57 protein-coding genes, 1 tRNA gene, 1 other RNA gene and 1 pseudogene (1 of these 60 running past the window's edge) are annotated in these 57671 nt (G+C 36.5%); 48 read left to right on the forward strand and 12 right to left on the reverse strand.

Annotated elements, in window-relative coordinates:
• The 13 genes and pseudogenes from KQI49_RS15535 to KQI49_RS15595 form a co-directional block, all read left to right on the forward strand.
• Positions 1–298 (forward strand): annotated as a pseudogene (locus tag KQI49_RS15535) (HPr(Ser) kinase/phosphatase); the annotation flags it as partial.
• 11 nt (positions 299–309) lie between these two features.
• A complete protein-coding gene (lgt, locus tag KQI49_RS15540; protein WP_216490423.1) occupies positions 310–1149 on the forward strand; it encodes a prolipoprotein diacylglyceryl transferase in 840 nt (279 codons plus the stop codon).
• Positions 1150–1180: 31 nt separating this feature from the next.
• On the forward strand, positions 1181–2146 hold the full coding sequence (locus KQI49_RS15545; protein WP_216490424.1) for a nucleoside recognition domain-containing protein: 966 nt from the start codon (positions 1181–1183) through the stop codon (positions 2144–2146).
• Positions 2115–2762: a pyrophosphatase PpaX gene (gene ppaX, locus KQI49_RS15550; protein ID WP_216490425.1), complete on the forward strand. Its 648-nt coding sequence runs from the start codon at positions 2115–2117 to the stop codon at positions 2760–2762. Before KQI49_RS15545 ends, ppaX begins: the two co-directional genes overlap by 32 nt.
• Positions 2763–2787: 25 nt before the next feature.
• On the forward strand, positions 2788–3312 hold the full coding sequence (locus tag KQI49_RS15555; RefSeq protein WP_216490426.1) for an acyltransferase: 525 nt from the start codon (positions 2788–2790) through the stop codon (positions 3310–3312).
• 202 nt (positions 3313–3514) lie between these two features.
• On the forward strand, positions 3515–5182 hold the full coding sequence (locus KQI49_RS15560) for a glycerol-3-phosphate dehydrogenase/oxidase (protein WP_216490427.1): 1668 nt from the start codon (positions 3515–3517) through the stop codon (positions 5180–5182).
• Between the two features lie 83 nt (positions 5183–5265).
• Positions 5266–6255, forward strand: a complete 990-nt coding sequence (locus tag KQI49_RS15565; protein WP_216490428.1) for a tetratricopeptide repeat protein — start codon at positions 5266–5268, stop codon at positions 6253–6255.
• Positions 6256–6355: 100 nt separating this feature from the next.
• Complete coding sequence (trxB, locus tag KQI49_RS15570; RefSeq protein ID WP_216490429.1) at positions 6356–7306, forward strand: thioredoxin-disulfide reductase; 951 nt, start codon at positions 6356–6358, stop codon at positions 7304–7306.
• A gap of 482 nt (positions 7307–7788) precedes the next feature.
• Entirely contained in the window at positions 7789–8256 is a 468-nt protein-coding gene (locus KQI49_RS15575) for an NUDIX hydrolase (RefSeq protein WP_216490431.1), read from the forward strand.
• Between the two features lie 47 nt (positions 8257–8303).
• Positions 8304–9194 (forward strand): RNase adapter RapZ, encoded by an 891-nt coding sequence (gene rapZ, locus KQI49_RS15580; protein WP_216490433.1) that lies wholly within the window; start codon positions 8304–8306, stop codon positions 9192–9194.
• Between the two features lies 1 nt (position 9195).
• Positions 9196–10164, forward strand: a complete 969-nt coding sequence (locus tag KQI49_RS15585) for a gluconeogenesis factor YvcK family protein (RefSeq protein WP_253286871.1) — start codon at positions 9196–9198, stop codon at positions 10162–10164.
• Between the two features lie 32 nt (positions 10165–10196).
• Complete coding sequence (whiA, locus tag KQI49_RS15590; protein WP_216490441.1) at positions 10197–11153, forward strand: DNA-binding protein WhiA; 957 nt, start codon at positions 10197–10199, stop codon at positions 11151–11153.
• An 88-nt stretch (positions 11154–11241) separates the two neighbouring features.
• Positions 11242–11502, forward strand: coding sequence for an HPr family phosphocarrier protein (locus KQI49_RS15595; RefSeq protein WP_216490443.1), 261 nt, complete (start codon positions 11242–11244; stop codon positions 11500–11502).
• A gap of 88 nt (positions 11503–11590) precedes the next feature.
• Here KQI49_RS15595 and clpP read toward each other — a convergent pair whose 3' ends face one another.
• The gene (gene clpP / locus KQI49_RS15600; RefSeq protein ID WP_216490445.1) at positions 11591–12190 is read right to left on the reverse strand and encodes an ATP-dependent Clp endopeptidase proteolytic subunit ClpP; all 600 of its coding nucleotides are present in this window, start codon (positions 12188–12190) and stop codon (positions 11591–11593) included.
• Positions 12191–12463: 273 nt separating this feature from the next.
• Between clpP and KQI49_RS15605 the strand changes: the two genes are divergently transcribed.
• A tRNA-Arg gene (locus tag KQI49_RS15605) sits at positions 12464–12537 on the forward strand.
• A gap of 130 nt (positions 12538–12667) precedes the next feature.
• On the opposite strand, the gene dpsA is transcribed toward KQI49_RS15605, so the two are convergent.
• Entirely contained in the window at positions 12668–13540 is an 873-nt protein-coding gene (gene dpsA / locus KQI49_RS15610; RefSeq protein ID WP_216490447.1) for a dipicolinate synthase subunit DpsA, read from the reverse strand.
• 205 nt (positions 13541–13745) lie between these two features.
• Here dpsA and KQI49_RS15615 point away from each other — a divergent pair, with 205 nt between their 5' ends.
• Positions 13746–14726, forward strand: a complete 981-nt coding sequence (locus KQI49_RS15615) for a diaminopimelate dehydrogenase (protein WP_216490517.1) — start codon at positions 13746–13748, stop codon at positions 14724–14726.
• 29 nt (positions 14727–14755) lie between these two features.
• On the opposite strand, the gene KQI49_RS15620 is transcribed toward KQI49_RS15615, so the two are convergent.
• Positions 14756–15283: a shikimate kinase gene (locus KQI49_RS15620; protein WP_216490449.1), complete on the reverse strand. Its 528-nt coding sequence runs from the start codon at positions 15281–15283 to the stop codon at positions 14756–14758.
• A gap of 176 nt (positions 15284–15459) precedes the next feature.
• Here KQI49_RS15620 and rpoN point away from each other — a divergent pair, with 176 nt between their 5' ends.
• The 10 genes from rpoN to KQI49_RS15670 all read left to right on the forward strand — a co-directional run bounded on the left by rpoN (position 15460) and on the right by KQI49_RS15670 (position 26362).
• Positions 15460–16746, forward strand: coding sequence for an RNA polymerase factor sigma-54 (gene rpoN, locus KQI49_RS15625; protein WP_371817583.1), 1287 nt, complete (start codon positions 15460–15462; stop codon positions 16744–16746).
• A 15-nt stretch (positions 16747–16761) separates the two neighbouring features.
• Complete coding sequence (locus KQI49_RS15630; RefSeq protein ID WP_216490453.1) at positions 16762–17016, forward strand: glutaredoxin family protein; 255 nt, start codon at positions 16762–16764, stop codon at positions 17014–17016.
• Between the two features lie 180 nt (positions 17017–17196).
• Positions 17197–18225, forward strand: a complete 1029-nt coding sequence (locus KQI49_RS15635) for a sugar-binding transcriptional regulator (protein WP_216490454.1) — start codon at positions 17197–17199, stop codon at positions 18223–18225.
• Between the two features lie 37 nt (positions 18226–18262).
• Entirely contained in the window at positions 18263–19261 is a 999-nt protein-coding gene (gene gap / locus KQI49_RS15640) for a type I glyceraldehyde-3-phosphate dehydrogenase (RefSeq protein ID WP_216490456.1), read from the forward strand.
• A gap of 142 nt (positions 19262–19403) precedes the next feature.
• A complete protein-coding gene (locus KQI49_RS15645) occupies positions 19404–20585 on the forward strand; it encodes a phosphoglycerate kinase (RefSeq protein WP_216490458.1) in 1182 nt (393 codons plus the stop codon).
• 63 nt (positions 20586–20648) lie between these two features.
• Positions 20649–21407, forward strand: a complete 759-nt coding sequence (tpiA, locus tag KQI49_RS15650; RefSeq protein WP_216490519.1) for a triose-phosphate isomerase — start codon at positions 20649–20651, stop codon at positions 21405–21407.
• Positions 21404–22942 carry a 2,3-bisphosphoglycerate-independent phosphoglycerate mutase gene (gene gpmI, locus KQI49_RS15655; protein WP_216490460.1) on the forward strand — a complete coding sequence of 513 codons (1539 nt, stop codon included), beginning with the start codon at positions 21404–21406 and terminating at the stop codon, positions 22940–22942. Before tpiA ends, gpmI begins: the two co-directional genes overlap by 4 nt.
• A gap of 20 nt (positions 22943–22962) precedes the next feature.
• A complete protein-coding gene (gene eno, locus KQI49_RS15660; RefSeq protein ID WP_216490462.1) occupies positions 22963–24249 on the forward strand; it encodes a phosphopyruvate hydratase in 1287 nt (428 codons plus the stop codon).
• A 506-nt stretch (positions 24250–24755) separates the two neighbouring features.
• On the forward strand, positions 24756–25727 hold the full coding sequence (locus KQI49_RS15665; protein ID WP_216490463.1) for a nucleoside hydrolase: 972 nt from the start codon (positions 24756–24758) through the stop codon (positions 25725–25727).
• 56 nt (positions 25728–25783) lie between these two features.
• A complete protein-coding gene (locus KQI49_RS15670; protein WP_216490464.1) occupies positions 25784–26362 on the forward strand; it encodes a nitroreductase family protein in 579 nt (192 codons plus the stop codon).
• A 658-nt stretch (positions 26363–27020) separates the two neighbouring features.
• Here the strand turns inward: KQI49_RS15670 and ptsP are convergent.
• Complete coding sequence (ptsP, locus tag KQI49_RS15675; RefSeq protein ID WP_216490465.1) at positions 27021–28733, reverse strand: phosphoenolpyruvate--protein phosphotransferase; 1713 nt, start codon at positions 28731–28733, stop codon at positions 27021–27023.
• A 132-nt stretch (positions 28734–28865) separates the two neighbouring features.
• A complete protein-coding gene (locus tag KQI49_RS15680; protein ID WP_216490466.1) occupies positions 28866–29780 on the reverse strand; it encodes an alpha/beta fold hydrolase in 915 nt (304 codons plus the stop codon).
• Positions 29781–29933: 153 nt separating this feature from the next.
• Here KQI49_RS15680 and secG point away from each other — a divergent pair, with 153 nt between their 5' ends.
• The 16 genes from secG (at position 29934) to ltaE (ending at position 44363) form a co-directional block, all read left to right on the forward strand.
• Entirely contained in the window at positions 29934–30167 is a 234-nt protein-coding gene (gene secG, locus KQI49_RS15685; RefSeq protein WP_216490468.1) for a preprotein translocase subunit SecG, read from the forward strand.
• Positions 30168–30276: 109 nt separating this feature from the next.
• The gene (locus KQI49_RS15690; protein ID WP_216490469.1) at positions 30277–31023 is read left to right on the forward strand and encodes an alpha/beta hydrolase; all 747 of its coding nucleotides are present in this window, start codon (positions 30277–30279) and stop codon (positions 31021–31023) included.
• Positions 31024–31068: 45 nt separating this feature from the next.
• Positions 31069–33261: a ribonuclease R gene (rnr, locus tag KQI49_RS15695; protein ID WP_216490471.1), complete on the forward strand. Its 2193-nt coding sequence runs from the start codon at positions 31069–31071 to the stop codon at positions 33259–33261.
• 312 nt (positions 33262–33573) lie between these two features.
• Positions 33574–34317 (forward strand): metal ABC transporter ATP-binding protein, encoded by a 744-nt coding sequence (locus KQI49_RS15700; RefSeq protein WP_216490473.1) that lies wholly within the window; start codon positions 33574–33576, stop codon positions 34315–34317.
• Entirely contained in the window at positions 34318–35169 is an 852-nt protein-coding gene (locus KQI49_RS15705; protein ID WP_216490475.1) for a metal ABC transporter permease, read from the forward strand.
• A 92-nt stretch (positions 35170–35261) separates the two neighbouring features.
• Positions 35262–36230 carry a metal ABC transporter solute-binding protein, Zn/Mn family gene (locus KQI49_RS15710; protein WP_253286873.1) on the forward strand — a complete coding sequence of 323 codons (969 nt, stop codon included), beginning with the start codon at positions 35262–35264 and terminating at the stop codon, positions 36228–36230.
• A 136-nt stretch (positions 36231–36366) separates the two neighbouring features.
• The gene (gene smpB / locus KQI49_RS15715) at positions 36367–36831 is read left to right on the forward strand and encodes an SsrA-binding protein SmpB (RefSeq protein ID WP_216490476.1); all 465 of its coding nucleotides are present in this window, start codon (positions 36367–36369) and stop codon (positions 36829–36831) included.
• Between the two features lie 133 nt (positions 36832–36964).
• Positions 36965–37329: a transfer-messenger RNA gene (gene ssrA / locus KQI49_RS15720) on the forward strand.
• Positions 37330–37532: 203 nt separating this feature from the next.
• Positions 37533–38585 (forward strand): M42 family metallopeptidase, encoded by a 1053-nt coding sequence (locus KQI49_RS15725; RefSeq protein WP_216490478.1) that lies wholly within the window; start codon positions 37533–37535, stop codon positions 38583–38585.
• Between the two features lie 191 nt (positions 38586–38776).
• On the forward strand, positions 38777–39130 hold the full coding sequence (locus tag KQI49_RS15730; protein ID WP_216490480.1) for a lmo0954 family membrane protein: 354 nt from the start codon (positions 38777–38779) through the stop codon (positions 39128–39130).
• A gap of 19 nt (positions 39131–39149) precedes the next feature.
• Positions 39150–39785 carry a PspA/IM30 family protein gene (locus KQI49_RS15735; RefSeq protein ID WP_216490482.1) on the forward strand — a complete coding sequence of 212 codons (636 nt, stop codon included), beginning with the start codon at positions 39150–39152 and terminating at the stop codon, positions 39783–39785.
• A 101-nt stretch (positions 39786–39886) separates the two neighbouring features.
• Complete coding sequence (liaF, locus tag KQI49_RS15740; protein ID WP_216490484.1) at positions 39887–40618, forward strand: cell wall-active antibiotics response protein LiaF; 732 nt, start codon at positions 39887–39889, stop codon at positions 40616–40618.
• Positions 40615–41661 carry a sensor histidine kinase gene (locus tag KQI49_RS15745; RefSeq protein WP_216490485.1) on the forward strand — a complete coding sequence of 349 codons (1047 nt, stop codon included), beginning with the start codon at positions 40615–40617 and terminating at the stop codon, positions 41659–41661. The genes liaF and KQI49_RS15745 overlap by 4 nt, the downstream gene beginning before the upstream one ends.
• Positions 41654–42286, forward strand: a complete 633-nt coding sequence (locus KQI49_RS15750; RefSeq protein WP_216490487.1) for a response regulator transcription factor — start codon at positions 41654–41656, stop codon at positions 42284–42286. Before KQI49_RS15745 ends, KQI49_RS15750 begins: the two co-directional genes overlap by 8 nt.
• A gap of 30 nt (positions 42287–42316) precedes the next feature.
• Positions 42317–43306, forward strand: coding sequence for an LLM class flavin-dependent oxidoreductase (locus KQI49_RS15755; protein WP_216490489.1), 990 nt, complete (start codon positions 42317–42319; stop codon positions 43304–43306).
• Positions 43307–43340: 34 nt separating this feature from the next.
• Positions 43341–44363, forward strand: a complete 1023-nt coding sequence (ltaE, locus tag KQI49_RS15760) for a low-specificity L-threonine aldolase (protein WP_216490490.1) — start codon at positions 43341–43343, stop codon at positions 44361–44363.
• A 291-nt stretch (positions 44364–44654) separates the two neighbouring features.
• On the opposite strand, the gene KQI49_RS15765 is transcribed toward ltaE, so the two are convergent.
• Positions 44655–45695: an aromatic acid exporter family protein gene (locus tag KQI49_RS15765; RefSeq protein ID WP_216490491.1), complete on the reverse strand. Its 1041-nt coding sequence runs from the start codon at positions 45693–45695 to the stop codon at positions 44655–44657.
• A 454-nt stretch (positions 45696–46149) separates the two neighbouring features.
• Between KQI49_RS15765 and KQI49_RS15770 the strand changes: the two genes are divergently transcribed.
• From KQI49_RS15770 to KQI49_RS15800, 7 genes are all read left to right on the forward strand, one after another.
• Entirely contained in the window at positions 46150–47415 is a 1266-nt protein-coding gene (locus tag KQI49_RS15770) for a C40 family peptidase (protein ID WP_253286874.1), read from the forward strand.
• Between the two features lie 152 nt (positions 47416–47567).
• Entirely contained in the window at positions 47568–48164 is a 597-nt protein-coding gene (locus KQI49_RS15775) for a nitroreductase family protein (protein ID WP_216490492.1), read from the forward strand.
• A gap of 152 nt (positions 48165–48316) precedes the next feature.
• A complete protein-coding gene (locus KQI49_RS15780) occupies positions 48317–49810 on the forward strand; it encodes a BCCT family transporter (RefSeq protein ID WP_216490494.1) in 1494 nt (497 codons plus the stop codon).
• 129 nt (positions 49811–49939) lie between these two features.
• A complete protein-coding gene (locus KQI49_RS15785) occupies positions 49940–50881 on the forward strand; it encodes an AAA family ATPase (RefSeq protein ID WP_216490496.1) in 942 nt (313 codons plus the stop codon).
• Entirely contained in the window at positions 50881–52107 is a 1227-nt protein-coding gene (locus KQI49_RS15790; protein ID WP_216490498.1) for a DUF58 domain-containing protein, read from the forward strand. Before KQI49_RS15785 ends, KQI49_RS15790 begins: the two co-directional genes overlap by 1 nt.
• Positions 52088–53284, forward strand: coding sequence for a hypothetical protein (locus KQI49_RS15795; protein ID WP_216490500.1), 1197 nt, complete (start codon positions 52088–52090; stop codon positions 53282–53284). Before KQI49_RS15790 ends, KQI49_RS15795 begins: the two co-directional genes overlap by 20 nt.
• 117 nt (positions 53285–53401) lie before the next feature.
• Entirely contained in the window at positions 53402–54211 is an 810-nt protein-coding gene (locus tag KQI49_RS15800; RefSeq protein WP_216490502.1) for a VLRF1 family aeRF1-type release factor, read from the forward strand.
• A 394-nt stretch (positions 54212–54605) separates the two neighbouring features.
• On the opposite strand, the gene KQI49_RS15805 is transcribed toward KQI49_RS15800, so the two are convergent.
• The 6 genes in view from KQI49_RS15805 to KQI49_RS15830 are tightly spaced (at most 30 nt apart) and all read right to left on the reverse strand, a layout consistent with a single transcriptional unit that may run on beyond the window.
• A complete protein-coding gene (locus KQI49_RS15805; protein WP_216490524.1) occupies positions 54606–54947 on the reverse strand; it encodes a fluoride efflux transporter FluC in 342 nt (113 codons plus the stop codon).
• Positions 54947–55330: a fluoride efflux transporter CrcB gene (crcB, locus tag KQI49_RS15810; protein WP_216490503.1), complete on the reverse strand. Its 384-nt coding sequence runs from the start codon at positions 55328–55330 to the stop codon at positions 54947–54949. Before crcB ends, KQI49_RS15805 begins: the two co-directional genes overlap by 1 nt.
• Positions 55327–55740, reverse strand: a complete 414-nt coding sequence (locus tag KQI49_RS15815) for a Fur family transcriptional regulator (protein WP_216490505.1) — start codon at positions 55738–55740, stop codon at positions 55327–55329. The genes crcB and KQI49_RS15815 overlap by 4 nt, the downstream gene beginning before the upstream one ends.
• Positions 55733–56590, reverse strand: a complete 858-nt coding sequence (locus KQI49_RS15820; protein WP_216490507.1) for a metal ABC transporter permease — start codon at positions 56588–56590, stop codon at positions 55733–55735. The genes KQI49_RS15815 and KQI49_RS15820 overlap by 8 nt, the downstream gene beginning before the upstream one ends.
• A 30-nt stretch (positions 56591–56620) precedes the next feature.
• Positions 56621–57376, reverse strand: coding sequence for a metal ABC transporter ATP-binding protein (locus KQI49_RS15825; RefSeq protein WP_216490509.1), 756 nt, complete (start codon positions 57374–57376; stop codon positions 56621–56623).
• A 17-nt stretch (positions 57377–57393) separates the two neighbouring features.
• Positions 57394–57671, reverse strand: partial view of a metal ABC transporter solute-binding protein, Zn/Mn family gene (locus tag KQI49_RS15830; RefSeq protein WP_253286875.1) — the 3' portion only. It continues 643 nt past the right edge of the window; the window shows 278 of its 921 coding nt (coding positions 644–921); its start codon lies off the right edge, out of view; the stop codon is at positions 57394–57396.

Raw genomic sequence — 57671 nt, forward strand, 5'->3', positions numbered from 1 at the left:
GTTATTTGGTGCTGGAGCGGTCCGAAACTTTAAGAAAATATCAATGATCATTAACTTGGAATTATGGGATCAGAAAAAACAGTATGATCGACTAGGTTTAGAAGATGAAACATTAAAAATTATGGACGTAGATATACCAAAGGCTACAATTCCTGTGCGACCAGGACGAAATTTAGCAGTTATTATAGAAGTAGCTGCGATGAACTTTAGATTAAAGCGCATGGGTGTGAATACTGCCGAAGAATTTTCAGAACGATTAACAAGCATGATTGAACATGGAACAGACGGAATAGGATAGGAGTGTTTTGAATGAGTTGTAGTGCACCTTCATTAAATCGCGTATTTTTTGAGATTGGTCCTTTGTCTATCTATTGGTATGGTGTGATTATTGCTACTGGGGCTTTTCTAGGGCTTTATTTAGTGACAAGAGAATCTGATCGACTTGGACTAAAAAAAGATATCATGATTGATTTAGTTGTTTTTGCCATTCCAATATCGATTCTTTTTGCTCGAATATATTATGTCATATTTGAATGGGAACAATATGCAGGAGGTCCATGGTGGAAGGTTTTTGCAATCTGGGAAGGCGGTATCGCAATCCACGGTGCCTTAATCGGAGCCGTTTTGACAGCGATTGTTTTTGCCAAGGTTCGAAAAATTCCTTTCTGGCAGTTGGCTGATATTGCTGCTCCAGGCTTAATATTAGGACAGGCTATCGGTAGATGGGGGAACTTCATGAACCAGGAAGCCCATGGTGGAGCAATGTCCCAAGCGGCTTATGAAAATTTTCATCAATACTTACCAGATTTTATCATGAATCAAATGTGTATCGACGGAACGCTTTATTACCCAACCTTCCTTTATGAATCGGTATGGAATATCATTGTGCTTATTTTACTTCTATTATTAAGAAGAAAGAATCCATTACGTGGAGTTGTTTTCTTAACATATGTGATAAGTTATTCTGTTGGTCGATTTTTCATTGAAGGAATGCGGACAGACAGTCTTTACATTGTTGGACAAATACGTACGGCTCAGATGATATCTATTTTGTTGGTCATAGGAGCAGTAATCCTTATGATTTATCGTCGTAAAGTGGTCAATGTCCATTATGATGGTTCAAAAGTAAAAGGTAAAAAGAAGAAATAAAGTTTTGTAATGTAATAGGGAGGAAGAGAGAGTGTCAGCAATTCTTTATCGCGGTTGGCAACAAGGTCTTAAAACTGTTTGGACCTTAGGGAAAGTTATCTTTCCAATCACATTAATTGTAACATTTTTACAGTATACACCTGTTTTGCCATGGGTTATAGACAAAATCAGCCCATTTATGAAATTGATTGGCCTATCGGGGGAAACAGCTATTCCTTTAGTATTAGGAAATGCGTTGAATTTATATGCTGGAATTGCCGCGATAATTTCATTTGACTTTACTGTAAAAGAAGTCTTTATAATGGCGGTGATGCTGTCATTCTCACATAACTTATTTATTGAATCTGCGGTAGCATCGAGAGTGGGTGTTAGTTGGTGGATTATTTCAGGGATTCGAATCGGCCTAGCATTAATAGCTGCTGTGCTTATCAATGTCTTTTGGTCAGGCGGTTCTGAAGCAGCTCAATATGGTTTGATTTCTTCTAGTGAAGTTGTTTTAAATGGGTGGGGAGAGATTGGTATACACGCTCTGCAAACAGCATTGATTGGTATCATACAACTAGCCTTGATTGTTATCCCATTAATGATTGTCGTACAGTTCTTAAGAGAACTCGGTTGGTTGACTAAACTATCAAATGGCTTCGCACCTTTAACGAGAATGCTAGGGATGGATAAAAATGCCTCAATGACTCTTGTCGCTGGTTTAACAATTGGTCTTGCTTATGGAGCAGGCTTGATGATTCAAGCGGTTAAAGAAGATGGTGTATCAAAACGAGATATGACCTTAGCATTGATTTTCTTAGTATCCTGCCATGCTGTGGTAGAAGATACGGTCATCTTCATACCTTTAGGGATTCCTGTCTGGCCATTACTATTGATTCGCTTTGTTACAGCGGTGATATTGACGATAGCTGTTGCGTTTTTCTGGAAACAACCTACTGATAATAGAAGAAAGGAATTGAACCATGAACCAAAACATACGTACAATACTCTTTGATTTGGATGGAACGTTAATTAATACGAATGACTTAATTATTGAGTCGTTTAAGCATACATTTGATTATTATGGGTTAAATTTTACACACGAGGAAATCATTACTTTTAATGGACCTCCCCTTAGAGAAACTTTTAAGATGATTGATCAAGTACGTGCGGAGGAAATGATAGCTACTTATCGAGAACATAATCTACTCAATCATGATAACTATGTAACACCTTTCCCGCATGTAGTCGAAACCGTCCAGGAATTAGAAAAGCATGGATTTAATTTAGGCATCGTCACAACAAAGATGGAAAAATCTGTTGATAAGGGACTTGCGATTACTGGATTAAGACCATATTTTCAAACAATCATTACTCTTGATGATGTGAATAATGCCAAACCACATCCAGAACCGGTTATCAAAGCAATGAAAGAATTGCAGGGTGAACCTGAATCAACTCTTATGATAGGTGACAACTCACATGATATTGAGGCAGGGCACAACGCGGGTGTTCTAACTGCAGGTGTGTCTTGGGCTCAGCGTGGCGAAACTTTTTTACAACAGTTTAAGCCTAACTATATGTTAAAAGATATGAGAGAATTACTTGATTTAGTTTTAGAAAAAAGTTAAAGTTTGTCGGCAAGAGGTGTATTAATTGAGGAAAACGAAACGCTATCAAGTGAATCAAACGAATTCACTATGGCAAATATATAATACTGTCTCATTTTGGAAAGTCGCAAAAAACTTTATTGTCATCCAGCTGGGAAGATACACACCCTTTTTAGGCATGAAAAATTGGTTGTACCGCACATTTCTTGACATGAAAGTTGGCCAGTATACTGCTTTCGCTTTGATGGTGATGCCGGATATTATGTTTCCTGAGAAGATAATTATAGGACATAATAGTGTCATTGGTTATAACACGACCATTTTAGCCCATGAATATTTAATTAAAGAATATCGGATTGGTGAAGTGATTATTGGTGATGATGTGTTGATTGGAGCAAATACAACAATTTTACCTGGAGTAACAATAGGGGACGGTGCTATCGTATCAGCAGGAACCTTAGTTAATAAAGACGTCCCATCAGGTGCATTTGTAGGTGGAAATCCTATGAAACTTATATACACAGAAGAGGAAATGGCTGAGAGAGACGAAAGGGACACCGACATTAACTAAATAACCTGATTTTTGTACGGAAAACGAAATGTATGATGCAAAATAAAACTATAAATAAAGATGAGAAAACCGCCAATACTTGTCGTAAGATGGTAAACCTATTGCGGTTTTTTCTTTTTAAATCCATTTTAACCTCTTATATTTGAAACTTAATAAAAAGGGTACTATATATATTAAGTATTTTTATAAAGAGGTGTATATCATGACTTATTTTTCGAGTTTTAAACGACAAGATATTGTCCAATCCATGCAAGAAGAAAAACTTGATGTCTTAGTGATCGGAGGAGGCATTACGGGATCAGGCATATCTTTAGATGCCGTAACAAGAGGCTTAAAAGTAGGACTTATAGAGATGCAGGATTTCGCAGCGGGAACGTCGAGTCGCTCCACAAAGCTTGTGCATGGAGGTCTTCGGTATTTACAACAATTTGAAGTGAAATTAGTAGCTGAAGTAGGTAAAGAAAGGGCGATTGTTTATGAAAATGGTCCTCATGTCACGACGCCAGAATGGATGATGCTTCCTTTTCATAAAGGGGGTACATTTGGTCCATTAACGACTAATATAGGTTTGCGTGTGTATGATTTTCTTGCAGGGGTTAAAAAAAGCGAAAGACGTAAAATGTTAAGCGCTGACGAAGCATTGGAAAAGGAACCTTTAGTTAAAAGTGAAGAATTAAAAGGGGCAGGCTATTATGTTGAATATAAAACAGATGATGCTCGTTTAACCATAGAAGTATTGAAAAAAGCAGTGGAACATGGAGTGGACGCTATAAATTATACGAAAGCCATAGACTTTATTTATAATGAACATGGTGAGATTAGCGGAGTAAAAGTAAAAGATTTGGTAAGCGAACAAACCTACAGTTTATACGCAAAAAAAATCATTAATGCAGGTGGACCATGGGTTGATGATTTACGTACCATCGATCATTCCAAATTAGGAAAAACATTACATTTAACGAAAGGAGTTCATTTAGTGTTCTCCAAAGAAAAGTTCCCTTTGAAACAGGCGATTTATTTTGACTCTCCCGATAGTCGCATGATTTTTGCCATCCCTCGCGGTAATAAAACCTACGTAGGAACGACAGACACCGATTATAAAGGTGATATTTCTAATCCAACGATGACAGAGGAAGACCGCGATTATTTAATACATGCTATTAATTATATGTTTCCAGATGTGCATCTAGAGGTCGGCGATATGGAATCAAGCTGGGCTGGATTGAGACCTTTGATTGCAGAGAAAGAAGGCGCAACACCAGATGAAATTTCTAGAAAAGATGAGATTTTTATTTCTGATTCCGGACTTATCTCCATGGCTGGTGGAAAGTTAACAGGTTATCGAAAAATGGCTGAAACTGCCGTTAATACAATTGTTGAACAGTTAAAGAAAGAAGAGGGTGTTTTATACTCTTCATCAGAAACAAAGCATTTGCCTATAGCTGGTGGAGAGGTTGGTGGTTCAAAAGGATTTTTATCTTTTAAAAAACAAGCAATAAAGCAGGGGGAATCTTTAGGAATTCCACAAGAAACTGTACGAAAATTTATTGATACGTATGGTGCCAATGCCAAAATTCTTTTTGAAATATATCAAGCTCGCCAAGGTGAAGCTGAGCATGAAAATATAGATGCGCTCGTTTTTGCAGAACTCATATATGGAATGGAATATGAATCTGTTTATAAACCAGTTGATTTCTTTATTCGCCGAACCGGCGCCTTGTTTTTTAATATTGCATGGGTGAAACGACATAAAGCGAACGTTATTGAATATATGGGCAAGGTTTTAAATTGGAACGTTGAACAGAAAAATAAATATGTATCTGAACTGGATAAAGCCCTAGCAGAAGCAATAATTCCTACTGATACATAGCCTACTGGGATATAAGGGAGGTATATAAATACAGATGGATATATGGTATACTTTAAAAACAAAATGAATCTTTGGGGGAAATTATGCAACAATATAAAAAGAACAGAACAGATCAAGTTACAGCCAAGATAATCCCTTATATTCCTAATGGTGATTTTTGCTTTGTCAGAGGTGTCAAAGCATTTACAAATAGAAAATTTGAGCTGGCTTTGAAATGGATGAAAAAAGCTGTTGATTTAGATCCTAACCAACCATTATATCAATGCCAGCTTTCTGTTATATATACGGAAATAGGTCTTTACAATGAAGCAAATAAGTTATTGTCAACTGTACTGCAAACTTCAGATGATGAATATGTCGATTGTTATTACCTAATGGCAAATAATTATGCTCATCTCGGTCTTATGAATGAAGCTAAAAAGCATGCCCATCTGTATTTGGAGAAAGATTCCGATGGAGATTTTAAAGAAGATGCTTTTGACTTATTGGAATTACTTGAAATGAATGATGAAGATTTCATTGAGGATGACCTTCTCATTTATCAAGAAACAGTATTTCATCATATGGAAGATTTACAATGGGAACAAGCGCTGACTTTATTAGAAGAAATGTTGACCCTATTTCCGGATCATCATGCGACAAAGCACGATATTGCTCAGTGCTTATTTTATTTGGGTAGACAAGAAAAAGCTATCAATATGGAACAAGATCTTTTAATGGAAGAACCAAATGATTTATATAGCTATCTTAACTTGGCAAATTTCTATATAGAAAAACAAAATAAGCAAGCATACGATTATTACGTCAGCGTATTGCTTAATATACATCCCATACATGATCATCAAAAGTTAAGATTGGCCATAACCCTGGCTAAGGCGAATTATTATGAAGAAGCGTACCGTCGCTTCACGGTACTCACCAAAGAAATGGTCACAACGCATACTTCTTATTATCGCTGGTACAGTGTTGCTGCATATTATGTAGGTAAAACACAAAAATCAAGATGGTTATGGGAAGAGGGGTGTAAAATACATCCTAAATTGAAAGCCGAAACAGCGCCTTGGCAATCTTGAGCAGATTATTAGACTGTACTACGTTAATTTTATACCCTTAATATGGTTAGCAAAATGAGTAGATTTATTAAAATACACAATAGAAAAAGGGGCGAGTCTTATGTCCGAAGAGAGATTATATGATGTTATTATTGCTGGTGCGGGTCCAGCCGGAATGACAGCAGCTGTTTATGCATCTCGTGCGAATTTAGACACACTTATGATTGAGCGAGGTGTACCTGGTGGTCAGGTTGCCAACACAGAAGATGTTGAGAACTACCCGGGATTTGACCACATTTTAGGACCTGAGCTATCTAATAAAATGTTTGAACATGCGAAAAAGTTCGGTGCCGAATATGCTTATGGTGATATTAAAGATGTTGTTGACCATGGCGACTATAAAACAGTCGTAGCGGGTGACAAGGAATATAACACAAAAGCAGTCATTATTACTACTGGTGCTCAGTATAAAAAGTTGGGTATCGAAGGAGAAGAAGAATTGACAGGTCGCGGTGTATCATACTGCGCAGTATGTGATGGAGCCTTCTTTAGAGAAAAAGAACTATTTGTAATCGGTGGCGGAGATTCAGCTGTTGAAGAAGGAATGTACCTTACAAGATTTGCGAGCAAAGTAACAATCGTTCATCGCCGTGATGAATTACGTGCTCAAAAAATATTGCAAGACCGTGCATTCGAAAATAAAAAAATAGACTTTATTTGGAACACAGAAGCTGAAAAGATTAATGGTCCAGATGGAAAAGTAAGCAGTATACTCTTTAAAAATAGAGAAACTGGTGAAGAATATGAAAAACCGATTGATGGTGTGTTTATCTATATCGGTATGGTACCATTAAGTGAACCATTTAAATCATTAGGTATTACTGATGAGGATGGCTATATTCTAACAAACGCAAACATGGAAACTGAAATTCCTGGTATTTTTGCAGCAGGGGATATCCGCGAAAAGACACTTCGTCAAATTGTCACAGCTACAGGTGATGGAAGCATTGCAGCCGAAACCGCGCAAGCTTATATAGAGGAATTAAACAGTAAATTAAAAGCAAAGTCTTAAAAACCTTAAGAAAGTAATAAGCTTTTAATTTGCCTGTAACACTGTAGCAATACAAATGGGGTACACTGTAGTTAACTAATTGACCCCCTTTTTATTAATAGATTAGTTTTATTTAGCACAGGTGAAATATCCTGTGCCTTTTTTTGCTCTTTTTGGATTTAATTGTTTTCTGCTGCCTTGCGGATCGTCCTTGGAAAGTGCGCAGCCGATGAAACCAGGTAGTATAGTTGTGTTATCATCCTTGGAAAGTATCCCGCTGGTTAATCCGGGTAGTGTCCCCGCTTTATTCATTCTCAAAAGTACTTTATACAGTAATCAAGCATCATGATTAAATCATTAACTAATCAAATCCTTGTTGGTTTAAATTTATTCATTGTATAATAGAGTGAGATTATTATTATCCTGTTGCATTGGGCAACCAGGATTTCGACTCATAATAAAAATAGCGATGTTTATAATTAGTGATTAATGAGGTGAACATAATGCAACGTGTAACGAATTGCATATTAATGGAGAATGAACATATCTTAATGATAAAAAAACCTCGACGTGGATGGTATGCTATTCCAGGGGGTAAAATGGAAATTGGTGAGTCCGTTAAAGAATCTGTGGTCAGAGAGTATCATGAAGAAACTGCATTAAAATTAAATCAACCTGAATTAGCGGGGGTTTTTACTTTTAATATTTATGATAATGAGCAAGTTGTCCAAGAATGGATGATGTTTACATTTAAATGCGAAGCGTTTGAAGGAAAGCTAACAGATTACTGTGAAGAAGGAGAACTAGAATGGATTCCTTTTAATAAAGTAGCTTCCTTACCAATGGCTGAAGGTGACCGAAGAATATTCAGACACGTGCTAACATCGAAAAGATTACTGTATGGAACGTTTTCCTATACAAAAGACTATGAACTTATCGACTTTCGACTTGATCCCCCGCCAGGTAGGTAAAGGTGATATACATTGCATAACAAAATGCAAGTAGGAGGAATGGTAAAATGGCTGAAAAAGAAAATGAACAAGAAACGAATTTAATCGTTATAACCGGCATGTCAGGGGCGGGGAAAACAGTTGCCATTCAAAGTTTTGAAGATCTTGGTTATTATTGTGTGGATAATTTGCCCCCTACATTATTACCAAAATTTCTTGAGCTCATGAAGGATTCAACAAATAATATTCATAAAGTAGCTCTCGTCATGGATTTGCGAGGGCGTGAGTTTTTTGATTCACTTTTTGAATCTCTTGATACATTAAGTAGTGAAGATTGGATCAAAGAACATATTTTATTTTTAGACGCTAAAGATGAACAACTCGTAAGCCGTTATAAAGAGACACGCCGTTCTCATCCACTCGCAGTTGGTGATTTACCACTAAAAGGGATTCAACAAGAACGTAAAATTATGGATGAGTTAAGGGGCAGATCACAGCGCATCATCGATACTACTAACCTTAAACCAAAAGAGCTGCGGGAAAAAATATTACGAGCATATACAGAAGGGAAACAAGAGATTTTCTCTGTAAATATGCTTTCCTTTGGTTTTAAATATGGAATTCCCATCGATGCAGATCTTGTGTTTGATGTTCGTTTCCTACCGAACCCACATTATGTGGCTCACCTGCAACCACTGACAGGTTTGAACCCAGATGTTTCCACTTATGTATTCAAGTGGTCAGATACGCAAAAATTTAATGAAAAGGTCTTAGACTTATTAGAATTCATGTTGCCTCAGTATAAAAAAGAAGGTAAATCTCAACTTGTTGTGGCTATTGGATGTACAGGGGGGCAGCATCGCTCTGTTGCTCTTGCTGAATACTTTGCGAAACAATTATCGACTCATTATATAACACATGTTAGTCATCGTGATATCGATAAAAGAAAGAGTCATTAATATGGAAAAAGTAATGACAAATCAACCTACAAAAACGCGCATTGTCGTTATCGGTGGCGGGACAGGGATGCCTGTCTTGTTGCGAGGTCTTAAAAAGTTACCTATTGAATTGACTGCACTTGTTACTGTTGCTGATGACGGTGGGAGTACAGGTAGATTGCGAAATGAGATGGAAATCCCCGCACCTGGTGATATTCGGAATGTCATCGCTGCTATGTCTAATGTTGAGCCCATGTTAATTGAGTTATTTCAACATCGTTTTAACAGTGGTAACGGTCTATCTGGCCATTCATTAGGCAACTTATTACTTGCTGCTATGACTTCGATTACGGGAGATTTTTATACTGGAGTGGAAGAAATCTCTAGGGTTCTTAATGTGAAGGGACGGATTTTTCCTATTTCAAACGAAAACCTTTCTTTACATGCGGAAATGATGGACGGTGAGATTGTCTCAGGGGAATCCAAAATTCCCGAGGCTAATAAACCTATTAAACGTGTTTATTTAGAACCACAACCCATTCATGCATTTCCAAATGCTGTCGAGGCCATTTATGACGCTGAGTTAGTTGTGGTTTCGCCGGGAAGTTTATACACAAGCATTCTTCCTAGTTTGATCACACCTAAAATTGGTGAGGCTGTCCGTGAGTCAAAAGCCAAAGTAGTTTACGTATGCAATTTAATGACTCAGTATGGTGAGACGACAGGCTATACGGCAAGCCAACATGTGAAAGCTATCATCGACCATATTGGTGAGAATACAATTGATTCAATTATCGTTCATAATGAACCAATTAATCCAGGTATTCGCGAATTGTATGCAGAAGAGAATGCTGAGCCAGTTATTTATGATACGGATCAGTTATTAGAGCTTGGCTTAGAAATAATTGAAGGCGATATTATTGATCATAAGCGAAAGACTTTGCGTCACGATACAGAAAAGCTTGCAAAATTACTTTATTCACTTGCTTAATCTGTTGTTTTGATAAAGGAGGGGGGAGACAAATGTCCTTTGCTTCCGAAATAAAAAAGGAGTTAACTGGTATAGAAGTAGATGAATGTTGTACATCTGCTGAACTTGCTGCTTTGATTAGGATGAACGGAGTCATTTCTTTTTCACAACAAAAACAGAAATATACTCTGGATGTCCAAAGTGAAAATGCAGCTATTGCTCGTAGAATATACACTTTGATTAAAGCTACTTTTTCGGTGTCTGTTGAATTACTTGTCAGGAAAAAGATGAAATTAAAAAAGAATAATGTTTACATCGTCCGTTTAAAGGAAGATGCTCATCAAGTATTAACTGAGCTTGATATTTTAAAAGAACCACTTCATTTTGTTAGAACTATTTCCAAAAAGTATCTTAAAAAAGAATGTTGTCAAAAAGGTTACTTAAGGGGTGCTTTTTTAGCTGGTGGATCCATTAATAATCCGGAAACCTCTTCATATCATCTAGAAATCTTTAATTTCTATGAAGATCATAATGATGCATTATGTGATTTATTGAATAAGTTTGATTTAAAAGCTAGAAAACATGAGAGAAGAAATGGCTATATTGTTTATATTAAAGAAGCAGAAAAAATAACCAAACTACTAAATATCATTGGTGCTCATAATGCTTTATTTAAGTTTGAAGACGTTCGTATTGTGAGAGATATGAGAAATTCAGTCAATCGATTGGTAAATTGTGAGACTGCAAATTTAAATAAAACCATTGGAGCAGCGTTTAGACAAGTTGAAAATATACGTCTTATTGAGAACACTGTAGGTCTTGCTGCGTTGCCGGAAAGGTTACAAGAGGTTGCCATGTTGCGTAAGGAACATCAAGACGTTTCATTGAAAGAATTAGGTGAGCTTGTAGAGAGTGGTAAAATATCAAAATCTGGAATAAATCATCGGTTAAAAAAAATAGATGAATTTGCGGATAAAATCCGAGATGGAAAAATTCAGATTAATAAATAAGTTTCAATTTCAATTCTCCAAATCACATGGTATAATAACGATAATTTAAGCGATATTAAAATGCTCACATTTGAGGAGGATGAATGATTTGGTTGAGAGGTCAGTTAAAGTTGAATTGAAAACAGGACTTCAAGCACGACCAGCTGCACAATTTGTTCAAGAAGCAAATGGGTTTACTTCTGATATATACCTAGATAAAGATGGCAAAAAGATTAATGCAAAGAGCATTATGGGACTAATGAGCTTAGCTATAACAAGTGGAGAAACAATCACACTTATTGCAGATGGAGCAGATGAAGAAGAAGCTCTTAACCATCTAGAATCCTTTATTACTAAAGAGAATAAATAGATTTTATGTGATTCCAAGTAAAGATAATGCATTAAAGTAACAAAACCCCTGTCTATTTAAATGACAGGGGTTTTGTTACTCTACAATATTACTTTTCATCTTCATCAGGTTTACGTTCAAGCACTTTATCAATGAGGCCGTACTCAGCAGCTGCTTGAGCGGACATGAAGTTATCACGATCTGTATCTCGATCAATCGTTTCAATTGGTTGACCAGTACGCTCTGATAAAATTCTATTAATCGTCTCACGCATTTTTAAAATACGCTTAGCATGGATTTCAATATCCGTTGCTTGACCTTGCGTTCCACCGAGTGGTTGGTGAATCATAACTTCACTATTTGGCAAAGCGAAACGTTTACCCTTTTCACCAGCTGCAAGTAGAAAAGCTCCCATTGAAGCTGCCATCCCCGTACAAATGGTTGATACATCAGACTTGATAAACTGCATCGTATCATAGATGGCCATTCCAGCCGAAATTGAACCACCTGGAGAGTTGATGTATAAAGAAATATCTTTATTTGGATCCTCGGCTTCTAGGAATAGTAGTTGAGCAACAATCGTATTAGCAACATTGTCGTCAATGGCACTTCCTAACATAATAATACGGTCTTTTAATAAACGTGAGTAAATATCATAGGCTCTTTCCCCACGATTTGTTTGTTCGATAACTGTAGGTATTAAAGTCATTTGTAATTCCTCCTTAATTTAACTAAATTGTCCATTATAAATTAGTGGATACATTTTATAATAACGAATAGGTCAAAAAAGGTCAAACGATAACAGCTGATATAGTTGATATTTTTTTATCCCTTCGTTTTTAATGAATTATATGTAAAAAACATTGACATACAATTACAATCATACCCTAATTTAAATATTTATAAACACTTGATTCATTAATAAAAGACTTGTTAAACTAAAAATTACACGTTATAATAGACTTTGTGTTTATAAATAAATGCGCTCGTAGCTCAGTTGGATAGAGCAATGGTTTCCGGTACCATGAGTCGGGGGTTCGAATCCTCTCGAGCGCGCTAAAAACAATAAAGAGACAAGGGTGTGATGATATATGTCATACGCCTTGTCTTTTTTCTTTGCTTAGCGTATAACATTAAAACCTCTGTGGATAACTTTATACTGAAATTGGCCAAACGCTTTTGTTCTTTAGGGTTTCAGTAAATCAATGAACACATCAGAGATTAATCGACCTGCCGACTTTGGAGCGACTTTTCCAGGAAGCCCTAGCGCGTGAATAGCTTTAATACCCTTCTCTTGTGCTTTTTTAAAATCAACTCCACCTGGCGCTGAGGCTAAATCTATAATAAGAGTGGAACTATTTATAAAAGCTAGAATTTGAGAATCAATCACTTGATGAGGAATTGTATTAATAATGAGGTCATAGCTGTCCACTTCATTAAATAGGTCTTCAAACTTGACCGGAGACATCCGCATTTCTGTACATCTCGCTAGGTCAGAGGCCTTCCGGGAACTAACTCCAACATAGGCGCCAACGTTTTGAAATAAATGTGCGACCGTTACACCAACTCGGCCGAATCCAAGCACAAGCACATTCGAACCGTGTATCATTGTATCCGTTTCTCTCATGGCAATTTCTAACGTACCCTCGGCGGTGGGAATTGAATTAAGAATCGCCATATCATCACGTTTAAATAAACGGACAAGTGTGCGACCAGTCCGCTTGGCTAACCAATCCAGAAAAGATCCTGATATACCAGTGTAAATTGTACAATGTTCTGGTGTTTGTTTTATCATCTGTTCGGTCAACAGCAAATCGTTTTTACTAAATGGGGCAAGCTCAATTTTTCCTTGCTCGTTAGTCCCCGATACAGGTAGTAATATAGCATCCAATTTCCTAAAATCAACGTTTTCTAATGTTGTGTGAAGGACGTCCATCTGCTGAGGTAGTTTTTCAAATCCACAAACTTGAATCTTAACCCCATTAGATTTCAACTGTTGAATCACTTCAACATATCTTTCATCCCCACCAATTACCAAAATATTATGATTGCTTAACATTTACTCATCTCCCCTGAATATTTGAATTTCAGTTAAATAATATGATAGTTTGCCGATGGATATCAGTATTGATTGAAATTATCATCATAAAAATATGTTTGCAAAGAATATATTAAATAAAAATGTTTGACAAAGAACATTTTATGCTTAAGTATAAAGAAGTATTCTAAATATTATCATACATAAAAAAGGAGTGGTATCCATGGTGCAACATATACGCGTTGGAATTGTTGGTTACGGTAATTTAGGACGTGGAGCAGAAATGGCTATCAAAAAGACCAGTGATATGGAACTCATTGGTGTGTTTACCCGAAGAGAGCCGAAAGCAATTCAGACTATAGACGCTGATACTAAGGTTTATCATATGGATGAAATAAACAATTTCCAAGATAAAATTGACGTGATGATACTTTGTGGTGGGTCAGCCAATGATTTACCAAAAATGAGTCCGGAGATAGTTAAACAGTTTAATATAGTAGACAGCTTTGATAATCATTCACAAATACTTGAACACCTTAATCGAGTGCAGGTAAAAGCTCAGGCAAGTGGAAAAATAGGGGTTATTTCGGTTGGCTGGGATCCGGGTTTATTTTCAATGAACCGCCTTCTAGGTGAAAGCATATTACCTCAAGGTGAAACTTATACATTCTGGGGAGAAGGACTTAGTCAAGGCCATTCCGAAGCGGTCCGCCGGGTCAATGGAGTGAAAAACGCAGTTCAATATACGGTACCAATCGAGACAGAACTTAATAAAGCAAGGACAGGCCAAGGTGCTGATTCCAATGCCGCTAAGAGACATAAACGAGTGTGTTACGTTGTAGCTGACAAGCAGGATGAAGAGCGTATAGAACATGAGATAAAAACGATGCCACATTACTTTGTGGATTATGAAACAGATGTGCATTTTATTACGGCAGATGAGTTAACAAAAAATCATAGTAAGATGAAGCATGGTGGTTTTGTTATACATTCAGGAGAAACGAGTGAAAATCACAATCAAGCGCTTGAGTTTTCAGCAACGCTTGACAGTAATCCTGAATTTACAGCAAGTGTGCTTGTTGCATATGCGCGTGCGGCATTTAAATTAAACCAAGCAGGCGAAAAAGGAGCAAAAACTGCCTTTGATATTCCATTTTCTGCCTTGACTCATAAATCAAGAGAAGACGTTATTCGGGAATTACTGTGAAAGGAAAGACAAGTGGAGAGGGTGAACTCTCACCCCTTGTCTTTTATTATAGTATTTAAAATTTTTGATACAGCTTCTTCAATGCGTAGACCGTCAATATTTACTTTATAATGGTAGTCTTGATAAATTGATAGCCGCTCATTAAAGAGTTGGTTAATTTCAGTTAAACTTTTATCTTGTAACAGCGGTCGAGTACCCTTAAGATAATTCAGTCTCTTTTTCCAATACTTCCAACTCATTTCCAAATAAACAACGATACATTTCTCTAAGCTAACCTTCTTAATTTTATCTTGCAAAAAAGCACCGCCGCCAAGCGAAACGACTTTGTTATGTTCATGTACGTTTTGAAAAAAAAGATCCCTCTCAGAATTTCTAAATACAGCTTCTCCATATTGATAGAAAATCTGAGGGATAGACATCTTAAATTGTTTTTCTATTTTTTTATCAACATCGATAAAATCATAAATAAGGTTTTTCGCCAAAATGTCACCAATTGTGGTTTTGCCAACCCCCATAAAGCCAATTAAAACGATACTTTTATGCTTAGATAACCCCATCCATAAAACCTCTTTCATATCCCTTTTATATTAATTATAACAGTTATGCTATAAAATATTGAAACAGACTCCAATAATCTGTTAAATAACCTGAAACAAAATTAAACTTTTTTGATTCATAGATGAGATTTTTCTGTAGTTATGGCAAAATAGAAGATGAATAGACAATGGGGGGCGTGATAACCTTGAAACCAAGTCTTGTTCAAGAACAGAAGTTGGAACGTAAGATGACACAAACTTTACTGCAATCCATTCAATTACTACAGTATACAGGTGTTGAATTGATTGAGTATATTCACGAGATTTCAAAAGAAAATCCTCTTATTGAAGACGTAAATTATGATGAAGATATTACACGTTTTAAAATTAACAATACTAACCAAACTCCGATTGGAGAAATAAATCAAACACAAGAATCGATGTATAATCAACTGAAAAGACAGCTTTACACCCTGGATATACCATCCGAATTAAAAACAACCGTTGACTATGGTATTGATTCATTAAACAGTGATGGTTATTTAGATATCGATATTGAAAGTTGGGCGAATCATTGTCAAGCAACTACTAAGCAGGTGGAGCAGGCTTTGTCATTTATTCAGTCACTAGAACCTCTTGGAATTGGTGCTCGCTCTTTAAGTGAATGTTTGTACTTACAGCTGAAAAACCAGGTCGATGAAACGCTCATATTGGATATCTTGAATCATCATTTGAAATGGGTAGCAAGCTATGATCTTGAATCACTAAGCACTCATTATGACTTAAGTGTTAATGAAGTTGAAAAAATCATTGAACTGATTAAAACATGTCATCCTAAACCGGGTTTATTACTGGAAACAAAGCAAGCAAATTATATTGTCCCTGAAGCAAATATTATAAAAAAAGACGGGGCATGGCATATTTCATTTTTTAAATGGAATCGACCTAATATAGTCGTTGATGAATCTTACGAAAATTTATTGCAAATTGGAGGGGAAACGGCAACATATCTTAAGGAGAAGTATCGACAAGTTGATTGGTTGAACCAAGCAATTACTTATCGTTCGAATACATTGGAGCTAATTATTAAACAAATATTACTAAAACAGTACCTATATTTCGAACACGGTCATTTTTTACTCAAACCACTAACCTTAAGAGAAGTAGCTGAAGAACTTAACTTGAGCATTTCAACGGTTAGTCGGGCAGTTAGTCAAAAATACGTCCAAACACAACATGGGGTAACACCTTTGAAATTCTTTTTTCAATCAGGCGTTCGTCAACATGATGGTCAGGTTATGTCTGCTTATTCTGTCAAACATCTCATTGCAGAAATTATTCAACATGAAGATAAAGTGAAGCCCTTATCAGATGAAGCTATAAAAAACAAATTGCACGAAGAATTCAATGTTCAAATTGCACGGCGAACAGTACGAAAATACCGTGATGAATTAGATATCCCTGCATCGATGAGACGGAGATAATGGAGGTCAGTTAAATTGCAGAAGGTTATATTCTATACAAAAGAAGTTTGTTCTCTTTGCGATGATGCTTATGCATTGTTAAAGATGTTTCAACGAGACTTTCCTTTTGAAATTGAAGAAAGAGATATCTATACAAATGACGAGTGGCTTGAAGAATATCAATTATTAATTCCTTTTGTACAAATAAATGATACAACCTTGAATTGCGAAGAAATAAATATTGTGAGTTTAGAAGAAGCTTTAAAAGAGAATATAAGTAATAACTACTGATTAACGTATAGGATATTCGAATTAAAATTTATGAAGAAACGAACCTTAAAGTTTGTTTATTTTTTAGGGTATGCTATAATTTTAATTGTAAGAGATATCCTTTGCGTATTTTTTTGCAACGCGTGGGGCAAATTAGTCACTGGTGGGACTATTTAGTACCCGCGAAAAGGAGTAATTTCAGTGAGAGAATTGATTGAACTTCAAAAGAGAGTATTCCCTGATGTTTTGGATGTCATGCAAACAAGATATATTTTTCTATCTACCATTGACACTTTACAGCCAGTGGGGAGAAGGGGGCTTGCCGAAAATATTAATTTAACTGAGCGAAGTGTTCGAAGTGAAGTTGAATTTTTGCAAAGCAAAGGATTTATAGAAGTCACCAGTAAAGGAATGTACCTTACAAAAGAGGGTAAATTAATCCTTGAAAGATTATCTCTGTTTATGAGAGAGCTTATGGGATTAAATGTTTTAGAAAGCCAGATTAAGGATAAATTAAAAATATCACGTGTCATTATAGTGTCTGGTGATAGTGATCAAGACGAGTGGGTCAAGCAAGAAATGGGTAAGGCGTGTGTAAGTTATCTTAAAACAATTATCAACTCAAGCTGCACTTTTGCTGTTACTGGTGGTACGACCATCGCTGCGTTGGCGGAAGTGATGACGCCATTTGATGAAAAAGGTCATTATTTATTTGTTCCAGCGAGAGGCGGTATTGGTGAAAAGGTAGAAAATCAAGCTAATTCAATTGTGGCAGAAATGGCAAGAAACACGAACGGCTCATACAGACTCCTCTATATTCCAGACCATTTAAGTGATGTTGCTTACCTTTCTATTATGGAAGAGCCAACCATTAAAGATGTTCTAGACCAAATTAAAGGTGCGGATATCGTGCTTCATGGTATAGGTGATGCTTTAACAATGGCTGAACGAAGAAAAACCCCAAAGGAAGTCATTCAGAAACTTAAAGATAACGAGGCAGCAAGTGAAGCTTTTGGTTACTATTTTAATCAACAAGGTGAAGTGATTCATAAAGTTAAAACAGTTGGAATTCAACTTGAAGATTTGTCTACCATGCAATCTGTCATAACAATTGCTGGTGGAAAATCAAAAGGAAAGGCGATTCACTCTTATTTTCAACAAGGAAAGAGTGATGTGCTTATCACGGATGAAGCTGCAGCAAAAGAGATTTTAAGGGATTCAACCCTTTAAATATAGCATATTAATAAATTTTAGGAGGAATATAATTATGACAGTAAATGTAGCAATTAATGGTTTTGGACGCATTGGACGTTTAGCATACCGTCGCATCAAAGAATTAAAAGATACGGATCTTAAGGTAGTTGCAGTAAATGATTTAACTAGTAATGATGACTTAGCATATTTATTAAAATATGATACTGCACAAGGTGTTTTCCCATATGAAGTAAAAGCTGAAGGCGATTCAATTTTCATAGATGGTGAAGAAGTTAAAGCATATGAAGAAAAAGATGCAAGCAAATTACCATGGGGTGACTTAAACATTGATATTGTACTAGAATGTACAGGTTTCTATACAAGTAAAGAAAAGTCACAAGCTCATATCGATGCAGGAGCTGGAAAAGTATTAATTTCAGCACCAATTAAAGATGATACAAAAATGATTGTTTATGGTGTAAATGATGATACAGTAGATAAAGATGATAAAATTATTTCAGCAGCTTCATGTACTACAAACTGCTTAGCACCAATGGCAAAAGTACTTTCAGATAAATTTGGGATTCAACATGGTTTAATGTCAACTATTCACTCTTACACTGCTACTCAAGCGATGCAAGACTCACCAGGTGGACGTAAAAACCGTGCAGGAGCTCAAAACTTAATTCCAGCTTCGACAGGAGCTGCAAAAGCAGTGGGTAAAGTTATTCCGGAAGTCGATGGATTGGTCGATGGTACAGCAGTACGTGTGCCAACAATTACAGGTTCATTAGTAGAATTCTATTCTGTCCTAGATAAAAAAGTGACAGAAGAAGAAGTTAATGATGCAATGAAAGAAGCAGAATCTGATTCATTTGGTTATAATGTGGATGAAATTGTATCTAGCGATATTATTGGAAATACTCATGGATCAATTTTCGATGCTACACAAACAAAAGTTCAAGAATCAAATAATGGACAACTTGTTAAAACAGTAGCATGGTATGATAATGAATATGGATTTACTTCAAATATGGTTCGCTTGCTAGAAGCTTTCGCAAAATTATCTTAAGCTCTAACCACTAATAATAAAAAGTTATAAAGCTTTTAAAAGCGGGGAGCGTTCGCGCTTCCCGCTTTCATATTTTAACAGAGTTAATTTTCCTCTAACGTAAAAGTACCACACATGACTTATTTAAGGAGAGACTCTAACTATGAACAAAAAAACATTACACGATATTGATGTAAAAGGTAAAAAAGTCTTTTGTCGAGTGGATTTTAACGTGCCAATGGCAAATGGTGAGGTAACAGATGATACACGTATTAAAGCGGCAATCCCAACGATTAAGCACTTATCAGATAATGGCGCAATCGTTATTTTAGCAAGCCATTTAGGTAGACCAAAAGGCGAAGCTGTTGATGAATTAAGATTAGATCCTGTTGCTAAACGATTAAGCGACCTTATAGGAAAGTCAGTTTTAAAAACAGATTCTGTATATGGAAAAGAAGTTGACAAAGCGATAGCTCAAATGAGTGAAGGAGATCTACTACTTATCGAAAACGTTCGTTTTGAAGGTGGCGAAACAAAAAATGATCCAAAACTTGCACAAGAGTTTGCGGATATGGCTGACCTTTATGTGAACGATGCATTTGGTGCTGCGCACCGAGCACATGCTTCTACAACAGGAGTTGCTGAGAAACTTCCAGCCGCAGCTGGTTTCTTATTGGAAAAAGAAATCGAAGTACTTGGTAAAGCTTTAGAAAATCCGGAGCGTCCATTTACAGCAATTATTGGCGGTGCGAAAGTAAAAGATAAAATTGATGTGATTGATAATTTACTGGATAAAGTGGATAATTTAATCATTGGTGGTGGTTTAGCTTATACTTTTATTAAAGCACAAGGTTATGAAATCGGAAACTCATTATTAGAAGAAGATAAGATTGACTTAGCCAAGGAATTCATGAAAAAAGCTGAAGATAAAGGTGTAAATTTCATGTTACCAGTGGACGCTATTGTTGCAGATGATTTCTCTGAAACTGCGGACACTAAGATTGTGCCAATTGATCAAATTCCTGCTGATTGGGAAGCGTTAGATATTGGAACAAAAACACGGGAAAACTATGCTGAAGTAATTTCAGATTCTAAGTTAGTTATTTGGAATGGCCCAATGGGTGTGTTTGAAATGAATCCATTCGCAGGTGGAACAAAAGAAGTTGCTCGTGCATTGTCTGAAACGGATGGATATACTATTATTGGTGGAGGAGATTCAGCGGCAGCTGTGGAACAATTTGGTTATGCAGAAGACATGGATCATGTTTCAACTGGTGGCGGAGCTTCTTTGGAATTTATGGAAGGTAAAGTTCTTCCAGGAGTAAATGCTTTAGATGATAAGTAAGCAACTAGTTAGATCAAGGGAACATACTTTAAATCGGTAATAAATTCAGTAGAGGTGAATATGATGCGTAAAAAAGTGATTGCTGGAAACTGGAAAATGAATAAATTAAAAGCTGATGCAGATCAATTTATGGAACAAGTTGCTGATAAAGTACCATCAGATGAGCAAGTGGAAGCCATTGTTTGTGCACCATATCTTTATCTACCTTCACTTGTTGAAAAAGCTAAAGGGTCAAAGGTTAAAATAGGTGCCCAAAATATGCATTTTGAAGAAGAAGGTGCTTATACAGGTGAAGTCAGCCCTACTATGTTAAAAGATATAGGTGTGACACACGTCATTTTAGGGCACTCAGAACGTCGAGAATATTTTGCCGAAACAGACGAAACAGTTAATAAGAAAGCAAAAGCGGCGTTTCAACACGAACTTACTCCGATTGTTTGTGTAGGCGAAACGCTTGAGCAGAGAGAAGCCAATGAAACTAAGTCACATGTTGAGTCACAAGTAAAACAAGCGTTAGAAGGATTAACCGAGGACCAAGTGGTAGAAACGATTATTGCGTATGAGCCAATTTGGGCAATTGGAACTGGCAAAACAGCTTCAAGTGAAGATGCTAATGAAGTGTGTGCTCATATTCGACAAGTCATTAAGTCAACTGTATCTGAAAAGGCTGCCAAGCAAGTTGTAATCCAATATGGTGGTAGCGTGAAACCTGCCAACATAGATGAATTGCTAGGACAATCAGATGTTGACGGCGCTCTTGTTGGAGGTGCCAGTCTTGAACCTGACTCCTTCCTACAGCTTGTGGAGGCTGGTGCAAAATGAGTGATAGACAACTAGCAGCTTTAATTATTTTAGATGGATTTGGTATTCGCGACGAACAATCGGGAAATGCAGTTAAGCAAGCGAAAAAGCCAAATTTTGATCGTTACTGGGATACATTCCCACATAATCAATTAAAAGCAAGTGGCAATGCGGTCGGTCTCCCCGAAGGACAAATGGGTAACTCAGAGGTTGGACATTTGAATATTGGAGCGGGTCGTATCGTATATCAAAGCTTAACCCGAGTCAATCTTTCCATAGAAAAAGGAGAGTTTTATGATAAAGAAGTCTTCCTGAAATCCATGAGAAAAGCGAAAGAAAAAGGTAAAGCTCTTCACTTGTTTGGTCTATTATCAGATGGTGGTGTCCATAGCCACATTAATCATTTATTCGCTTTACTTAAATTAGCTAAAATGGAAAATCTCGAAAAAGTATATGTTCATGCATTTTTAGATGGTCGTGATGTCGGTCCTCAAACAGCTCAAAATTATTTAACTCAAACCGAAGACAAAATGAAGGAGCTTGGTGTAGGAGAAATAGCGACTATCTCTGGACGCTATTATTCCATGGATCGTGACAAGCGTTGGGACCGTGTTAAAAAAGCATATGACGCTATGGTATACGGTGAAGGTCCGTCTTATGAAACACCAGAAGATCTGATTGACGACTCATATAAAAATGGCATTTTTGATGAATTCGTTATTCCTTCAGTATTAAAAGATCCAAATGGTGGGCCTGTCGGTAAAGTAGAAGACGGCGATTCAATCATCTTTTATAATTTCAGACCCGACCGAGCCATCCAGATTTCACGTACTTTTGCAAATGAAGATTTTGATGAATTTGATCGTGGCAGTCGTCCACCAAAGGATTTAGATTTTGTTATGTTAACAAATTTTAGTGAAACGGTTGATGGTTATGTAGCGTATGAGCCGACCAATTTAGATGATACAATTGGCGAAGTTTTATCGAAAAACGATATGAAGCAATTAAGAATAGCGGAAACTGAAAAATATCCACATGTCACCTTTTTTATGAGTGGTGGCCGGGAAAAAGAGTTTCCTGGTGAAAAGCGTATTTTAATTAATTCGCCAAAAGTCGCAACTTATGATTTACAACCTGAAATGAGTGCATATGAGGTGACAGATGCGCTAATAAATGAACTTGATACTGGGGATATTAATGCTATCATCTTAAATTTTGCCAATCCAGATATGGTGGGTCACTCAGGAAAATTACAACCGACAATTGACGCTATTGAAGCGGTTGATGAGTGTCTTGGTAAAGTTGTGGATAAAATTCAAGAATTAGGCGGTCACGCCATCATTACGGCGGATCATGGGAATTCCGATGAAGTAGTCACATTAGATGGACAACCTATGACCACTCATACAACAAATCCAGTTCCGGTTATCGTGACGAAAAAAGGGGTAGAGCTTAGAGATGGAGGTATTTTAGCCGATTTATCTCCAACATTACTTGACCTTTTAGGTGTCGATAAACCCGAGGCGATGTCTGGAACATCTATTATAAAAAAATAAACGACTAAGGAGAGATTGTTATGCCATATATTACTGATATTTATGCGAGAGAGGTTCTTGATTCACGCGGGAACCCAACAGTAGAGGTAGAAGTTTTCACTGAGTCAGGTGCTTTTGGTTCTTCCATTGTTCCAAGTGGAGCATCGACGGGTGAGCATGAGGCTGTTGAATTAAGAGACGGTGATAAAGATCGTTATTTAGGTAAAGGTGTTCAAAAAGCAGTTGACAATGTGAACGACATAATTGCACCAGAGCTCATTGGTCTGGATGTCACTCGCCAAAATATTATCGACAGTATGATGATTGAACTTGATGGTACACCTAACAAAGGAAAATTAGGAGCGAACGCTATTCTAGGTGTTTCAATGGCTGCAGCACACGCCGCAGCAGCTTATTTAGAACAGCCTTTATATAATTACTTAGGCGGGTTCAATGGAAAAACTTTACCGACTCCAATGATGAATATTTTAAATGGTGGAGATCATGCTGATAATAACGTGGATATTCAGGAGTTTATGATTTTACCAGTTGCTGCACCGACATTTAAAGAAGCACTCCGTACGGGCGCAGAAGTGTTCCATTCATTGAAAAAAGTATTAAAAGATAAAGGGCTTAATACTGCAGTAGGAGATGAAGGTGGATTTGCTCCCGACTTGAAATCCAATGAAGAAGCTTTCCAAACAATTGTCGAAGCGATTGAAGCTGCTGGCTACAAACCAGGTGAAGAAATTAAACTTGCCATGGACGTTGCTTCTTCCGAGTTTTATGAGGACGGAAAATATAACTTGAAAGGTGAGGGAGTCGTCCGTAATTCTGAAGAAATGGTCGATTGGTTTGAAGATATGGTGAATAAATACCCGATTGTTTCTATTGAGGATGGACTTGACCAAAATGATTGGGAAGGCCACAGACTACTAACAGAACGTTTAGGTAAAAAAGTACAACTTGTTGGAGACGACTTATTTGTAACGAATACAGAAAAGCTAGCCCGAGGCATAGAAGAAGGTGTCAGTAACTCAATCTTGATTAAAGTAAACCAAATTGGTACTTTAACTGAAACCTTTGATGCCATTGAAATGGCCAAGCGTGCAGGCTATACATGTGTTATTTCACATCGCTCCGGTGAAACTGAAGATGCAACGATAGCAGATATAGCTGTTGCCACAAATGCTGGGCAAATTAAAACAGGTGCACCATCCAGAACGGATCGTATTGCTAAATATAATCAGCTTCTACGCATTGAAGATGAGTTATCCGGTATGGGTCAATATGCTGGTTTGTCAGCATTTTATAATTTGAATAAGTAATATTAAATAGTGACTCAATCAAGAGACAGAGGCAGTAGCTTCTGTCTTTTTTTTGTGTATGAATACATTATTTCATACACCAGGAAACTATAACATTAAAACTCCTGTGGATAATTTTATACTGAAATTGTCCACGTCCAGCTTCAGCGCCCAGTAACTACCAAGCTTTGAATACCTTCCTACGATAAGTCGAACTCGAATCGCTCCGCTCTTCGGTTCTCCTTTATCTCCTGCGTAATGAATGATCAATTAAAACCGATGCTCCTGAGCATCAACATTGACCCACCTCGCTTGGCGAGGCGCAGTCCGTACGTTGCTAAACGGGCGCCCCGCACTTTTGTTCTGAATTAATGTTTCATTTTAGGTATTTAGATGCGATTCTTAACGTATCAGAAGATTTAAGTATAGGACAAAATGAGAAGAGAATAGATTAGCTATATATCATTTTTTATTTAAATGTGGGCAATTGGGAAGAAGGCTCTATAAAATTATCGGAGGGATGTTTGTTGGGGCAAAAAGTGTTAGTATTCGGGGATATCGGGATAGACGATACAATGGCAATTATTTACGGTTATTTTAATGATGATATTGATATTGTAGGTATTGTCGCTGATTACGGAAATGTGACCAAGGAGAAGGCAGTTGCTAATGTACAATACGTCAAAAGTTTACTTGAAAGTGAGAAAACAGAGCAAGTTGCTATTATAGGTGGAGCTGAATTATCTATGACAGGCGAGCGACTGCAATCATTTCCAGAGATTCATGGAGAATACGGATTAGGTTCAATCATTCCACCACAAGAGTATTTAGATGGGGATGTACTTGAAAATTTCTTTGAAGTGGTTAAACTAATCGAGGATCATGATGACTTAATCATAGTCAATATCGGTCGACTTACTTCACTTGCGACATTGTTCCTTTTATATCCACAATTAATGCAAAAAATTAAAGCGTTTTACATGATGGGAGGCGCTTTTTGGGTTCCTGGTAATATTACTGCCGTTTCAGAAGCTAACTTTTATGGTGACCCTATAGCAGCCAAAATTGTTTTATCCATGGCCGATAACGTGTCAATTATTCCTCTTAACGTTACAGAGCATGCTAATGTAACTCCGGAAATGATAAATTATATTGATGAGGTTCAAGAACTTAATTTAGTTAAGCCTATATTTGATTACTATTACTCATTTTATAAAAAAAGAAATCCGAGCCTTAAAGGGGCGCCACTTCATGATGTCCTTACATTAATGGCTCCTTTCTACGATAATTTGCTTACATATAGCGAGTTGCCAGTTGAAATTATCCAATCATTAAGTGGTGTTGAAAGAGGACAAAGTATTGCAGATATAAGACCTTTTGTTGAGTTGGAAAATGATTTAGATGAACCAGGGAAAAAACATCGAATTGCTTTTCAATTGCATTATGAAGAATTCTTCATTAACTTTATGACTAACATGACTGGCCAACGTTTTGGTTGACACCTTACTAATAATATCTGATATTAATAAGCAGATGATTAAAAAAGGTGGATCCTATGACGATATTACAGACGATTAGAGAAAGACGCTCTATTCATAATTTTAAACAGGTAAATATTAAAAAAGCGATTTTAAAAGAAATTTTCACTTATGGATCCTACGCTCCAACTCATCATATGAAAGAGCCTTGGAATCTAAAGATTTATCAGGATGATGGAAAGAGAGCATTTGTTGACGCCATAATGAATAGTTATCAACGCAGTGGGATGATTAAAAATGATGAATCACCCCAGACACAAAAAACAATTGCATCCATTAGCCAGTTTTTACTAGATATACCCCATCATGTTTTAATTTATTTTGAAATAGAAGATAATCTTCTCAGATATGAAGAACTTTATGCCTCTGTTTGTGCTTTTATTCAAAACGCTCAGTTAGCTGCATGGGAATATGGGGTCGGCATGCTGTGGACTATTACTCCATATATGCATGATTCTGAGTTTGTAAAAGAGATAGGCCTAGATGCCAACAAAATGAAAATAGCAGCTGTCATGCAAATGGGCTATCCAGCAGACATACCTAAATATAAAGAAAGAATACCTATCGAAGAAAAAATAGAGATTGTATCAGAGTAGTAGATACAAACTGCGCCAACTCTTTCTCGCACTCTCAAATAGAAATTGGCAAGTGTTCGTCCATCGCTACGGAAATACACTTCGCTTTCCAGGGGCGGGTGGTGAGCCTCCGAGTGCTAACGCATTTCGGGGTCTCACCGATGTCTTTGGGGCTGCGCGTGAATGCTCGCCCCACCGAAGACCATAGCTCCCTAGGAGTCTCCGTGTATTTCCTCCGCTTGTTATTGCTTACTTTTACGGCAAGAAGAATTTTTTATTAGTTCATTCTTCAGAGAATGTATAATCATGAATCGGTGTGTCTATCCTAGCTTAGGCAGAATACGAAGATTCCTATGGGAAAAGCAAGTGGTCTTCGATGGGGCGAACAATAGTGCAGTCCCACGAGTCTGGAGACCCCGGAAGAAGCGTTCTTTGCTTCTGAGGAGGCTGAAGTGGGAAGAATGAACCCCAATTCTTCCTGCCCATGGAAAGCGAAGTATTCTGCCGGAGCGAAGTGCACGCACCGCATTCAATTTGCTAGGATTAAAATAATCAGATAAATAATCTTCACTGTGTCGTAGTTTATGTATAAATGCATTAATTCTGCAATTGGAAGTAAGTTTATAGAAATAAAAAACGCTTCTAGCCAAGGGTAATTTGACTAGAAGCGTTTTGGTTTTTATTTTGTTAATTTATTGATATATTCTATAACTTCATCTGCTGTGGACATACTCAAGAACTTGTCCTTGTTTGCTGCTATATCTTTTTTAGAAAGGTCTAATATTTGCGTACGTGCAGGTAATATGGAAGTTGCACTCATACTGAATTCGTCGAGGCCAAGTCCAAGTAAAAGAGGAATGGCAATTGGATCTCCAGCCATTTCACCACACATACCTGCCCATTTACCTTCACTGTGAGCTGCCTCAATAACATTATTCACTAAATTCAAGATAGCAGGATGATAGGGTTGATACAAGTAAGATACGCGCTCGTTCATCCGGTCAGCTGCCATTGTGTATTGAATTAAATCGTTTGTACCAATACTAAAGAAATCAACTTCTTTGGCAAATTGTTTAGCTAGGACGGCTGTTGAAGGAATCTCAACCATAATCCCCACTTCAATTGAGTCTGAAACCTCTACACCATCTTTAGTTAGCGAATCCTTTTCATCAAGTAAAATGCTTTTAGCTTGTCTAAATTCTTCAAGAGTCGCAATCATTGGGAACATGATTTTCAAATTACCAAACGCGCTTGCCCGGAGCAATGCTCGTAATTGAGGACGGAAAACGTCTTCGTTCTCTAAACAGAAGCGAATTGCTCTGAAACCTAAGAACGGATTCATTTCTTTCGGTAAGTCCAAATAACTTAATTCTTTGTCTCCACCGACATCCAATGTTCTGACAACAACTGGTTTACCATCCATTTGTTCAAGAACTGATTTATAGGCTTCAAATTGCTCCTCCTCAGAGGGCATTTCACTTTTACCCATGTATAGGAATTCGGTACGATATAGACCAATAGCTTCTCCACCGTTGTTTAAAACACCTTCAACATCTTCAGGTGTTCCGATATTTCCACCTAATTCGACTTGTTCACCGTCTTGAGAAAACGTCGGTTCATCTTTTAATTTAGCCCATTCTTCTTTTTGTTTTTCAAAAGTAGCTTGTTTATCTTTATAGGCTTTAATGTCTTTTTCGCTAGGATTAATTAACACAGCGCCTTCTAAACCATCGACTATAACGATGTCATCTTGATTTACTTTTTGTGTGGCCTCCTTTGATCCTACAATTGCAGGGATTTCAAGTGAACGTGCCATGATGGCAGAGTGTGAAGTACGCCCACCAATATCAGTGGCAAATCCTTTTACAAACTGTCGATTCAACTGAGCAGTATCTGATGGTGTTAGGTCATTTGCAATTACGATAACTTCTTCATCAATGAGGGCGGGATTTGGAAAGTTAACCCCAAGCAAATGAGCCATTACGCGCTCAGTAACATCTTTAATATCAGCCGCACGTTCTTTCATATAGTCGTTGTCCATGTTTTTAAACATATCGATAAACATTTTAGCTGTTTCGTCTAAGGCGACTTCAGCGTTGACTTGTTCATTTGTTATTTTATCTTTAATCGGATTTATCAATTCAGGATCTTCCAGCACAAGCAAATGCGCCGAAAAGATTTCAGCATATTCATCTCCAAGCTCTTTCTTGGTATGGTCTCGAATTTTATCTAGTTCTGTTTTTGATAGAGCTAATGCATCGTCGAGACGTTTTATTTCTCCCTCACTATTTTCAATGGATTTTTTTTCATATGTTAAGTCGGGCGTTTCCAAATGATAAGCTTTCGCCATAGCTATTCCAGAAGAAGCAGCTATGCCATGAATACTTTCCATACTTTCACAACCTTTCATTAATATCTGTCTTTTCTATTTTATACTTTATCCTAGTGTAGATTCAAGCAAACTTCCCTAATGCAATAAATTCTTCATAATGCAAGCGTTTTATTGTAAAAAACTTACATAATACTAGATTAATCGGTCATTTATCCACTTCTTAATGACTTGGAAAACCTCCTGTCGATTAATTTCATTTAATACTTCATGACGTGCATTTTCAAAAAGTAAGGTAATGATATCGTCTATACCAGTCTTTTCTAATAAGTGTGCTGTTTTAAAAACACCACTCCCAAATTGTCCAACTGGATCAGCATCACCACCGATTAACAGGATTGGTAAATCTTTTCGGATGGAATCATTTAATTTCGGATTATGAATCTTGATTAATCCTGACATTAAATCATAGAAAAATCGACCTGTGGGAACGAATCCAGTATAAGGATCGGAAATATAATTCTGAATGACAGTCTCATCTCTTGTTAACCAATCAAAAGCTGACTTTTTATGCTTGATAGCTCTATTGTTATTTCCAATTGTCAGGTAGTTCATTAAATTTGATTTCTCTTTTGGAGGCCGAGTGCTTGCTAAAGCCCGTCCCATTTTTACTATTACAGGAGGATAATAACCGGTCCCCGACAGAATTAGCCCGTCAATCCTATGACTGTAGTTTTGAATATATCTACGTGCTAAAAAGGATCCCATACTATGGCCGAGTAAAAAAAGAGGCACATTAGGGTATTCCTGTTTTATGTAATTTGATATATACATTAAATCGTTCGTAGTTTTTTCAAAACCTTCCGTTTCAGCAAAGTAACCAAATAAACCTTGTAGTTCTCCTGTTTTGCCGTGACCTCTATGATCATTGCCAACAACAATCATTCCTTTAGAAACTAAAAAGTCAGCAAATTCATTATACCGATTAATATGCTCTACCATTCCATGTGATAGTTGAACAATTGCATTTGGCTGTATGTATGGATTAGACCATTTTTTCATATATATGTTTGTGTGATCTAGTGTTTCTAACCATATTTCTTCCATCATAATAATCCTCCCAACAACAAAATATCAGTTTGTTATATTATAAAATCATTATTTGCAAACAGCCAATCTAATGAAAAAAGGCTTGCTATCCTATTCAACGTTATGATAAAGTAAATACATGTAGTTGTCCGTAAGTAGGGGGTGCGTGTTAAAATGGCAGGCGGTATAGTGAGTGTTTTATTAGTCATTAATTCAATCGCAATGATTGTACTAATTTTATTACAATCTGGAAAAAGTGAAGGTCTCTCTGGGGCAATTTCAGGGGGAGCTGAACAATTATTCGGGAAACAAAAAGCACGAGGAATTGACTTGTTTCTCCACCGCGCGACAGTCGTAACAGGAACATTGTTTTTTGTTTTAGCGTTTTTAACAGCCTATATTTTATAATGATACGAAGCCCTTATCATATTAAATGATAGGGGTTTTTTAGTATAATAAACGGGAATATTAAAATAATAGTTGAAAAGTTACATACGGAAAAATGAAGGAGATTTCTATGAAGATTAAACAACCAGAACCATTTACATTTGAAGCAGGATCAAGAGCAGTTTTATTACTACACGGGTTTACAGGCCATTCTGCAGACGTGCGTATGTTAGGACGCTTCTTAGAGAAAAAAGGTTATACAAGTCATGCACCGATTTATCGAGGACATGGTCGTCCTCCTGAAGAGCTTATAAAAACGACACCAGACATGTGGTGGGAAGATGTACAGAATGCTTACCAGCATCTTAAAGACCTAGGTTATAACGAAATTGCTGTAGCGGGTTTATCCCTTGGAGGGGTGTTAAGTTTGAAACTGGCTTACAGCACGAAAATAAAAGCAGTCATTCCCATGTGCACTCCAATGTTTTTTGATAATGAAACACAATTAACAGCTGGATTTAAAGCATTTTCGAAAGAATATAAACAACTCAGAGGTCAAAATGAAGTCTCTATCTCTGAAGAGGTTGATTCAATAATGAGCGAGTCAAATAGCTTATTTCACCAAATAGCTGACTTGATTAAAGACGTTAATGAAAATGTGGATATGATTTATGCTCCCACGTTTGTGGTACAAGCTCGAAAAGATGAAATGATTAATCCAGATAGTGCTTCATTCATTTACGAACACGTTGAGTCACCGGTTAAGGATATGAAATGGTATGAAGAATCAGGTCATATCATCACCATGGATAAAGAGAAAGATCAATTACATGAAGATGTCTATAACTTTTTAGAGTCATTAGATTGGGAAGTATGACGTTAAACAATAAGTTAATACTATAAATGAAAGAAGGTGTCGAGTATGAGCAATGATTTGAAAGAGAGACTTTTAAATTACTTTGATGAAAATAGAACGGGACCACAATCAGTGCAGGAATTAGAAGGTGAGTTACAGATAGAGGATTCTGTTGGGTTCAAAGAATTAGTCATCGCTTTAAATGAATTGGAAGAAGCCGGACAACTCGTTCGGACTCGTAAAAATAGATTTGGTCTACCTGAAAAGATGAATCTCATTCGTGGTCGAATTCAGATGAACAAAAAAGGATTTGCCTTTCTTATTCCTGATGATGAAGATCATCCCGATGTTTACATCCATCATTCAGATCTTGAATCAGCAATGAATGATGACAAAGTTTTAGTTAGACTTGAAAAACAGGGTGAGGATGGTCATCGCCCAGAAGGAACAGTTATACGAATTCTAGAACGTGTGATTACGGAAGTCGTTGGTACATTTGAAAATAATAAAGCATTTGGCTTTGTTATTCCTGACGACAAACGAATACCAAATGATATTTTCATACCGAAAGATAAAATGAATGGGGCTGTTAGTGGACATAAAGTGATTGCCAGTATTACAAAGTATCCAGAGCAACGTATGAGCGCTGAGGGTGAAATCACGAAAATATTAGGCCATAAAAATGATCCAGGTATTGATATTTTATCAATTATCTATAAGCATGGTATCAAAATGGACTTTCCTGAGGAAGTGCTTGAGCAGGCTGGAAATACTCCTGAACAAATTTCAGATAAGGACATGGAAGGCCGCCGTGATTTGCGCTCAGAAATCATCGTGACTATAGATGGTGCCGATGCGAAAGATTTGGATGATGCTGTTTCTGTGAAAAAGTTAGACAATGGCAATTATAAACTCGGCGTTTATATAGCTGATGTTAGCTACTACATCGAAAAAAACTCACCCATGGATAAAGAAGCGTTTGAACGTGGAACAAGTGTTTATCTAGTGGATAGGGTTATCCCGATGATTCCACATCGTCTGTCTAACGGAATTTGTTCACTTAATCCACAAGTCGATAGATTGACCTTAAGTTGTGAAATGGAAATTGATTCGACTGGGAAAGTTGTCAATCATGACATTTTTCCGGCAGTCATTAACACAACTGAGAGAATGACATATAATGCTGTAAATAAGATTCTCGTTGATCAAGATGAAGAGGTTAGAAGCGAGTATAAATCTTTAGTTCCGATGTTTGAACAAATGGAAGGGTTAGCGAGTATTCTTCGTGGAAAAAGAATGGGACGCGGCGCGATTGACTTTGATTTTAAAGAAGCGAAAGTTCTCGTTGATGATGAAGGAAAAGCTAAAGATGTCTTACTACGTGAACGTTCCGTTGGTGAACGATTAATTGAAGAATTTATGTTAGCAGCGAATGAAACGGTAGCTGAACATTTTCACTGGCTCGATGTTCCGTTTATTCATCGTATACATGAAGATCCAGATCAAGATAAGTTACAACATTTCTTTGAATTCCTAGCAGGACTTGGGTATTCTGTGAAAGGGAAGGCAAATGAAATCCATCCACAAGCCCTACAAAAAGTACTTGACGAGGTTCACGGAGAAGCTGAGGAAATGATTGTTTCAAAACTTATGTTAAGGTCAATGAAACAAGCGAAGTATGATCCGAAAAGCATTGGGCATTTTGGTTTAGCGACTCAGTTTTATACACATTTTACGTCACCCATTAGAAGGTATCCTGATTTAACGGTTCACCGATTAATCCGTAATTATTTGATTCACAAAAAAATGGATCAAAAGACAGTTGATAAATGGAAAGAAGAGTTGCCGGAACTTGCCAGACATTCTTCTGAAACAGAACGTACAGCTGTGGATGCAGAGCGGGACGTCGATGACATGAAGAAAGCTGAATATATGTTAGATAAAATTGGTGAAGAATATACTGGCGTAATTAGCTCAGTCACAAGTTTTGGTATGTTCGTTGAATTAGAAAACACTGTTGAAGGATTGGTGCATGTCAGCTATCTGACAGATGATTATTATCATTTTGATGAAAGAAGTTATGCCCTTATTGGAGAAAGAACAGGAAATGTTTACAGAATCGGTCAAGAGGTAAAAGTAAAAGTAATCAATGTAAATATGGATGAACATGTGGTTGACTTTGAGATGATTACACCAGGGGAAAAAGAAGAATCCTCAAATAAAAATAAAAAACGAACAAAAAAACGTAAGCGAAAATAATTCTTAGCTTTTTGATAACTTAAACGTTTCGAGGGAGGGGGGCGCTCAAACCCCCCTGGCTTCGCTGTTCTCAATATTCGATTTTGTGAGTGGACTGAAACAAGTTGCCCTGGGTAAAATTAATTGTTGACAGTTAAATGTATGTCGCTTATACTAAAAAATATACAAAAGCCAACTCGATTAGGAAATCATTTGAAATAGAGAAGATTTTTTAAAATATAAATATGTAGATTTTACTTTTTTTTATATTCGTTTTGCCCTAAGTAAACATTTGTTGACTTAGCTAAATAAACACTAGGAGGGAAAAATACTGTGGCAAACCAAATATCTGTTAAAGACATGAGTGTCTCATATTTCGGTAAAGAAGTTTTAAAAGATGTCAATTTTACATTTGATGACGGAAGCTTAATAGGTATTTTAGGACCGAACGGTGCAGGTAAATCGACTTTAGTTAAAGCTGTTCTCGGGCTCATCCCAATGAACTCAGGTGAAGTTAAATTTGGCAATCAACCTGTTAGTAATGTTCGAAAAAAAATTTCATATGTTCCTCAACGATCTAATATCGACTGGGATTTTCCGATAGTCGTTAAAGATACGGTGTTGTTAGGTACATATCCGAAATTAGGATTATTTCGTAGACCTAAAAAAGAAGATAAAGAATGGGCGATGGAATGTCTGAAAAAAGTCGGCATGCAAGATTTCGCTAAAAATCAAATAGGTGAATTATCAGGTGGTCAGCAACAACGAGTGTTCTTAGCACGAGCTTTGGCTCAAAAAGCAGATTATTTCTTTTTAGATGAACCTTTTGTAGGGATTGATGTTTCCAGTGAGGAGGTCATCATTAATATTCTTAAAGACCTCAGAGATGCTGGTAAAACTATATTTGTTGTCCACCATGATTTAATGAAGGTAAAGGATTATTTTAATGACATTATCATTATAAACAAAGAGTTATACGGTGCAGGCCCAGTAACAGATGTCTTTAATGATGAAATTATGGGAAAAGCTTATAACTCTAATTTTTCAGTTTTAAGTAGTCTGGGGGTTGGTGTTTAAATGGACTTCATACAAGATTTAATGAATTATGAATTTCTTCAAAAAGCATTCATCACCTCAGTCATTGTAGGAATTATCTGCGGGGTCATTGGAAGCTTCATCATTTTACGAGGTATGGCCTTGATGGGAGATGCCATCTCACATGCTATACTCCCAGGCGTAGCGATTTCTTATATGTTGGGTATTAATTACTTCTATGGTGCTGTGGTGATAGGTGTATTAACCGCGCTTGGAATCGGAGTGATTGACCAACACAGTCGGGTTAAGAGTGATTCGTCTATAGGGATTGTCTTTTCAGCCATGTTTGCCTTAGGTATTATCTTAATTACCATAGCACAAAGTGCGACAGATCTGACACAAATTTTATTTGGAAACGTATTATCTGTTCGAGACACTGATATGTGGATGACGATAATCGTGGGAATTATTGTACTTCTCGCAGTTATTATCTTTTATAAAGAATTACTCGTTTCAAGTTTTGATGAAACGATGGCTCAAGCGTATGGCTTGAAAACACGTTTGATTCATTACGGTATTATGGTTTTGTTGACACTTGTGACGGTGGCATCATTACAAACGGTTGGTGTCATTTTAGTCGTAGCTATGTTAATAACACCTGCTTCAACCGCCTATTTATTAACAAATCGATTATCAGTTATGGTTGTTCTTGCTTCATTTTTTGGAGCCTTATCATCGATTGTAGGATTGTATATTAGTTTTCAACATAATATGCCTTCTGGACCGGTCATCGCTCTAGCTGCAACGGGATTATTTGTCATTGCTTTCTTATTTTCTCCAAAGCAAGGCGTTGTATGGCGCATGTTGAAGAGTAATAATCGAAATATGGCCTAAAGGGTAAAAGATATTGATTTAAAAATAAGATAACCGAGATAATCGGTGTCTAAAATATAAAAATTATATATTAAGAAGGAGAGTTTGGGAATATGAAGGATATGAAAAAGGGCATTTTAGGGGTGTTAATGGCAGGTATATTAATGTTTATATTAGCTGCTTGCGGAAGTGACGACAATGCGGCGGATGATACAAAAAAAGACGATGACAACGGGGATGAACCACTGCATGTTGTGACATCTTTCACGATTATTTCAGACATGGCTGAGCAAATCGGTGGTGACATTGTCGAGGTTCATAACTTAGTGCCAACCGGGACAGATCCACATGAATATGAACCACTCCCAGATGACATTAAAAAAGCAACCGATGCCGATGTTTTATTTTATAATGGGTTGAATTTAGAAGGTGGGAAAAACGGTTGGTTCTTTAAAATGGTTGATTCTGTAGGTCAAGATGAAGATAGGGTCTTTAGCTTAACGGAACAAGTGGAACCAATGTATATAGGCGGAGAAGAAGGAACGGACGAAGAGATTAATCCACATTCATTTATTGATCCTGATGTAGGTATCATGATGGCCGAAGACATGCGTGACGCATTGATAGAGGTTGATCCAGACAACGAAGATCATTATAAAGAATCAGCAGGGGAATATATTAATCGATTAGAAGAAATAGTCGACGAATATGAAGAAAAAATTAATGAGATACCTGAAGAAAAGCGCATCCTTGTCACGAGTGAACGTGCGTTTCAATATATGGCGGATCGTTTTGGATTGGAAGAGGGGTACATTTGGGAAATTGACACCGAGGAAAACGGCTCACCAGAGCAAATAAAAACATTGGTCAATTACTTAACTGATCACGATGTACCAATGCTATTTGTTGAGTCAAACGTTGATGAACGTCCAATGGAAACAGTATCTAATGAATCAGGTATTCCAATTTTCGAAAAGCCAATTTACTCAGATGAAATTGGTGAAAAAGGCTCAGAAGTCGATACGTACGTTAAATATTTAAATTATAATATTGATGTTATTTCAGAAGGATTGAATCAATAAGGCATAAAGATTTTGATAAAAATCACCCCGTATTGCTTAAGGTAATGCGGGGTGAGTTATGTAATAGGCTTCAAATGAAGTTTCATTTTGTATAAAAATTTGATAAACTAATGATGAATGAGTAGGAGGAACAATGATGGCAAAAGGACGAGGAAAAGTACTAGCACAAAATCGAAAAGCGTCTCATGATTATTTTATTGAAGAAACATATGAAGCAGGGATTGTATTAAAAGGGACAGAGATTAAATCAATTCGTGCAGGAAGGGTTAACATGAATGATGCACACGCGAGAATCATGGGTGGGGAAGCTATGCTGATTAATATGCATATTGCTCATTATGAACAGGGTAACCGCTATAACCACGAGCCAACACGTTCACGTAAATTGTTGCTTCATCGCAGCGAAATTGATAAATTGATTGGACTAACCCAGCAGCAAGGATACGCCCTTATTCCATTGAAATTATATATTAAAAATGGTTTTGCCAAAATTTTAATCGGGCTTGGAAAAGGGAAGAAAAAATATGATAAACGCGAAGATCTAAAACAAAAACAGATGAAACGTGATATCGATCGTGCCATGAAAGATCACATGCGTTAAAAGTTGAGTAAGTAGCTGAGCCGCCCGGCTAAACTTGACTTTTGCAATAGATGTGGTACAATATTAATTGTCGTGAGTAGAGAAATACTCACAAATAGCTCAAATATCCATCCTGAGCGTTTCTTATTAATTAGGGGACGTTACGGATTCGACAGGGGTAGGTTGAGCTAAGGTTGCACGTCGAGGTTACGGCTCGTAAAACGTTACACGCCTATAACTGGCAAAACTAATTATCAACCAGCTTTAGCTGCTGCATAAGTAGTAGCATAAAGCAGATCCTTCCTGCTATCGCCCGTGTGGCAGATTGAAGGGTCTCAAATTAAGCGGGCTATACGGTTATCCACCGCCTGAGGATAATCGTTGAAACCAATCAGGCTAGCTCTCCTAAAGCCTGTTGGTAGGCCTAAGGATGAGTGAATGATAATATACCAACTACACGTGTAGAAGCCTTAGTGGCAATACCTCTGGACGAGGGTTCGACTCCCTCCGTCTCCACCAATACATATGTTGGTGGTTTTTTTTGTGTTTAATTATCGATAAGACTCAATATTAACCCTCTCACGGCTGGTTCATTATCTTTAAAATTTGTCCGACAGAAGCCCTCTCACGACTATGATAGTCTCATTATTTTTATTTCCTTAGACTCCGCTCACTATTAGCGTTAAAATATAACTATTATTCAAACAGAAAGGGGAATTTATATGGTATCTTTACCAAATACACAAGAAACGAAAGATCTTATTCAAAAATTAGTAAACATTCCAAGTCCCTCAGGCTTTACCGGGAAAGTGATCCAATTTGTAGAGGATTATTTAAAGGAGTTACAAGTTGAAACAAAACGCAATCGCAAAGGGGGCCTTATAGCAACACTACCTGGTGAAAATACATCAGAACATCGGATGCTGACTGCTCATGTCGATACGCTTGGCGCCATGGTAAAAGAAATTAAAGATAATGGTCGGCTTCGTTTAGATTTAATTGGCGGGTTTACATATCATTCGATTGAAGGGGAATATTGTAAGATCCACACGACTAGTGGAAAAGAATTCACAGGCACCATTTTAATGCATCAAACATCTGTCCATGTTTATAAGGATGCGAATAAAGCTGAGAGAAATCAGGAGAATATGGAAGTTCGAATTGATGAAAAAGTGGAAAATGCGGAAGATATCCGTGCACTTGGTATCGAAGTGGGGGATTTTGTCTCTTTTGATCCACGTGTGGAGGAGACTGAAAACGGATTTATCAAGTCACGCCATTTAGATGATAAAGCAAGTGTTGCTATTTTACTACAACTTATTAAACGAATTAAAACAGAAAACATTACTCTTCCATATACAACTCATTTCCTTATCTCAAATAACGAAGAAATTGGCTATGGTGGGAATTCAAATATTACTCCTGAAACAGTTGAATATTTAGCAGTTGATATGGGCGCAATGGGAGATGGCCAATCAACAGATGAATATACGGTGTCAATCTGTGTTAAAGATGCGAGTGGACCTTATCATTATGGTCTTCGCAAACATCTAGTTGACCTGGCGAACAAAAATGATGTCGAATATAAACTAGACATTTATCCATATTATGGTTCGGATGCGTCTGCAGCTATCCGTGCAGGTCACGACATCATTCATGGTTTAATTGGTCCAGGTATCGATTCATCACATGCTTTTGAAAGAACACATGAAACATCGTTGGAAAATACAGAGAAGTTATTGTATTACTACGTTCAAGCCGAAATGGTTAAGTAAATAAAATAAAACATAAAGAATTTAATTCAGCATTCCATCAACTGGTGTTATTTCCGGTAGATGGAATGCTTTTTCTGTTTTAAAGTCGAATATACGTCTCAAGACCTAGTACAAAATATGTCTCTAGCTCATTACCGACTCTTTCTTTAAGGAATAAGATAGAAATAGTTAAAGAAAGGAGGGAAAACAAAATGAAAAAATTCATATTGTTCGTTGGTGGGCTAATTGCATTAAGCATTTTGATGGTGAATCTTGGTCCGATGGTCTTGCTAGGTCTCAGCATATGGCTGTTGTATATTATTTTCAAGCAGTTCGTAAAAAGTGATTCAACTGCTGGAAAAATAGGATGGGTGTTATTAGGTCTGCTAGTTTTGAGTATGGGATTAGCAAATATTTACGCTATTTTAGGGATTGTAGCTGCTTATGGTTTGTATATCATTATTAAAAATTGGAAGGAGGAAGCTAGAGATCCAGTAAGTTCAGATATTTCCGATGACGACCCATTTGAAAATTTTGAACGGCAGTGGGAAGAATTAAACTATTAATAAAAAGGAGATATAACAAATGACAACTATTTTTTCACGTATAAAAGAAACAATTTCTGCAGATTTACATGATTTAATGGATAAAAAGGAACAAAAAAATCCGCTTGCAGCCTTAAACCATTATTTACGCCAAAGTGAGCAGGAAAAAGAAAAAGTACGTAAGTTAGTAGAGAGACAATATCTACTTAGAGATGAATTTACTAGAGAGTATCATCAAGCACGAGACCTTGCAGATAAAAGATTGAAACAGGCAACCATAGCTGAAAAAGCTGGAGAAAAAGACATGTACGAATTTGCCATGAAGGAATACGAGGAGTACCAAGCCCGAGAAGGACGCATGAACGTGTCCCGAGAAGAAAGTGTTAAGCAACTAGAAATCTTAGAACAAAAATATGAAGAGATGAAACATAAATTAAAAGATATGCATTTACGTCGAATGGAATTAATGGGGCGTGAAAATGTTGCTAAAGCGAACCACCAAATTAATCGAGTTGTAGAAGGCACCTCTGACAAGCCGTTTTCCCGTTTTGCGGAGATGGAGCAATACATTGAAAATCTAGAATACAAAGTCAGTCATGCCTACTACAGGAGCACATTTGATAGTAAAATGGCTAAATTGGAAAAAGAAATGAATGAACAAAAAGCTTCCAACTAGTTTTAAATGAAAGTTGTCAAACGATAATAAAAAACATGATATACTAAACAGGTGCATAGAAAATGTACCTGTTTTATATAAAAAGAAAGGGGATTGCTCTAATGTTTCATCGGTTAACAACAGATAAATTTAACTTGATCTTAATTATTGGAGTGATTCTCTTTATTATTGAAATCGCTTTTTTTCAAGGAGGCATGATTATAGCATCCTTGTTTTTTGGTGGCATGACTTATTTTGGGTGGAAAAAGTTCCACCACTTATATGGGAAAATTCTTTTTTGGGGCGGCGCCATAAGTCTCTTCTTTTCTATTTTTAACATGTTGGCTATCCGTTTTTTTATTATTGTAGTTATTATTTTGTTTATATTTGATTATATGAAATCTAAAAATGAAACAGATCGTATTGTTCCTAAACCCCGTGAATTTCAAGAGATCATATTAGACCCAATTATAGAACTAAAGCCATTGTTTGATCATAAATTTTTTGACGATCAAAAAACAGAAGATGCGGCTTACCAATGGCGCGACATTAATATACATGGGGCTTTTGGGAATCGAGTTATCGATTTAAGTAATACCGTTCTCCCCCATGACACAGCAGTTATTTCTATACGTCATCTTATAGGTAATATTGAAATTTATGTTCCGTACGACGTCGAAGTAAGCATTCATCACAGTTCCATATTTGGGCGTGCTCATATCTTTGGGAAGCATCATTGGAATTTGATGAACAAAACGCTTCTTTATCAAACAGAGAATTATCACCAAGCGATACCTCGAGTTAAAATTGTTACGTCTATACTATCAGGAGATATCGAGGTGAAGCGGATATGAAAATGATTATCCAACATGTCGTTATAGCCGCTTTTTTTAGTTTGTTTATTGCTTTTATTTTAATTGGTATAACCTTTGTCACTTTTCCATTGAATCAATGGTCTATGATCATAAACAAAAACATAGGGGATATTCCCTACATTGTCATTGTCGTGATCATACCACTCATGTTAGGAATTATTTTTGGTTTAAGTTATGGAATATCTGTACGCCAGAAATTCCAACGTATTCATCGTCAACTGGACGATATTGTAAAAGGCCAAGAACTTATCAGAAATGATTACAGTCCTTATAATGAACTCGATGACATTCAGATATCACTAGAAAAAATAGAGCGAAAAATCAAGTTGCAAACTGAACAGTCACAGCGCCTTGCAACCGAACGAGCAAATGAACGAGAAAAAGGCTTGCAAGCAGTTGTTATCCAAGAACGAAATCGATTAGCTAGAGAATTGCATGACTCGGTCAGTCAACAATTATTTGCAGCATCCATGCTAATGTCTGCAATTAACGAGTCCGAGCATTCAAAAAGTCCAGCCATAAATAAACAGCTGGAATTAGTGGAGAAAGCAATACACCAATCACAACTTGAAATGCGTGCCCTTTTACTTCATTTACGGCCTGTGGCCTTAAAGGGTAAAGATTTACAGAAAGGTGTTGAAGAGTTACTCATTGAGCTTACTCAAAAAGTGCCTATGGATATTACTTGGAAGATAGAAAAATTTGATGTCGATAAAGGCGTAGAAGACCAGCTTTTTCGAATTTTACAGGAATCGGTCTCCAATACACTTAGACATGCAGAGGCCTCGTCCCTTCATGTTATGTTGATTAAACGCGATCACCTAGTGATATTAAGAGTGATTGATGATGGAATTGGCTTTAACATACAAGAAATAAAAACAAGCTCATATGGTCTACAAAATATGCAAGAACGTGCTTTTGAAGTTGGTGGAGATCTTAAAGTGATTAGTTTACCTAATGAAGGCTCAAGAATAGAAGTAAAAGTACCTATCATCCAAAAAGAAGGTGAAAAAAATGATTAAAGTGTTGTTTGCAGACGATCATGAAATGGTTAGGATTGGTGTGTCGTCTTATTTATCTTCTCAACCCGATATAGAAGTCATCGCTGAAGCTGACGATGGTGGTAAGGCAGTACACTTATCTCTAGACCTAAAACCGGATATCATTTTACTTGATCTCGTCATGAAAAAGATGGATGGCATTGAGGCGACAGAGAAAATTATAAAACAATGGCCTGAAGCAAAGATCATTATCGTCACAAGTTTTCTAGATGATGAAAAAGTGTACCCAGCGCTTGAAGCTGGAGCAACAAGCTATATGCTAAAAACCTCCAAAGCAAGTGAGATTGCTGATGCAATTCGCTCAACTTATGGTGGTCAATCTATTTTGGAGCCTGAAGTTACTGGAAAAATAATGAATCGAATGCGTGAAAAGCCCATTGACTATTTGCATAATCAATTAACAGAGCGGGAGAAAGAAATTTTGTTGCTTATTGCTCAGGGGAAAACGAATCAAGAAATAGCCGAACAATTATTTATCGCTTTAAAAACAGTGAAAGTGCATGTCAGTAATATATTAGGTAAACTAGAAGTATCCGATCGAACGCAAGCTGTCATTTATGCCTTTAAGCATGATTTAGTAAAATAAAAATTAAAGATTAGAAAGAAGGGTTTGACGTTGAAGTTAAGCATATTAGATCAATCGCCTAAGTCAACTGGAAGTACATCTAAAGAAGCTCTGGAAGCATCGCTTAATTTAGCGCAACTTGGTGATGATTTAGGATATACTCGTTATTGGATTGCAGAGCACCATGATTTAAATGGCTTGTCATGTCCAGCCCCAGACATTATGTTAAGCATGATTGGCTCTAAAACTGATCGTATTAGAATTGGCTCAGGTGCTGTCTTGTTGCCTCATTATAAGCCCTTTAATGTAGCTGAACGCTTCAACTTATTAGCGACTTTATTTCCTAATCGTATTGATCTTGGCATTGGTCGTGCACCAGGTGGGTCGGCTGAGGCATCAATCGCTTTGTCAGGAAATTTTCTGGAAAATGTCCGTCAAGTGCCTGAAGATTTAGATGACCTCAAATCTTTTTTTGCGGGCTCATTCTCTAAGGAAAATATGTATTCAAAAATTGCGCCAACACCTGTACCTGAAATCTCTCCGCAAATTTGGTTGCTAGGAACAAGTGAAAAAAGTGGTCAACTGGCAGTGGAGAAGCAATTACCTTATACATTTGGACATTTTATGAGTGAAGCGAATGGTCCCGAAATTGTTAAAAAATATAAAAATGATATTCATGATGATGACATTTTAAACAATCAACCACCGATTATAGCTGTCTCCGTTATTTGTGCAGAAACAACAGAAAAGGCACAAAATCTAGCATTAAGTGCTCTAGGCTGGTCTATTCTTGGCGAGAAAGAGTATGATGGCGTACCGTCTATTGATGAAGTGAACCGTCATACATTTACTCAAGAAGAGAAAGATACAATGGCAAAGCAGAGAAAAAACATGATTATCGGAAATCCTAAAGAAGTGAAAGAACAACTTGAACATCTGCAAGATTTTTATCAAACAGATGAATTTATGATAATTACGATTACACATGACTATGATGCACGAAGAAAATCGTATAAACTACTAGCACATGAAATATTATAAAAAGACAGTGAAAGACATGTGAGGAGGAATCCGTGTGATTGATTTACGAAGCGACACAGTGACAAAGCCAACAAAGGCAATGAGACAAGCAGCTTTTGAAGCAAAGGTAGGTGACGATGTTTATAATGAAGATCCGTCTATACTAGAGCTTGAGGAGCTCGCCGCAACAATGCTTGGAAAAGAAGCAGCCATGTTTGTGCCTACAGGAACGCAAGGAAATCAAATTGCTGTACTTACCCATTGCAATCCAGGGGAAGAGATTATTTTAGAAGCTGATTCACATATTTATTTTTACGAAGGTGCAACCATTTCAGCTTTTGCAGGTGTTCAACCCAGACCTCTTGCGGGAAAACGAGGGCAATTAGATCCTCATCTTGTGGAAGCATCAATTCGGGAAGATGACATCCATCAGCCTGAAACGAGTTTGATATGTCTTGAAAATACCCATAATCGTGCTGGTGGAGCTGTTGTTCCATTAGAAAATATGAAGGATGTCTATCATATCGCTCAAAAAAATGGCATCCCAGTTCATTTAGATGGAGCTCGTTTATTTAACGCTTCGATAGCAAGTGGCATTAATGTTAAAGATTTTGCTAAATACACAGACACTGTCCAATTTTGCCTTTCAAAAGGTTTAGGAGCTCCGGTAGGATCAATTATTGCAGGCCCTCAGTCTTTCATAAAAAAAGCCAGGAAATGGCGAAAACGTCTCGGAGGCGGGATGAGACAAGCAGGGATGATGGCAGCTCCAGGCATAGTCGCTTTAAAAACTATGGTCGATCGTTTAACTGATGATCACTCAAATGCCGAATTATTAGCGAAAGGATTAGAGGAAGTTGGCGGCTTGTCAATTGAAAATACGGTTGAAACGAATATTGTTTTAGTTAATACAGAGGGTATTGGAATGAGTGCAGATGAGTTTTTAGATATCCTAAAAGAAATGGATATTCTCGCTGTCAGTTTTGGACCAAACACAGTCCGATTTGTCACTCATTTTGATGTATCGGAAGATGAGATTAGGCAAGTATTAGCAAAATTGAAATATCGGTTTAGTTAAATTTTAAAAACGGGCTGGGACATTAGTATATAAGAATAATAATGAGTCGAGGTAAACTGTCATTGTAATGTCACTTTATGTGCTAAATCGTTCAATATAGGAATTATGCATCGTGAGAGCGTTTATCATGATGTGAATCATTCAAAACGTAGAATTACATACCGTGTGGTCACTCATCACGATGATCTTAACAAGGAAGAACAAGGCACTTTAGCAGAAGGCTCACTAGCGATGAAGAGTGAACTACAATTTTTTATTTACTTGCTGAAAGCGGAGTGTTTTTTAAAAAATCTATTGTCTCAATCTCGTTTTACCTTTATCGTCTATATAAAAATTATCAACCTGATTATAGATAGACAAGAGTTCATATAAAATAATTAATTCGGGAGGAAAATAGGTAAGATTTTGATTATCGTTTTCTAAAACTTCTCTATTATCCTCCCAAAATAACTTCATAAGATGGTTCTTCTGTTTATCATGTTCACGTTTACTATAGGATGCTGGCCGCCTAAGACTGTACGATAGCTTCGAAATAGCCTCAAGCAATAATTCCCTTTCCACATTTGTCCATGATATCGATTTTAAAGGCATTTGAATTAAATTATCCAAATGATAGTGCAGTAATCGTAAAGTAGCTAATTTTGTTTGAATTTCTTGAAACTTTTCTTTCTCCGATCCGACAAGTGGATGGTATTTCGATTCGTCTTTTTGAAATTCAACTAGGCGTTCCGTTCTCAGTAAACTATTATTTAATCTTCTAACTAGACTTTTATCAAGAATGTCGTCTTCATGTTGTCCTTCTAAAATATCTTGAAAGACCTTCTCAATTAGAATGCCTGTCTTTTTACTCAAAGTCCTAATATTTAAACTGATTTCTTTTGTATAGTCTGGTGGAAATACAAACATATTAACCGTCGTGGACACAATCAGGCCGACTGATGTTGTTCCTAAACGAATTAAAAATGAGATGAAAAGATTACTGTGAATGACTTCGACCATGGCGACTGAAGTGAGTGTTGCCACAAGTAAGCCTGCGTGAAGTCTCAATCTAAAGCAAGTTAATATAGTGAAAAAAGCAGCTAAAGTGTAGGTGATTGGAGAATTCCCAAACAGTGAAATGAAAATCACTGCATAGGCTGAACCTATAGCAGAGGCAGGAAAACGAACGATACCTTTCTTGATAGAATCAGAAACAGTGGGTTCAATTGTTACGATGGCAGTAATTACTGCAAAGACTGGGGGCCAATTCAATTGTTCACAAATCCATGCTGTAATAAAAATAGCGATCGCTGTTTTAACAACTCTGTTTCCAATAAATTTTGATTTCTTCATTCACATAATCCTCCATGATAGGTTTTCATTGTATATATTTTTTCAATATATGTTGAAAATTACAACCAAAATAGACTTACTATAATTATATCAGATAAAGATGAAGTATAATCCACACTGGAATTTTTCACATTATGTAGAAAATTGGACTTAAAAATATTAAATTATTAAAGAAGCGCTTTTTCTCGACAATTATAAATCTTTTCCCCGCGTATCAGGCGTAATCTATTAATCTACGCTTTAACTTATTAAATAAAATAAGGTTTAATGTCACTTTTGAAATACAATTGTAATATTACTATAATATGAGTGAAATTTTTCTGTGTTATACTACGATTGACCTAATAAGAAAGGTACATAAAAAATACTAATCTAGTTCACTTTACTGCAAATAATAGAAAAATACATAGAAAAAAGTGTTTTGCAGATGTGAAGGGGAAGCGAGGAAAGCGAATTGAAAAAACTTGTAGTAACAACAGCCACGGTGATGGTGGTTGGTTTAGGTAGTGCTTTTTCCACGGATTCTATTCATGCAGAACCAACAACAGAATCAATACAGAATGAACGCGCGGATATAAAAACAGATTTATCTAAAGCTGAAGCTGAGATTGCAGATGTTTTGATAGATATTGAGGAATTAAATCAAGAAGTTGAAAAGCTAAATAAAGCTTTAGAAAAAAATAAAAAAACTAGAGAGAAAACAGAAGTAGAAATTGGTGAAAAAGAAGCTGAAATTGAAGCAATTAAAGATGAAATTAGCGTACTAGAAGAAAAAATCGAAACACGCTATGAGATCTTGAAAAATCGTGCAGCTTCATTACAGAAAAGTGGCGGGGACATTGGATACATAGAAGTCTTATTTGGTTCAAAATCCTTCAGTGATTTTATTAATCGTGTTTCAGCAGTAACGAAAATTAGCGACTCTGATCAAGAGTTAATCGAACAGCAGGAAACCGATAAAGCTAAAGTTGAAGAACATAAAGAAAAGGCTGAAGAGAAACTTACACAACTTGAAGAAGAGAAAGTAGAATTAAAAGGTATGGAAGAAACGATAAAAGAGCAAAAGAAAGTTAGTAAGGATAAAGTAAAAGAAACTGAGAAAAAGGAAAAAGAGTTGAAAGATAAAGTAGCTAAACTAGAAATGGAAGATAGCAGTTTAGCTGCCTTACAAGCAGAAATAGATAGTAACATGAGTGCATCAGCCTCTGAACAAGAAAGCTCATCTGATAGTGTGTCCAGTAATTCAAATAGTAATAGTGGACAGTTAACAACAATGAGTCATAGTAATAATGGTAACCAGTCAACTACAAAAACTGAAAGTAAAAATAACAGTGTTAAAACATCCGGTAGTGGAAATCTAAGCACGGCAATTAATGCTGGTTATGAACATCTTGGTACTCCTTATGTATGGGGAGGTAAAGGTCCAGGTGGTTTTGATTGTTCTGGATTTGTTTCATGGGCATATGGGCAAGCAGGTTTGAGTATTCCTTCAAGCACTGGTTTATTAAGAAGCGCAGGAACAAAGATTAGCTATTCGAATGCAAGAGCGGGAGACTTAATCTTCTTTGACACAGGTGGAAAGGACAGCCATGTTGGTATTTACCTTGGAGGCGGCGAGTTTATTGGCGCTCAAAACTCAACTGGATTAGCTGTTGTGAATATTAATAGCAATTCTTATTGGAATAAAGCATTCAAAGGACACGTTCGTAGAATTCAATAAATAACCTTCACGAGGCTCTGGTAATATATCCAGAGTCTTTTTCTATATCTGCTATTAAAAATAATTTATAAATTCAATGAAAATAACTGCTTTAAAAAAGAATGAACAAGTTGTATAATAACTTCGTAAGTGGAATGAGAGGTGTAGATAAAATGAAAAATATAGAAAAATTTAGACAAGCTGATTACGATATTGATCCAATATATTTAAAACGTTGGTCTCCTCGTTCTTTTGCAAATAAAGATGTCGATCAACCAACACTTAACAGCTTATTTGAAGCAGCAAGATGGGCACCCTCAGCAGCAAATATCCAACCATGGCAGTTTATTTACGCAAAGAGTGCCGAAGATCGAGAGACTTTTTTATCATTTATAAAGGATGGTAATATATCATGGTGTAAACATGCTCCTGTCTTAATTGCAGTAGTTTCTAAATGCAATTGGCCAAAAGGAAATGATCTAAATCCGACACATGCTTTTGATACGGGTACTGCTTGGGGATATTTAGCACTTGAAGCAGCCAGAAAAGGCCTTATTGCCCATGCCATGGGTGGCTTTAATCGTGAAAAAGCAAAGCAAGTATTGCTCTTGCCAGAGAATTATCAAGTACATGCGATTGTTGCTGTTGGGTACCAAGGTTATAAGGAATCCTTAAATGAAAAATATCATGAACGTGAGATACCATCAAATCGTAAAGCGATAGAAGAATTTATTTATGAGGGTAAGTTTAAATCTACCACACAAGAGTAATGTTAAGATGACTTTCAAGTTAGAGAGTCATCTTTTTTTATAAAGCGTTGAGTATAAATTACATCTTTTTTCACACGATATGTTTATAATAAATAATATTCGGGTAAATGAATTCATGTTCGTACATAAAAATAAAATGGAAAGGATTCTACATGAATAAAAAAACTTTTACAAATCCTGTGTTTTTGATCTCAGCGTTAGTTATATTAAGTTTGGTTGTCGTTGGTGCTATTGTGCCAGAGCGTTTTGGCAGAGTTGCGGAATTACTATTTAATTTTACGACAATTAATTTTGGCTGGTTTTACTTACTGGCAGTATTTATTTTTGTTATGTTTCTTATCGCTATATCAATTAGTAAGTATGGAAAAATTCGTTTAGGCCCCAAAAATTCTCGTCCAGAATATCCATTTTTCACCTGGATAGGTATGTTATTTTCAACGGGATTTGGATCAGGGCTTGTTTTCTATGGTGTTGCTGAACCAATGAGTCACTTTTTAAATACTCCTTTCCCAGGATTAGAAGGATTAACAGAGGAATCAGCAAGAGTATCAATGGGGTATTCTTTTTTTCACTGGGGCGTGAGCCAATGGTCCGTTTTTGCGATTGTGGGTCTAATTATTGCATTTCTGCAATTTAGACAAGATAAACGTGGTCTCATTTCGACAGCTATTCAACCAGTTATAGGTAAGAATCGGTTCCTCGGTGGTACAATTGATTCATTAGCTGTGATAGCCACTGTTATGGGGGTTGCCACATCACTAGGACTTGGTATACTGCAAATGAATGGGGGATTAAAGAGTGTATTTGGTTTACCCAGCTCAATATGGGTTCAAATAGTCATCGCAGGTGTTATGTTATTGACCTATCTTCTTTCATCAAGTACCGGTTTAAATAAAGGAATTAAGTGGTTAAGTAATTTAAATTTAGGCCTTTGTTTAGTTCTATTATTGTATGTCTTTTTTTCAGGACCTACCGTTTTTATTTTAAATTCATTTGTATTAGGCTTAGGTGATTATTTATCAAATTTCATTCAATATAGTTTGCGTATTACTCCTTATCAAGGAGCAGCTTGGGTTCAGGAATGGACAATATTTTATTGGGCATGGGCTATTGCTTGGTCGCCCTTTGTTGGAGCGTTCGTTGCTCGCGTTTCCCGTGGAAGAACAATTCGGGAGTTTGTCTTTGGTGTTCTTGTTGTACCGCCTACAATTGCTTGTTTATGGATAGCAGCTTTTGGAGGTACAGCTCTTCACAGCGATTTAATAAATGGGACAAATATAGCGGAAGTTGTAGATACAAATCTTGAAGTGGCTCTATTCGAATCCTTTACAAATTTACCTTTTACCCAACTTCTATCCATCTTAGCTATATTTTTAATATTTACGTTTCTTGTGACCTCAGCGGATTCGGCTACCTATATATTAGGAAGTATGACTTCACGAGGAAGTTTAAATCCGAATTTATTCGTTAAGATTGTTTGGGGCGTTCTAATTACAGCGATAGCTATCGTACTGTTACTCGCCGGAGGACTTGAAGCACTACAAACCGCTTCATTAATATCGGCACTTCCATTCACAGTTATCTTGCTACTGATGGTTATTTCATTTTTTGGGATGATTAAACATATAACTAGAGAAAAAGATTAGAAAATAATCAGTCAGAATGTATCTGGCTGATTATTTTTTAGAAAGCGTCTTGCTAACTTTTTAAACTTTCTAAAATGTGTTACAATATCTTAAATAGTATTTTAATGACATGAAGAAGGTGACCATAAAATGGGGGAGTTAAACAAAGTTAAAGGCGCTTTAAATCAAGTGATTTTTGGTAAGGAGGAAGTAGTTGATTTACTCCTTGTTGCTTTATTAGCGCAAGGTCATGTCCTCTTGGAAAGTGTTCCAGGAACAGGGAAAACAAAGCTGGCTAAAAGTTTTGCTAAAGTGATGAAAGGAAAATTTAGTAGAGTTCAATTCACGCCAGATGTCCTACCAAGTGATGTGACAGGTATTCGTTACTTTAATCCTAAAACACAAGAATTCGAGCTAAGAACAGGCCCCGTTGTTACAAATGTCCTTTTGGCAGATGAAATCAACCGAGCAACACCAAAAACACAATCGAGTTTACTAGAAGTGATGGAAGAGTATCAGACGACAGTTGATGGTGAAACAATAAAAGTGCCATCACCGTTTATTGTTATCGCTACACAAAATCCAGTTGAAAGTAATTATGGAACATTTCCTCTACCTGAAGCACAATTAGACCGTTTTTTATTTAAAATAGATTTAGGTTATCCTTCAATTGAGGAAGATAAGAAGATATTAACAACGTATCGGACGTCTGATCCTTATGACAAACTTGAAGCTTCATTAACATTAGAGGAAATTAAGTCAATTCAAGAAGAAGTTAAAAATGTTACAATATCTGAGGTTGTGCTAGATTATTTATTAAATCTTGTCCATCATTCAAGAAATCATCATGAAGTAGAGCTTGGAGTGAGTCCTAGGGGGATGCTTTCCTTGATGAGAGCTGCTCAAGCTAGAGCAATTATCCATGAGCGAGATTTTGTGACACCAGAGGATATAAAAGTCCTCGTTCCATATACGTTTCCACATCGTATGATACTGACAATGGACGGTGCAATTAAGAAAACGCCAGAAAAAATTGTGTCTGAAATATTATCCGAAATAGAAGTACCAGTTGAGCTAAAGGTTGAATCATAATGAAATGGGAAAAGCAGTTTGGCATAAATCATGTTAAAAATACGGATTATATTTTAACAGCGGTCTTCATATTTTCATTAATTGGTATTATTTCCCAATACACAGTAGCATTTGTAATAGTAAGTATTTTTTTAACCTATTTTATTATTAATAAATTATATGATAAATCAGTTGGAAAAAATTTCAGTCTAAAAAATAAACAAGTGTCTCGTCGGTTATTTCCAGGCGAAGAGGCTGTCGTAAAGTTTGAATTGGATAACCATTCAATTTATCCAATGATTAATGGTGAGTTTCAGTTTCAAACAGGACCAGCAATTCAAACATTAATATACACAAAAGACACCAAATCTTATTATAAACAAGTGGACGTCCCTTTATCTGTTATGGGGCGAAGAAAAACAGTTATAGAATTACCAATTATCGCTAAACAACGAGGTGCAACGAGAATTACAAATATAGCTTATCAATTTCCACATTTGTTTAATTTCGAACATGTTACTTTGAAATATCTACCTTTTTACCATGCAGAGTTTGTGGTTTTTCCTAGGTTGTTGCCTGTGCATGGGATCGAGACAATTTTTCAGATGGTTCCAGGTGATCAACGTATGAATTATTCCCCTTTTGAAGATATTCAAAGTCCCGCAGGTACTAGAGATTATAATTATAATGACCCTTTTCACCGTATTAATTGGAAAGCAACAGCTAAGACAAGTGAGCTTCAAACAAACGTCTATGAACGTGTTGTCGATATGTCTTATATATTTCTTGTGAATATTGGCTCAGAAGATAAAGTCAACATGGCACAGTTTAATCAAAATCTTGAAGATTTACTTTCGTATACGGCTTATTTATGCAAAGAAACGGTTGAACAAGGTTATAATTATGAGGTTTTTGTCAATTCAAGACGAACAGGAAAAATACCGTACTTACATATCCCCGAAGGTGAAGGACAAACACATTACATTAATACATTAGAGACTTTAGCGAGGATTCATCAGCAATCTCTTGTTTACCCCTTTAAGGAAATGGTTTATAAAGTTGGACAACAATTTTATAAGCCTAAAACAATTATAATATTAGGCGAGGTATCTAGCGACATTAATGACATTATTGATTTATGGAAAAGACAGCAACAGAAGATTTTTCAAGTTAAATTATCTAAAGAAGGTGCTTATATTACACGTTGGATGAAGGACGTGACTAACGATGTCAAAAAAACATCTTAATATAACTTATGCTTATCACTTTATGAGTGAGGCCATTATAATTTTTTTGTTTGCGATACCGATTTTACATCTTCATTATCGCTGGATTCCTTACTGGAGTTATCTGTTTATTGTTGTTCTTTCAAGTATATTATTTTCAATTATGGCAAAACGCTTAACGAATTATAGTATATATATAACTGTTGGTTTATTGCTCATACCAATATTTTATTTAGTAAATTATCCACTAATTGTTAATTTGATATTTACATGTTTGTTAATATGGCGCTATCTTAATGTAAGAGGTCGATCCATGATAGATTTGAATCGAGAGAATGGCTATATTATTTTGTCTATTATTCTTGCAACGCTAGGTGTTATTATTGTCAGGGATAGTGAGATTATCATTTATGTATCTGTGTTAGTCATTATGTTAATATTTGGAAATATATTTAGCCATTTAGCGGTCATTAGTCAAGAAGATCGACGTCGATTTGATAAGAAATCAATTGTGTATATAATTGGTCCCATTGTCCTTGGTACAGTTTTTTTCATTCCTTTATTTCAATCTGGAAAAATGGTTTTGTTGAAACTATGGGATGGTTTTCGTTATTTAGTTTATATTTTAGCAAGTACCATGGGAAAAATATTGCAACTTTTTGAGCGAGACAGAGGGTGGGAAGACATTTCTGGTATTGAAGGGTCAGCACCTCCATCAGAGGATCCAATTTATCAGCAGTTTGAAGAAAAATCACTAGTTGAAATAATTGCACCCTATGCAATTATCGGGACTGGCTTAATTATTGCTATAATTTTAGTGTTTTTAGCTATAAAACTATCTAAAAAGGTATTTAAACCTTTACCAGAAATTCCATCAACCAATTTAGTGACTTATACAGCATTATCAGATGACAAAAGTAAAAATCAGAGTATTTTTAATCACTTTAAGAATCGTTTTCGAAAGCCACGTGAGCCTATTCGTAGACATCTTTTTGATTTTGAGAAAAAAACGAGACAGTTTGAGTATGGTCGAAAACCTTATGAAACAATTGAAGAGTGGCTAAAGAGGATTGGTTTTACTACAAACTTGGAAATCTATCAAAAAGTAAGGTATGGCGAAGAAGAGGTGTCCCATCAAGAAGCAGAGACATTTAAAGCAGAGTTAAAAAGATTAGAATCCTCTCTACACTCTGACTAACCCTTAGTTACTGTAAAATAGATCTTTGATTTTAATCTGTTTATGTTTATCAACTCTATTTCTCGGATAAACATTTAAGAATAGATAAATATAATTCAAAGGGAGTGCTAATACTAAATGAATTTACGTACCCAAATTAATGAATTGAAACAAGTTAAAGAGGAAGGTGCCAATAAGGTATTCAGCATGTACTTAAATACAGATCCATCAGATCCTGACCAACAGGGTGGAAAGTGGAAAATCCAATTAAAAAACGGTTTAAGAAACTTTGAAACATATCTTTCTGAAGATGAAAATCAAGAAGAATTACGTAACTTCAAAAAAGTAAAGAAGAAAGTTAAAGAGTTCGTAGGCAAGTATGAGCAAGATTTATTGAGAGGGATTATTGTTTTTGCAACAGCAGATGGAAAGGTTTGGTTTGCTGAGCGAGTACAAATGAGACTTGAATCAGAGTTCTATTGGGAAGAGGAACCAGTACTCAATCAACTTGAAAAATTAAGCAATAAATTTCCTAAAACAGGTGTAATACTGGTTCAACAAAATCAAATTAAAGTTATTGAAACTTATTTGAATGAAGTTGAAAACACCCACTTCTATGAGTTAAATCTGGATACCGAAAACTGGGCAGAAAAAAAGGGTCCACGCAAAGCAAATGCTGTAGGTGCAGGTGTACACCCTGGTTCCGCCAGCATGCAAAAAGAAAATTTCGCAGAAAGATTTGCTGCGAATCAGCAACGTTGGTATAAGAGCATTGCTCCTAAGTTAGACAAATTAGCTAAGGATGAAGCATGGGAAAACTTGTATTTATTTGGTGAACGAGATGCCATTCATGAATTAAGAAAACAAATGAATCGAAAAGTCAATGATACAGTCTATAAAAATATGCTTGAACATGATGAGGATAAAGTATTAGCTCAGATTAGTTAAATTTAAAAGAGGTTGGGACAAAAATAAGTATTGGTTATTAAACGACGAACATTTTTAAGTAAGCGTTAGTCGCTTCGGAAAAATACTTCGCTTTCCGTGGGCGGCTGATGAGCCTCGGGCCAATAGGATGTTGGTCATGAAGGCGCCCTCACAGGACGTCGCGAATTTAGCCTTTCATCATTCATGACGCACGGTGGGGGCGCGTCTGGCCTCATCTCCCACAAAGGTTTTCGGTGGGACGAAGCTTGCTGCAGTCCCAGGAGTCTACGTATTTTTCCTACGCTGACTTGAAAAGGTGCATATTTATATAAATATACTTTAATACGTTCGCTTTTAAATTAACTAAAATACTTATGTCCCAACCTCTTTATATTATAATCTCGTAATAATCAATTTAAAGATGAAGGATTACATATATTATCATTAGTGTAAGCAATACAGAAGTAAGTACATAGCTTATCGCAAGGAAATACTTCCTTTCCAAAATCAATTGTAGGGTTTCGTTTCCAAATGTGGAGAAAGTTGTAAAAGCACCACAAAAACCTATACCTAGTAGAGTCCATAACCATTCGGCTAGCATATCGTTTTGTTGGCCTGTTACTATAATACCTAACAAAATTGAACCACTAATATTTGCAACCCATGTGCCAATAAAGTGTTTATTTAAAATGTAAGAGAGGTAAAAGCGTGCCATACTGCCGAAGAAACCTCCACAAGTTACCAGCAAAATATTCATCAATTTTGGTGCCTCCTATACGCTACCTTAAAACCAAGATAACATAGACCTAACCCACCAATGACACTTAACACTACATAAAAGGCAGCCAAGAAGAAATTACGAGTCATCAGTTCAATTGTTTCAACAGCGAACGTAGAAAATGTGGTGAATGAGCCAATTAACCCAGTACTTAAAGCAATAAAAGCTTCTGGTTTGAGTCTGCTTTTAACCTGCTTGTTATTTAAAAGGTAACTAAGGAAAAAGCAGCCTATTAAATTTACTGTGAGCGTCGCAAATGGGAAGTCAGTACTACTAGTGAATAAAAGAGAAACGGTATACCTGCCCATTGCACCAAGCATCCCACCGATTCCTACTGCTAAGAGTTGACCGCCTATTTTCATGCTGTCCCACATAGCGGGCAGAGACCATATATTTCGAATTTATGATCTTCAATAGTATAATTGGACAACATACGAAGAGCTTCTTCCATAGGGCACACATCAATTTCAGTTGTTTTTCCACATTGATTACAAATAAAATGATGATGGTGGTCATGTGAACATTTCATTCGAAACTGCTTTTCACCATTAAGCTCCGTTGATTCCAAAATTCCCATTTCATTATATAAATGTAAGTTTCGGTAAACCGTATCAAAACTAATCCCAGGGTATTTAACTTCCATATGATCGTTCAAGTCCTTAGCTGTTCTGTAACGGTCTTCACCTTCAAAGTAATTAAGAATATCTAACCTGCGTTTGGTTGTTTTGTATCCTTTATCATTAAGTAATCGAATCGCTTCTTTTTTATTCATTTGAAGATACTCCTTTACGTTGATAACTAAACAAGTTATTCTTCACAATGGCTACTAACAAAATAGCTACAGCTACCATTACAATTGTACCACCAGGTGGAATACTAAAGTAAAAGCCAAAGATTAGACCGAGAACGACAGATATTTCACCGAAAAGTACCGATAAAAAGAGGGTCTGTTTAAATCCTTTCGCTAATCTCATAGCAGCTGCGACTGGTAAAGTCATTAAGGCAGAGACGAGTAAAACTCCCACAATTCGCATGGTTGCTGCAATAACTAATGCTGTTAAAATAATAAAAAGAAAATGAATTCGTTTAGCATGTATACCTGAAATACGCGCATGTTCTTCGTCGAAAGAAAGGGTAACAAGTTCTTTATAAAATAATAGTATCATTGTAATAACAATGACGGCAATAGCGATAATTGTGTATAAGTCATGTAAACTAACGGCAGAAACGGAGCCGAATAAATAGTTGAATAAATCGTTATTAAACCCGTCGGCTAAAGAAATGAAAATAACACTTAAACCAACCCCACTTGATAAAATGATGGGAATCCCAATTTCTTGGTATGATTTATAAATATCCCTCAACTTTTCAATTAAAATTGCTCCTAACACGGAAAATCCCATTCCTCCGTAGAATGGCGTAATAAAGGTAATTGCTGTTTTCTTTTCTAAGAAGAGACCAAATGCAATACCGCCTAATGTAACATGGGAAAGGGCATCAGCGATAAGAGATAGCCGACGAACGACAATGAACGTTCCTAATAACGGGCCAATCAATCCAATAAGAACCCCTGTTATAAACGTGTGTCTTAAAAAATCAAATTCTAATAAATCTGCTAACATATATGTGCCTCCAGTTCAGGTGCTAATTGTTTAATGGTTATGTTTGACAATATGAACAGGGTGTCCATAAATAGTTGATAAATCTTCTTCAGTTAAAGCGGTATATCGTTTCGTGTCTCCGTGAAAATGGAGATGTTTGTTTAAGCAGACAATGTCTGTCACATGTTCGGTCATCGCACCGGTGTCATGAGTGACCAATAAAAGGGTAATACCTCTATTTTCGTTTAGTTGATGAAGTAAATTATAAAAACGCTCCACATTTTTGTAATCAATTCCAACTGTAGGCTCATCAAGAATTAATAGATCAGGGTCGTTAACAAGTGCGCGAGCAATAAAAATACGTTGTTGTTGTCCACCTGATAAATTGCCAATATTTTCATAAGCATATTCAATCATGTCGACCTGATTAATGGCTTCTAAGACTTTTTGTTTATGTTTGCGTTTCAAAAACTTAAAGTAGCCTATTTTAGCCGTTAACCCCATTGAGACTACTTCAAACACAGTGGCCGGAAATCCTTTATTAAATGAGTTGGCTTTTTGCGATACAAATCCTATTCTAGTCCATTCTTTAAAATGTGCTAAAGGTTGTTGAAACAATTCTACAGTGCCTTTATCAGCCTTCAGTTGACCTAAGATGATTTTAATTAAAGTTGTTTTTCCCCCACCATTTGGTCCAACTAATCCCATGAAAGCTCCGCGATCTATGTTTAAGTTGACATCTTCCAAGATTGGTTTGCTTTCGTATGCAAAGGATATATCTTTAAGTGAAATAATCGATTCCGTCATTAGTTCTCCTCCTTTTTTTACTCCGTTGCCTGATCAAGTACATTTAAATTCTCTTCCATAAGGGAAAAGTAGTCTTCCTCGTTTTGGACGTCAGCATCTGTTAATGACTCTAAATTATGCAAGTATAATGGTTCGGCATTTATATGCTCACGAATAATATTTGCAACTTTATCTGTGCCTGTTTGTTCAAAAATTACGTATGGTAAATGGTGTTCTTTCGCTGCATTAATAATACGTATTAAATCTTTTTGGGAAGGTTCATCGTTGGTAGATAATCCACTGATTGCAATTTGCT

Source organism: Virgibacillus sp. MSJ-26 (assembly GCF_018918075.1).
Taxonomy (GTDB): Bacteria; Bacillota; Bacilli; order Bacillales; family Amphibacillaceae; genus MSJ-26.

Excerpts from the sequence above, each read along its gene's own strand:
- KQI49_RS15575 (WP_216490431.1), top strand. The coding sequence starts at position 7,789 with ATGCAACGTGTAACGAATTGCATATTAATGGAGAATGAACATATCTTA.
- KQI49_RS15620 (WP_216490449.1), bottom strand. The coding sequence starts at position 15,283 with ATGGGGTTATCTAAGCATAAAAGTATCGTTTTAATTGGCTTTATGGGG.
- KQI49_RS15805 (WP_216490524.1), bottom strand. The coding sequence starts at position 54,947 with ATGAATATTTTGCTGGTAACTTGTGGAGGTTTCTTCGGCAGTATGGCA.
- KQI49_RS15690 (WP_216490469.1), top strand. The coding sequence starts at position 30,277 with ATGAAGATTAAACAACCAGAACCATTTACATTTGAAGCAGGATCAAGA.
- KQI49_RS15825 (WP_216490509.1), bottom strand. The coding sequence starts at position 57,376 with ATGACGGAATCGATTATTTCACTTAAAGATATATCCTTTGCATACGAA.
- eno (WP_216490462.1), top strand. The coding sequence starts at position 22,963 with ATGCCATATATTACTGATATTTATGCGAGAGAGGTTCTTGATTCACGC.
- whiA (WP_216490441.1), top strand. The coding sequence starts at position 10,197 with ATGTCCTTTGCTTCCGAAATAAAAAAGGAGTTAACTGGTATAGAAGTA.
- KQI49_RS15780 (WP_216490494.1), top strand. The coding sequence starts at position 48,317 with ATGAATAAAAAAACTTTTACAAATCCTGTGTTTTTGATCTCAGCGTTA.
- KQI49_RS15775 (WP_216490492.1), top strand. The coding sequence starts at position 47,568 with ATGAAAAATATAGAAAAATTTAGACAAGCTGATTACGATATTGATCCA.
- ptsP (WP_216490465.1), bottom strand. The coding sequence starts at position 28,733 with ATGGAAAGTATTCATGGCATAGCTGCTTCTTCTGGAATAGCTATGGCG.
- rapZ (WP_216490433.1), top strand. The coding sequence starts at position 8,304 with ATGGCTGAAAAAGAAAATGAACAAGAAACGAATTTAATCGTTATAACC.
- KQI49_RS15820 (WP_216490507.1), bottom strand. The coding sequence starts at position 56,590 with ATGTTAGCAGATTTATTAGAATTTGATTTTTTAAGACACACGTTTATA.
- KQI49_RS15730 (WP_216490480.1), top strand. The coding sequence starts at position 38,777 with ATGAAAAAATTCATATTGTTCGTTGGTGGGCTAATTGCATTAAGCATT.
- KQI49_RS15705 (WP_216490475.1), top strand. The coding sequence starts at position 34,318 with ATGGACTTCATACAAGATTTAATGAATTATGAATTTCTTCAAAAAGCA.
- gpmI (WP_216490460.1), top strand. The coding sequence starts at position 21,404 with ATGAGTGATAGACAACTAGCAGCTTTAATTATTTTAGATGGATTTGGT.
- KQI49_RS15710 (WP_253286873.1), top strand. The coding sequence starts at position 35,262 with ATGAAGGATATGAAAAAGGGCATTTTAGGGGTGTTAATGGCAGGTATA.
- KQI49_RS15670 (WP_216490464.1), top strand. The coding sequence starts at position 25,784 with ATGACGATATTACAGACGATTAGAGAAAGACGCTCTATTCATAATTTT.
- tpiA (WP_216490519.1), top strand. The coding sequence starts at position 20,649 with ATGCGTAAAAAAGTGATTGCTGGAAACTGGAAAATGAATAAATTAAAA.
- liaF (WP_216490484.1), top strand. The coding sequence starts at position 39,887 with ATGTTTCATCGGTTAACAACAGATAAATTTAACTTGATCTTAATTATT.
- KQI49_RS15680 (WP_216490466.1), bottom strand. The coding sequence starts at position 29,780 with ATGATGGAAGAAATATGGTTAGAAACACTAGATCACACAAACATATAT.
- KQI49_RS15815 (WP_216490505.1), bottom strand. The coding sequence starts at position 55,740 with ATGAATAAAAAAGAAGCGATTCGATTACTTAATGATAAAGGATACAAA.
- trxB (WP_216490429.1), top strand. The coding sequence starts at position 6,356 with ATGTCCGAAGAGAGATTATATGATGTTATTATTGCTGGTGCGGGTCCA.
- KQI49_RS15565 (WP_216490428.1), top strand. The coding sequence starts at position 5,266 with ATGCAACAATATAAAAAGAACAGAACAGATCAAGTTACAGCCAAGATA.
- KQI49_RS15795 (WP_216490500.1), top strand. The coding sequence starts at position 52,088 with ATGTCAAAAAAACATCTTAATATAACTTATGCTTATCACTTTATGAGT.
- KQI49_RS15725 (WP_216490478.1), top strand. The coding sequence starts at position 37,533 with ATGGTATCTTTACCAAATACACAAGAAACGAAAGATCTTATTCAAAAA.
- gap (WP_216490456.1), top strand. The coding sequence starts at position 18,263 with ATGACAGTAAATGTAGCAATTAATGGTTTTGGACGCATTGGACGTTTA.
- KQI49_RS15735 (WP_216490482.1), top strand. The coding sequence starts at position 39,150 with ATGACAACTATTTTTTCACGTATAAAAGAAACAATTTCTGCAGATTTA.
- crcB (WP_216490503.1), bottom strand. The coding sequence starts at position 55,330 with ATGAAAATAGGCGGTCAACTCTTAGCAGTAGGAATCGGTGGGATGCTT.
- KQI49_RS15560 (WP_216490427.1), top strand. The coding sequence starts at position 3,515 with ATGACTTATTTTTCGAGTTTTAAACGACAAGATATTGTCCAATCCATG.
- dpsA (WP_216490447.1), bottom strand. The coding sequence starts at position 13,540 with ATGTTAAGCAATCATAATATTTTGGTAATTGGTGGGGATGAAAGATAT.
- KQI49_RS15765 (WP_216490491.1), bottom strand. The coding sequence starts at position 45,695 with ATGAAGAAATCAAAATTTATTGGAAACAGAGTTGTTAAAACAGCGATC.
- KQI49_RS15790 (WP_216490498.1), top strand. The coding sequence starts at position 50,881 with ATGAAATGGGAAAAGCAGTTTGGCATAAATCATGTTAAAAATACGGAT.
- KQI49_RS15785 (WP_216490496.1), top strand. The coding sequence starts at position 49,940 with ATGGGGGAGTTAAACAAAGTTAAAGGCGCTTTAAATCAAGTGATTTTT.
- KQI49_RS15745 (WP_216490485.1), top strand. The coding sequence starts at position 40,615 with ATGAAAATGATTATCCAACATGTCGTTATAGCCGCTTTTTTTAGTTTG.
- lgt (WP_216490423.1), top strand. The coding sequence starts at position 310 with ATGAGTTGTAGTGCACCTTCATTAAATCGCGTATTTTTTGAGATTGGT.
- ppaX (WP_216490425.1), top strand. The coding sequence starts at position 2,115 with ATGAACCAAAACATACGTACAATACTCTTTGATTTGGATGGAACGTTA.
- KQI49_RS15750 (WP_216490487.1), top strand. The coding sequence starts at position 41,654 with ATGATTAAAGTGTTGTTTGCAGACGATCATGAAATGGTTAGGATTGGT.
- KQI49_RS15585 (WP_253286871.1), top strand. The coding sequence starts at position 9,196 with ATGGAAAAAGTAATGACAAATCAACCTACAAAAACGCGCATTGTCGTT.
- rnr (WP_216490471.1), top strand. The coding sequence starts at position 31,069 with ATGAGCAATGATTTGAAAGAGAGACTTTTAAATTACTTTGATGAAAAT.
- clpP (WP_216490445.1), bottom strand. The coding sequence starts at position 12,190 with ATGACTTTAATACCTACAGTTATCGAACAAACAAATCGTGGGGAAAGA.
- KQI49_RS15645 (WP_216490458.1), top strand. The coding sequence starts at position 19,404 with ATGAACAAAAAAACATTACACGATATTGATGTAAAAGGTAAAAAAGTC.
- KQI49_RS15800 (WP_216490502.1), top strand. The coding sequence starts at position 53,402 with ATGAATTTACGTACCCAAATTAATGAATTGAAACAAGTTAAAGAGGAA.
- smpB (WP_216490476.1), top strand. The coding sequence starts at position 36,367 with ATGGCAAAAGGACGAGGAAAAGTACTAGCACAAAATCGAAAAGCGTCT.
- secG (WP_216490468.1), top strand. The coding sequence starts at position 29,934 with ATGGCAGGCGGTATAGTGAGTGTTTTATTAGTCATTAATTCAATCGCA.